The organism is Pseudomonas sp. ASL8 (assembly GCF_056680355.1).
Genome location: NZ_CM155278.1, coordinates 1,019,067 through 1,076,737, shown reverse-complemented (window position 1 = coordinate 1,076,737; position 57,671 = coordinate 1,019,067). Strand labels below are relative to the sequence as shown.

Genomic DNA, 57,671 nt, shown 5'->3' with positions numbered 1-57,671 from the left:
TGAGCAGGCGCAACTGCGCGGCACGCTCGAAAAGGACCTCAAAGACTCGGCCAATGATATGGCGCAGTTGCTGGCGGCGGTCGCCCCGCGTGCCATGTGGGATAACGATACGCCGACCCTGTCGGAGTTTGCCCGCCGCGCTCAGCGCAATCCGAATGTGCTGTTTGTCATCTATGACGATGCTCAAGGTGAGCACCTGACGCGTTATCTGAATCGCGATAGCCCGCAGATCAAGGCCTTGCTCGCCAAAGGGGAGGGTGATCGGGCGATGGATAAAGTCCTGAACGCCGCCAAGAATGATCCTTCGGTGTATTACGTCGAGGCCACGATCAGTCCCAATGGCGTCGAGATCGGCAAGGTGTTGATGGGGGTTTCCACGGCAGCGGTCGAGCAGGATCTTGCGGCTCTGGATAAACGCTTCTCCGCATTAATTGTCGGCGGCGAACAGTTGGTATCCGACAGTCTGGTAGGTGCGGCGGCCGATAGCTCCGCAGCGTTGCGTACGCGTTTACAGGCGGCTCAAACCGCAGCCACGGCAATGGCCGCCAACACCAGCATCACGGTCCAGGAGGCGGCAGCGACATTGCGCTGGAGGATTGGTCTGGGGCTGGCGCTGGTCGGTTTCGGCGTATTGCTACTGCTGGCCGTGGTGCTCGGGCGTCGGGTCGTGAGCAAATTGCATCTGCTGATTGCAGCGCTGGATGATCTGGCAGCCGGTGAAGGCGACTTGACCAAGCGCGTGCAGCTCAACAGTAACGACGAAATCGGTGACATGGCGTCAGCGGTCAATCGCTTTGTCGACAAGCTTCAACCTATCGTGCGTGAGGCGGGGGATGTGGCGCAGCGTACCGGGGTGGAAATTGGCGCCTTGAGCCTGCGTAACGCCGGGTCGGGCAAGGCGGCTGAGTTGCAGCGAGATGAAGTGGCCGCCAGTCTCAAAGCCCTTTCGCAGATGGCGGATGAGGCTCAGGCAGAAAGTAATGCGATGCAGGCGGCCTTGAAGCAGGTTGTCGATATTCGAGTGGCAACCGACGAAAACACGCGGACGTCAACGCAGGTGGGTAACTTGATCGAGGCGCTGGCGGGGCAGGTCGATACCGGCGCCAAGGTCATTGAGCGTCTGGCCCAGCAAAGCGAACAGATTGAAGTGGTGCTGACGGTTATTCACGGTATCGCCGAGCAAACCAACTTGCTGGCCCTTAACGCGGCAATCGAGGCGGCGCGGGCGGGTGAGACGGGTCGTGGTTTTGCGGTGGTGGCAGACGAAGTGCGAGCGCTGGCCAGCAAGACCCAAAGCTCCACGGGCGATATCCAGGCGCATATCGGGGCCTTGCAGCAGGGTGCCAAAGAAGCGGTGGCGGCCATCGGTCTGGCGGGCAGGCAGGCCAGCGAGGGTCTGGCAGTGCTGCGCAACAGCGCCAAGCTGCAATTGACGGTGCAGGCATCGGTAGAGCAGGTTCATGCCGCAATAGGTCTTGCAACCGAGGCTGCGGCGCATCAGGCGCAAGGTGCACAAGCGGTGAGGGGGCGAGTGGAAGTTATCCATGCTCAGGCTCAGCGCGCGGCTCAGGCGGTTGTAGAAACCACCGCCAGCGGCAAGGTGCTTGATGGTCTGGCTGCACAATTGAAGGCAAGCCTGGGTCAGTTCCGCGCTTAACAGCTCGGAACTATTGAATTAGAAGAGGGTGCGCCAAGCGCACCCTGAGGTGGCGGCTTCTGATGATTGATCTAGAATCTCAAACGCAGAAAACACAAAACCGAGCACGGGGCTCGGTTTTGTTTGAATTGGTGCCCAGAAGAAGACTCGAACTTCCACGACCTTGCGGTCACCAGCACCTGAAGCTGGCGTGTCTACCAATTTCACCATCTGGGCAGTTCGTTGGGTTCAACAGCAGCTGTTAAGCTATTGTTTACTTTCAACTACAACAACGTTTGCCGTCGTTGTGGGGCGCATCATACGGAGGAGCTTAGTACCTGTAAACCCCCGTTGTGAAAAATATTTTCGAAATAGCGAACGGAGATAGCAAATGGTGTCTTCGCGTTTCAATCCGGTATATGCCAAACTAAATATATATAGATAAGGTGAACTCATTCTAATGGCCGATTGGCAGTCCCTCGATCCCGAGGCCGCTCGTGAAGCGGAAAAATACGAAAACCCTATCCCCAGCCGTGAGCTGATTTTGCAGCACCTTGCCGATCGAGGGTCTCCGGCGAGTCGCGAACAATTGGTGGAAGAGTTTGGCCTGACAACTGAAGACCAGTTCGAAGCCCTGCGTCGCCGCTTGCGCGCAATGGAGCGCGATGCTCAGTTGATATACACCCGCCGGGGCACCTATGCCCCTGTGGACAAGCTCGACCTGATCCTGGGTCGGATTACCGGTCACCGTGACGGTTTCGGCTTCCTCATCCCTGATGACGGCACCGATGACCTGTTCATGAGCCCTGCGCAAATGCGTCTGGTGTTCGACGGCGATCGTGCCTTGGCGCGTGTTTCCGGTCTTGATCGTCGGGGTCGTCGCGAAGGCGTGATCGTCGAAGTGATCTCCCGTGCGCACGAAACCATCGTGGGTCGCTACTTCGAAGAGAGCGGCATCGGCTTCGTCGTGCCCGACAATCCGAAGATCCAGCAGGAAGTCCTGATCACCCCTGGCCGCAATTCCAGCGCCAAGATTGGTCAGTTCGTCGAGGTGAAGATTACTCACTGGCCGACGCCGCGCTTCCAGCCGCAAGGCGATGTGGTCGAAGTCGTGGGCAATTACATGGCGCCCGGCATGGAAATCGACATTGCCCTGCGCACCTACGATATTCCGCACGTCTGGCCTGAAGCGGTGCTCAAAGAAGCCGCCAAGCTCAAGCCGGAAGTGGAAGAGAAAGACAAGGAACACCGCGTCGATCTGCGTCATCTGCCATTCGTGACCATCGATGGCGAAGATGCTCGCGACTTCGATGATGCGGTTTTCTGTGAAGCCAAGCCCGGCAAGCTGCGTCTGTTTTCCGGTGGCTGGAAGCTGTACGTCGCCATCGCCGACGTATCGAGTTACGTCAAAATCGGTTCGGCGCTGGACGCTGAATCGCAAGTGCGTGGCAACTCGGTGTACTTCCCCGAGCGCGTGATTCCGATGTTGCCCGAGCAGCTGTCCAACGGCTTGTGCTCGCTGAATCCGCACGTCGACCGCTTGGCCATGGTCTGTGAAATGACCCTGTCCAAAACCGGCGAGATGACTGATTACCAGTTCTATGAAGCGGTCATTCACTCCCATGCCCGCCTGACCTACAACAAGGTCAGCTCGATCCTGGAACAGCCGAAAACGGCTGAAGCCAAGGAATTGCGTGGCGAATACGCTGGCGTCGTGCCGCACTTGAAGCAGCTTTATGCGCTGTACAAAGTGCTGCTGAGTGCTCGCCATACCCGTGGCGCGATCGATTTCGAAACCCAGGAAACCCGGATCATCTTCGGTACTGAGCGCAAGATCGCCGAAATCCGGCCGACCACGCGTAACGATGCCCACAAGCTGATCGAGGAATGCATGCTGGCGGCCAACGTGGCCACGGCTGAATTCCTGAAAAAGCACGAAATTCCAGCTTTGTACCGTGTGCACGATGGTCCGCCGCCAGAACGTCTGGAAAAACTCCGGGCCTTCCTCGGCGAGCTGGGTCTGTCGCTGCACAAGGGTAAAGACGGTCCGTCGCCGAAGGATTACCAGGCGCTGCTGGCAAGCATCAAGGATCGTCCGGATTTCCACCTGATCCAGACCGTGATGCTGCGTTCGTTGAGTCAGGCGGTGTACAGCGCGGATAACCAGGGTCACTTCGGCCTGAATTACGAGGCGTACACGCACTTCACTTCGCCGATTCGTCGCTATCCGGATTTGCTCACGCACCGGGCTATCCGCAGCGTGATCCATTCCAAGCAAGACACCCCGCACGTTCGTCGTGCAGGTGCCATGACCATCCCGAAAGCGCGCATCTATCCATACGATGAGGCGATTCTGGAGCAGTTGGGCGAGCAATGTTCCATGAGCGAGCGCCGTGCCGACGAGGCCACGCGCGACGTAGTGAACTGGCTCAAGTGCGAGTTCATGAAAGACCGCGTGGGCGAGTCGTTCCCGGGCGTGATCACAGCGGTTACCGGTTTTGGTCTGTTCGTGGAGCTGACCGACATCTACGTCGAAGGCTTGGTCCACGTCACTGCCTTGCCGGGCGATTACTACCACTTCGATCCAGTGCATCACCGCTTGGCGGGCGAGCGCACCGGTCGCAGCTTCCGTTTGGGCGACACTGTTGAAGTGCGAGTCATGCGCGTCGATCTCGACGAACGCAAAATCGACTTCGAGATGGCTGAAAAAACCATCAGCGCGCCGATTGGCCGCAAGCGTCGTGGCGCTGAACCGGCTGCGACGGAAAAAACAGCTGCGCCAGCCAAGGCGGGGCGCCGTGGCGCTTCGACCAAGGCTGCGCCAGTGACTGAAGCCTATCGTCCAAGCGATGCCGTCGCGAAAAACGCGGAAGTGCGCAAAAGCCGTGAGCTGAAGCAAGCCTTGCTGGCAGAAGCGAAAGGTGGTGGAAAGGCGGCGTCGGGAAAGTCCAGTAAATCGGACTCCGATTCGTCGGCCAAACCAGCCAAACCGAGCAAACACCGTAAAGGCCCGCCAAAAGCGGGCTCGGCCCCTGCTGCGAAAAGCGGTGGGGTGCGTAAACCTAAGGCCAAGTCATGAGTCAGTTGGAAAAGATCTACGGTTTGCATGCCGTAGAAGCGTTGTTGCGTCACCACCCGAAACGCGTCAAGCAAGTCTGGCTGGCTGAAAACCGCAACGATCCGCGGGTTCAGGTATTGATCCAACTGGCTAACGAAAATCGTGTGTCTGTGGGTCAGGCCGAGCGTCGCGAAATGGACGTCTGGGTCGAAGGCGTGCACCAGGGTGTGGTTGCCGAGGTCAGCCCGAGTCAGGTGTGGGGTGAAGCCATGCTTGATGAGTTGCTCGACCGTACCGAAGGCGCGCCACTGATTCTCGTGCTTGATGGCGTGACCGATCCGCATAACCTCGGCGCGTGCCTGCGCACTGCCGATGCGGCCGGTGCGCTCGCGGTTGTGGTGCCCAAGGACAAGTCGGCGACCTTGACGCCGACGGTCCGAAAGGTGGCCTGCGGCGCGGCGGAAGTGATTCCGTTGGTGGCGGTTACTAACCTGGCTCGTACCCTTGAGAAGCTTCAGCAGCGCGGCCTTTGGGTCGTGGGTACGGCGGGTGAAGCTGAGGTTGAGCTGTATCAGCAAGACCTGACTGGCCCGACGATTCTGATCATGGGCGCCGAAGGCAAGGGCATGCGTCGCTTGACTCGCGATCATTGCGATTACCTGGTGCGCCTGCCGATGGCTGGCAGCGTCAGCAGCCTGAACGTTTCTGTGGCGACAGGCGTGTGTCTGTTCGAAGCGTTGCGTCAGCGCAGCGTGAAGGCAGCCGCCAAGAAAACCTGAGGTAGGCGTACCCCTGTAGGAGCGGGCTTGCCCGCGATGGCGGTTAGTCAGGCACGCAGCATCAAGCTGATCGCAGGCAAACCAGCTCCTACAGGATTTGTGCCCTGTATTGCTCAAATAATCACCAATTGCCTTGCGCCCCACCAAGCCCTTCTCTACAATTGCGCCCCTTGCTGTCATGGCAGGCGCTCATGTGCCTGTCCCTGAGCAAGACAAACAGTGTCATTCACTCCTTGTCTGACCGCTTTTTAGTTAGCGGCAGGCTACAACCCGTAAGGAGCATTCATGCGTCATTACGAAATCATCTTTTTGGTCCACCCGGATCAAAGCGAGCAAGTCGGCGGCATGGTAGAGCGTTACACCAAGCTGATCGAAGAAGACGGCGGCAAAATCCACCGTCTGGAAGATTGGGGCCGTCGTCAACTGGCCTATGCAATCAACAATGTTCACAAGGCTCACTACGTGATGCTGAACGTTGAATGCACCGGTAAAGCTTTGGCTGAACTGGAAGACAACTTCCGTTACAACGATGCCGTGATCCGTAACCTGGTCATCCGTCGCGACGAAGCCGTTACTGGCCAGTCCGAGATGCTCAAGGCTGAAGAAAACCGCAGTGAGCGCCGTGAGCGTCGTGACCGTCCTGAGCACTCCGACAGCGCCGATGGCGATGACGGCGACAACAGCGACGCCAGCGATAACGCTGACGAGTAATCCACGGACCTTTTGAGGAGCCAATTACATGGCACGTTTCTTCCGTCGTCGTAAATTCTGCCGCTTCACCGCTGAAGACGTGAAAGAGATCGATTACAAAGATCTCAACACTCTGAAAGCCTACGTATCCGAGACCGGCAAAATCGTTCCAAGCCGTATCACTGGTACAAAAGCACGTTATCAGCGTCAGCTGGCCACCGCTATCAAGCGTGCCCGCTTCCTGGCCCTGCTGGCCTACACCGACAGCCACGGCCGCTGAGACCAGGCAGTCGACAAAGTAGTAAGGGATAGAACGCATGCGCGCCATGGCTAATTTCATCATGCGCGGCCGCGTGCAGGCCACTCTCGTAGTGGTCGGATGTGCGGCGTTGCCGCTGTTGTTCTGGTTGAGTGCTGCCGCGGGTTGCCTTGTGCTTCTGCGGCGCGGTTTGAGTGATGCCGTTGGCATCCTCGCCTGGGCTCTGCTACCAGCATTGGTCTGGTGGTATTTCGGTGAACCCCGCACGCTTATGGTGTTGTTGGGTTCGCTAGGGTTGGCAGCGTTGTTACGTGCCAGCGAGTCTTGGGTCCGCGTGCTGCTGGTCAGCGTGGCATTGGGTCTGTTGTATGCAGTAGTCCTGGGAGCGGTTTTCCGCGAACCCATCGACGCGATGGCGCTGGAGTTGCAAAAACTCCTGCCGCAAGTCCTCGATGGTCTCTACCAGCAGTTATCGGTAGAAGAGCGAGCGCGTCTGGGGGCACTGATTGCACCGGTCCTTAACGGCCTGATAGCGGCTTTGTTGCAGATCGTCAGTGTGTTGAGTCTGATTCTTGGGCGTTACTGGCAAGCGTTGTTGTACAACCCGGGTGGTTTTGGCCGCGAGTTTCGCAGCATAAGACTCCCGCGGGTACCAGCGTTGGTGCTGCTGGTGTGCATGCTTCTGGGGCCGAATTTCGGTCCACAGATGGCGATGTTGACACCGTTGTGCAGCGTACCGCTGGTGTTTGCAGGGCTGGCCTTGATACATGGCCTGGTGGCTGAAAAGCACCTTGGCAGGTTCTGGCTGGTGGGGTTGTACGTAACGCTGTTGCTGTTTATGCAGCTGATCTATCCGTTGCTGGTGGTGTTAGCCATCGTCGACAGCCTGATTGATTTTCGCGGTCGTTTCGCGTCGAAAGACGTCGATAACGGTTCTGCGAACGGTGAAGGTTAAAAGTTAAGAGGATTTTCACATGCAACTGATCCTTCTGGAAAAAGTCGCCAACCTGGGCAACCTGGGCGACAAAGTGAATGTTAAGGCCGGTTACGGTCGTAACTTCCTGCTGCCGTACGGTAAAGCTACCGCTGCGACCGCTGCCAACGTGGCTGCGTTCGAAGAGCGTCGTGCTGACCTGGAAAAACTGGCTGCAGACAAAAAAGCTTCTGCCGAAACTCGCGCTGCCCAACTGGCTGAGCTGGAAGTGACTATCACTGCCACCGCCGGTGACGAAGGCAAGCTGTTCGGTTCGATCGGCACCCACGACATCGCTGATGCACTGACCGCCTCTGGCGTTGAAGTTGCAAAAAGCGAAGTTCGTCTGCCGAACGGCACTATCCGTAACATTGGCGAATTCGACGTAGCCGTGCACCTGCACAGCGACGTAGAAGCCACTGTACGCGTTATTGTTGTAGCCGCTTAAGCAACACTCAATCGTCTGGCGACTTGCTCGTCAGACGGTTAACATCGGGCACGATCCTGTTCACAGGTCGTGCCTTTTGTCTTTTTGTTCCCCCTGATTCCGTGTGGCCATGAACGATATTTCCGCGCCCGAGCAATACGATCTGCAAACCGCTGCCCTCAAGGTGCCGCCGCACTCCATCGAGGCCGAACAGGCTGTGCTCGGTGGTCTGATGCTGGACAACAACGCCTGGGAGCGCGTGCTCGATCAAGTATCGGACGGCGATTTCTATCGACATGACCACCGCCTGATTTTCCGCGCCATTGCCAAACTGGCCGATCAAAACAGCCCGATTGACGTCGTCACCCTTGCAGAGCAACTGGACAAGGAAGGGCAGACCTCGCAGGTCGGTGGCCTGGGTTACCTCAGTGAGCTGGCGAAAAACATTCCGTCGGTCGCCAACATCAAGGCTTACGCGCAGATCGTTCGTGAGCGAGCGACCTTGCGGCAGTTGATCGGCATCAGTGCCGAAATCGCCGACAGTGCGTTCAACCCTGAAGGTCGCAGCGCCGCCGAGATTCTCGACGAAGCCGAGCGGCAGATTTTCCAGATTGCTGAAGCGCGTCCAAAAAGTGGTGGCCCGGTCAGCGTCAACGACTTGCTGACCAAGGCCATCGACCGCATCGACACCTTGTTCAACACCGATAACGCGATTACCGGCCTGTCTACCGGGTATACCGACCTCGACGAGAAAACCAGCGGCCTGCAACCGTCGGACCTGATCATTGTTGCGGGTCGTCCGTCGATGGGTAAAACCACGTTCGCCATGAACCTGGTAGAGAACGCGGTTCTGCGCAGCGATAAAGTAGTTCTGGTCTATTCGCTTGAGATGCCAGGTGAATCGCTGATCATGCGTATGCTGTCGTCGCTGGGTCGCATCGACCAGTCCAAAGTCCGCGCCGGACGGCTGGAAGACGACGATTGGCCACGCCTGACATCAGCGGTCAATCTGCTCAACGACCGCAAACTGTTCATCGATGACACCGCAGGCATCAGCCCTTCAGAGATGCGCGCGCGTACTCGCCGTGTGGTGCGTGAGCACGGCGAAGTCGGCCTGATCATGATCGACTACCTGCAATTGATGCAGATTCCAGGTTCCAGCGGTGACAACCGTACCAACGAGATTTCCGAGATTTCTCGCTCGTTGAAATCCCTGGCCAAGGAATTCGCCTGCCCGGTGGTCGCCTTGTCTCAGCTCAACCGTTCCCTGGAACAGCGCCCGAACAAGCGCCCGATCAACTCCGACTTGCGTGAATCCGGAGCGATCGAGCAGGATGCCGACGTCATCATGTTCGTTTACCGGGACGAGGTGTACCACCCGGAAACCGAGCATAAAGGCATCGCCGAGATCATCATCGGCAAGCAGCGTAACGGTCCTATCGGTACGACGCGGTTGGCGTTCATCGGCAAATACACCCGTTTCGAGAACCTCGCGCCGGGCAGTTACAACTTCGACGACGAGTGATGCGCGTAAGGTTTGCTAGCGGCAAGGCTGCTTGATTACGAGCCGGTTTCGGCATGGGTCAGTGTCTCCCAAAGGTAGTGGAAATAGCCCCGTGCCGGACGTCGCTCTAGCAGCCAGCGTTGTGTTTCAGGCAGGGCTTGCTGTTTGCGATTGGCGAAGTGGTTGTACGCCACCTCCAGTGTCCCGTTCAGGTCCCCCACCAGCTTGCCGTTGCACAACCATTCCGGCGTGACCTTTTCGTTCCTGTAGCGCGTGTGGAACTCCATGCCGTCGCGCAGTCGTTGCGACTGCTCCTCATACAGATCGAGACCTTGGATGTAGGCCGTTTCGGCAACGTTGATAAACGCTGCGAAGCCATAGGCGGTGTGTTCAAGATCGCGGCAGGTTTCTTGCGCATGCCCTGTGACGAACACGGTCTGGCCTTCCCAGTAGGTGATCAGTTCCGCTTCTGTCTTGGCGCAATCAGCGGGTGCGACAGGCAATGGGCCGTCGGCGCTTGAGTAAATGAAGGCCGGAAGCCGTTTGCGCCAGTCAGCGATGGCTTTTTCGTACAGTTGGCGATCATCAAGGAATACGCCGATATTGAGCTGCGCCTCGATACCGCTCGCTTGCCAGTTGCCGTAGTGACAGACGCCGATGCGCTGCGCTGCCCCGCGTTGTATGTCGGGTAAGTACTGGGTGAGCAGCATCTGTGAAAAGCGCTCGATATCGGCTTGCGCCCAGGCATCAGAACGATAACGGATGATTTCCGCTGCCCGTGTCCAGAGTTGTGCGGACCATGAAGCTTGAAGCGGTGCGTTGGAGTGGGTATGCCCGCCTGCAAGTGTGCGAGCCCAGGTATTCATGATGGCGACGGCGTTCTCGGCATGCTTGCGTTCACCGCTGTAGGACCATGCCAGAGCCTGCGTGTAAGCCGCTTGCGCGTCGCGCACCTCATCCGAACAACCCTTGTCTGGCTTGGAAAACGGACCGCATTCGACGGTTTTCCAGGGCGATGATCGATATTCCAGAGCGGCCAGAGGATCGTCCATCAACAATGCATACGATTCCCGCCAGGGTGATCGTCCTTGTTCTACGGCCTCCCGAACGAAATCCAGCCGCTGACTGTTCAGCAGTACGCCTGGGTGAGTGAATGAGACTGAGTCGGCGGCAATGCTGTTCAGTGCGGCGCTGAACGTGAGTCCTGCGAGCAGGGCTGTGGAGCTGTGTTGTAGGTTCACGGTATATTCCCTGAGTGATGAAACCCTGCCGGGCTGACGATCCATGTCCTGCCGACCTGTCTGTAGGAGCAAAAAGCTCGTGACTTCGGGTTAATCAGGTATTGCCGCTGGAGGCAAGAAAAAAGCCGGGCTGCCAGATCCGCTAGCGGAGATGCGTGGCGTGGATCTATCGCTTAAAGCCGACCGTCGTAGTCGGAATTGGTTAAATTTTGTGCTATATTCCGCGACCGCGATTTTGTCGACAAAAATCGCCTCCCTGAACACCAACGCCGGTCATCGTCATGCAAGCAGCCAAGCCGTTATTTGACTATCCCAAGTACTGGGCCGAATGTTTCGGACCAGCGCCTTTCCTGCCCATGTGCCGGGAAGAAATGGATCAGCTGGGTTGGGATTCCTGCGACATCATCATCGTCACCGGGGATGCGTACGTTGACCATCCGTCGTTTGGCATGGCAATCATCGGCCGGCTGCTGGAGTCTCAGGGCTTTCGCGTCGGGATCATTGCCCAGCCGAACTGGCAGTCTAAAGACGATTTCATGAAGCTCGGCGAGCCGAACCTGTTCTTCGGTGTCGCTGCCGGCAACATGGACTCGATGATCAACCGCTACACCGCCGACAAAAAAGTGCGCTCCGACGACGCGTACACGCCCGGCGGCATGGCCGGCAAACGTCCGGACCGCGCCAGTCTGGTGTACAGCCAGCGCTGCAAGGAAGCCTACAAGCATGTGCCGATCGTATTGGGCGGTATTGAAGCCTCGTTGCGCCGCATTGCCCACTACGATTACTGGCAGGACCGGGTTCGTAACTCGATCCTGATCGACGCTTGCGCCGACATCCTGCTGTACGGCAACGCCGAGCGGGCCATTGTTGAAGTCGCGCAGCGTCTGTCCTACGGTCACAAGATCGAAGACATCACTGACGTGCGTGGCACTGCATTCATTCGTCGCGACACGCCGCAAGGCTGGTACGAAGTCGACTCCACGCGTATTGACCGTCCGGGCAAGGTCGACAAGATCATCAACCCGTACGTCAACACCCAGGACACCCAGGCCTGCGCCATCGAGCAGGAAAAAGGTCCGGTGGACGATCCGCAGGAAGCCAAGGTCGTGCAGTTGTTGGCCAGCCCCCGGATGACTCGCGACAAGACGGTTATTCGTCTGCCGTCCATGGAAAAAGTCCGCGCTGACGCCGTGCTCTATGCCCACGCCAACCGCGTGTTGCACCTGGAAACCAACCCGGGCAACGCCCGCGCGCTGGTGCAGAAGCACGGCGAAGTGGACGTCTGGTTCAACCCGCCACCGATTCCGATGACCACCGAAGAAATGGACTACGTGTTCGGCATGCCTTATGCGCGTGTTCCGCACCCAGCGTATGGCAAGGAGAAAATTCCGGCCTACGACATGATCCGTTTCTCGGTAAACATTATGCGTGGCTGCTTCGGCGGCTGTACCTTCTGCTCGATCACCGAGCACGAAGGACGGATTATTCAGAACCGTTCAGAAGAGTCGATCATTCGCGAAATCGAAGAAATTCGCGACAAGGTTCCCGGTTTTACCGGCGTTATTTCCGACCTCGGCGGCCCGACTGCGAACATGTATCGCATCGCCTGCAAGAGCACCGAGATCGAATCCGCCTGCCGCAAGCCGTCCTGCGTGTTCCCGGGCATTTGCCCGAATCTGAACACCGACCACTCGGCGCTGATTCAGCTGTACCGCAGCGCTCGTGCCTTGCCCGGCGTGAAGAAAATCCTGATCGCCTCCGGCCTGCGTTACGACCTGGCTGTCGAGTCGCCGGAGTACGTCAAAGAGTTGGTGACCCACCACGTCGGTGGTTACCTGAAGATCGCCCCGGAACACACCGAGGAAGGTCCGCTCAACCAGATGATGAAACCGGGCATTGGCAGCTATGACAAGTTCAAGCGCATGTTCGAGAAGTATTCGAAAGAAGCCGGTAAAGAGCAGTACCTGATCCCGTACTTCATCGCGGCCCACCCAGGCACCACCGATGAAGACATGATGAACCTGGCGCTGTGGCTCAAGGGCAACGGTTTCCGCGCCGATCAGGTGCAGGCGTTCTACCCGTCGCCGATGGCCACCGCCACCGCCATGTATCACTCGGGCAAGAACCCGCTGCGCAAGGTGACCTACAAGAGCGACTCGGTCACCATCGTTAAAAGCGAAGAGCAACGCCGGCTGCACAAGGCATTCCTGCGCTACCACGACCCGAAAGGCTGGCCGATGCTGCGTGAAGCCCTCATACGCATGGGCCGCTCCGACCTGATCGGGCCGGGCAAGAATCAGCTTATCCCGCTGCATCAACCTGCGACGGATAGCTATGAAAGCGCCCGTCGCAAGAACTCGACGCCAGCGGGCAGCCACAAGGTTGCCAAGACCACGAAGACCACGCTGATTCAGACCCAACACACCGGCCTGCCACCACGCGCCAGCGATGGCGGTAACCCGTGGGACAAGCGCGAAGAGGCCAAAGCAGCGGCGTTTGCCCGCAACAAGCAGGCGGCCAAAGAGCGCATTGAGGCCGCCAAGGGTGGCAAGAGCCAGCGGCCAGTGCGCAAGCCAGTGGTTCCGCGCTAGGCAGCACGCCCATGCACCACAACGCCAGCCTCAGGCGAGCGTTGTGGTCAGGCCGTCAGGCGTGTTTAACGTTTTCGGTCAAGGTAACCGGCCTCCTTCGAACACCGTGAACGCCCCATCAGGCACTTTCGATTTAAGTGCCATGAGCCCCGCAGTGCAGGACTGGCAGGTCGGATAGGTTGAAAAAACCTCAATCGATTCCACCTGGGTGAAGTCAATTTTATCGGCGTTTAGTGCGTTCAATATCATGTGCTCGCTGTCCATCATCCTGTGATTTCCTGACGCGTTAGCGGTCAGGTCGGGAAGGAAAAGGGCCTCGTGAGGGTCCGCTTTACGCGTGCCGACCGGGTTTTTAGTTCGCTGGGCATTGATGTAGTGCGTTTTCTCCGGTGATACCGCGATGCCGTCCTTGGTGATATTCCAGTTTTTTAGCGTGGCGCCATCGCCTTTGTCGGTCTGTTTTGTCAGTGGGAAATCAAGACGAGACTTTTTTAAGCCAGACAGGCTGTAATAAACTTTCGTCGGTTGGCGGTCTGACTCTTTTGATTTGATTTTTACGTACGCGAAGTTTTTGTTTTCAGGGGTCAGGCGTTGTGTCGTTGCCCGCTGTGTAATGTTATCTGCGGTAAATATTGTCTCTGACACGTGCAGCCTGTTCAGTTCAGTGGCAATCCCCGCTCTCGCTGTCAGTGGAGTGTTCAGGTCGAGCGACGTCCAGGATGGCCTGTTAACACGAGCAGCTACAACCGCACGGTCTTGAGTATATTTGCAAAAAAGTGCCGCCTGCTCAGGCGTAGTACCCATGTTGAAAGGCCCCCCTACAAATGTGCTGATGTAGGTTTCCTTTCCCGCAACGATGTCCCGTTTGATCGCGTTCAGGTCCGCGTCGATGACGGCGGGGCTGAGTTCTTTTATGTACCTGTTCGCATCGTAAGAGCCATTATAAATATAGATAAGATAGTGTTCATCTTTGAGGCGGGTTGCCGCGCCCACGTTATTAATGTTCACCTGTATTCGGGTTAAGGCCAGCGGCCGGTCGTCAAAAAAATGCCCCGAGTAATAAATGCCCTCGTCCGCTTGGGTAACGATGACTTTCGCGCCGCCGACTGTTCGTTTTGCAACAACAGCCGAAATGATACGGGTATCTTTTATACCCTCCACCAGACCGTCCTTGATCTCGATCTGTTTGAAAATATCGTTTCCCCCCGTGACGGTTGCCGTAATTTTCTGTTTGTAGTTTTTAGGCAGAAGTAACGCGGTTCCTGATTTTTTAATGAGCAGGCCGTTTTTTATCTCATGGACACTGCGTTGATGTACCAGTGTGCCCGTATCGTCGGCGGTCACGCGCCTGTCTGTAAACCAAGGCGCGGCATCGACCCCCTGTGTTCTGGCAGCGTCAACGTTAGTATGTCCTGCATTACTGAACCGATTGGCGGCACACTTAACAAGGTCGTCGGGTGATCTTTTAAGCCGGCAAGGCACTTTCAAGAGCGGGTCCAATTCATCTGCTTTGTTTAAAATCCGTGTCCGCTTCAATACAGAGGCCCCGTTCTCACGGGTTATCTTTTTATACGTAATGCCGCCGGCCTCCAGAAAGAGATCATCCCCCCAGCGCGTCCACTGTTTAGTGAGGTTCGGTGTCGCGTCTAGAAGCGTCCAACCGCCATGCTGATCATTAAGTGCGATGTCTGTGGGCACATGGCGACTGAGGCTGCCTTGGTCGTTGATACGCATCAATGGCGCGCCATAGGGCTTACGTGTCATGGGGTCGACAAGATAAGGCGTCGAACCTTTTGCCGATGAACGAAGGTCATGATAAGTCAGCACGTTTTGATGCTGATTGACCTTTCGCACGCGATAGCGGCTATCTGACATTATCCATGCGGCCGGTTGTTCGTCGGTGACCAGGCGTAAACCCTTATTGCCATGACGGACTGTCGTCAGCCTATCCCTCAACTGTTTGACGCTAATCCGAAGTAAGCGTGCGCCTGCATGATTCAGTTTCAGGACGACGTGTGTGCCGGATTTGAACAGAGTGAAAACGCCGTCTAACGGGTTAATTGCCGTCGCTGCGGTGGCAAGGTAGTTACCGGCAAGAGGCGCCAGGCGAGGCAGACTGGCTCTGAGGCCAAATGTCGCGGCATTGCGCACGAAGCGAAACGTGAGGCTACCCATTTTTGCCAACGGCGCTATTAGAGAAAGCACATCAAAAGCAAGTCCGATCGAGGCCATGATAATAGTGCGAAGGTCGCCCGACTTGATGCCCGAAACAAGATTTTCCAGTGGTCCCCATATAGGGATGACGTAGTCTTTCAGAAACGCCACCGCATCGACCGAGCCGTCGAACAGGGTGACTCCCCTGGCCGCTTCGCGGAGTTTACTTTCGCTTTCGAAAAGATAACGTTGGGCCACGTCACGGCCTATCTGCGCCGCTCGCAACGGTCGCCAGGTCTCCGCCATCGTTGTTGTGTGGCGAGCAGGAAGATACCCTTGGAGAAAGTGAACAACCGCCGTAGAGGTGGTGTTTAACAGCGGCGCAGCCCCCGTGGCATATGCGTTCAGGTCGAATGGCAGCAGCGTCCCGCGCCGCATGAAGGCGCTGTTGCGGAGCTTGATTGCATTGGATATTGGCGCAAGAGTGAGGTCATCCCTGCGACGGATAAACCCTGCATAAGGCAACACTTCATGAACGTTTTCTCGGCCTTCATGGGTGGCGTGGATGATGAATCCATACCGCGCCATCAGTGCCTGGAAATTGCGCTCATCATCGTCCAGCGCAATGTTGGCCGTAGGTTTACGCAACCCGTATAACTGAACGTGGCCGTGTTCAATGGCGTCGCGTTCTTGCCTGGGAAGGTCGCTGATGAGCGCCACGATGATGTGTTCATAGGCAGCCTTTGTGCTTTTCAGCCATACCCCGAAGTCGGCCTCAAATGCGGTGGGTATGTCAGGGAGACCTTTGTATCTTGCGAACGGCGGAAGGAAAACGCCGGTTGCATTGTTATAGTTATAGGGCGGGATCCACGCAGGGTTATCACCCTTTAATCGGCCAGAGGCTAGCAGGTCCAGAGCCGAATAACTCGCGGGGCCATTAGGCAAGTTTCTGTAGTCGATTGAATAGCGGCGTCTGTTGGCCTGGAGGGTCATGTCCAGGTTCGTCTCCGGAAAACTGATGAATTCAGTCTCTGGAGGCAAGCTCCATTCGGCCAGTGTTTTTCGTGTCATGTCCAGGCGTTGGGGGGCAGGTTGTTTAAGCTGTTGTATGGCGTTCTCTAGCGTTTCTTCGTGGTCGGTAAACTGCGCCATTGCCGTGTTGCGCTGTTCCGTTGAATAGCCTCCGTCTTCCGTTGGTTGGATCACTGTGTGCGCACTGGCCCACTGTAAGACTGGCGGTGTAAGTGTTGCCGAAATCAGTAGTTCTTGTTCGGGTGTCGCCGTGCCGAGCAAGGTCGATGCATAGGTTGAGAGCTGCTGACAATTCATCGTCAGCGCCAAGCCGGGTTCAATGGCTTGGGCAAGGTTGATGCCGTGTTGAAAGTGCACCCACGCCGAACTCCATCGGTATCCGAGTTCGGGGGGCGAACCTTCAATCTGGAAGTCGACCGGGTAATGCGCTCTCAGCAAAAAACTGACCAGCACTGCCGTTTTGTCATAGGCCGCTATGCCACGCTGCTGGTAGTGCTTCTCAATGTCGTCACGCAGGGCGCTATAACTTTTCCCCGCGTTATCTGGATGTTCGAAGTCATAGCCCAGCAGGTTTGAGGCAGGGTCCAGCGCCTGCGCGAGCGCGTGATGTAGCAGTTTTGCAGCGATGGCCGGCGATGTCTTCTGGTGCGCGCGGGCTCCATACCAGCCCAGGGCAACTAGCAGGCTATTGGCAAGGCGTTGTCCTTCCTCAGACTCAACGATCTTTGCAAACGTGGTCATCGGATAGGCGCGAATGTCGGCGGTCAGCGACGACCTCAGAAAGGTCCCGCCGAGTTGATCCACCCAAGGCACAGCACTGCCTGACATGAAGTGCTTGAGCGTCTCGATGACGAGTGCGCCGTCGGTGCCGTCGATGTTCTCGCCGATATCTAACGTTTCACGGGTGATGATTCGAAGTACTGCTTCTTGGGCGGCTTGCAGCGCGTCAATGCAAACCCGACTCTCGACCTGATTTGTTGGCGGCGTCAACCCATAGCGTTTCAGCAGTTGAAAGGGCTGTACCGTACCGTCGCCGTACAGTGCTCCACCCAGCTGATCTGCGGTATCAAACAGTGCTTTCAGGGCGTCCCTGAGTTCGTCCGATGCCCTGATGATCAGGGTCAGATCGTGATCTGTCCGTTCAGCATCATATCCGCGCAGCCCCTGGGTCCTGGTAATACTGACCTCGGTAAGTGCCCCTATTTTTTGAGCTGCACAGACGTCGATAAATGTACGGGTGGCCGCCAAGGCATTCAACGTGTCGACTGCCGCGGCATAGTCCTTGTGAAAGGGCGTGCCGGGAGTGGGTTGAAGACGGGGTATTTCGAAGTTGAACTCGCTGGCGGTTTTTTTTCGGTGAGCACGTCCAGCAACAGTGCGAAGTCACCCAATTCAGGGCGGCCCCAATGAGTGAAAGGTGTGTGTTTGGTCAGTGCTGCTAATGAGGCTTCGATATTGGCGTTGAGCATGTCTATTGAGGTCGTCTCTAAAGATGTTATTTCCACGACTCGATCTATGCCCATGCTGGGGAAGTCTTGTTCGTGCCCGCCCATGATTAATGGGGGGGCCATCTAAGCCGGGAGCGCCAGGAAGCCTGCTTTACATAGTTATTGTGTGTGGGATTCACGAGGCGCAGGGCCGCATAGCGATTTTCTGAAGGAAACCGTTCAGTGCGCAGGTTTTTTTGGGCGCAAGCACTGTTTCTGTGCAACGCTTGCACCGCAGGTCAGACATGGCGCTTTAATGGTGCCCAGCGCTGCTGCTGTACCGAGGAACCGCCGTATTTGCCCGGATGGCATAAGTCTTGCGCGGTTCCATTACCGTCCAGGCTCGCAGGAGGCACGCCGTGTCGATTCATATCGCCTTGCACCATGTCACGCATTACCGCTACGACCGCGCGGTCGAGTTGGGTCCACAGATCGTTCGACTCCGTCCGGCGGCGCATAGCCGCACGCGGATTTTGTCCTATGCCTTGAAAGTCCTGCCGGAGCAGCACTTCGTCAACTGGCAGCAGGACCCACAAGGTAACTATCTGGCCCGCCTGGTCTTCCCCGAAAAGACCAACGAATTGCGCGTCGAGGTTGATCTGGTCGCCGAGATGGCCGTGTTCAACCCGTTCGACTTCTTTCTTGAGCCGTACGCGGAAAAAATCCCCTTTACCTACGCCAGCGACGAGCAGCGTGAGCTGGCGCCGTACCTTGAAAAACTGCCGCTGACCCCGAAGTTCTCGGCTTATCTGGCGAGCATCGATCGCACGCCATTGCCTGCCATCGATTTTCTGGTGGCGCTGAACCAACGCTTGAGTCAGGACATTGATTACCTGATTCGTATGGAACCTGGCGTGCAGACGCCGGAATTCACCCTGGAAAACGCGTCCGGCTCATGCCGCGATTCGGCCTGGTTACTGGTGCAGTTGCTGCGTCACTTGGGCATGGCTGCGCGTTTCGTGTCGGGGTACCTGATCCAGCTCAAGGCGGATGTCGAAGCACTCGACGGGCCGTCCGGCACCGATGTTGATTTCACCGATTTGCACGCGTGGTGCGAGGTGTATCTGCCCGGTGCTGGCTGGGTCGGACTTGATGCAACATCCGGTCTGTTCGCGGGCGAAGGCCATATTCCATTGGCGTGCAGCCCGGAGCCGTCTTCTGCGGCGCCGATCAGTGGCCTGGTCGAGCCCTGTGAGACCGAGTTCAGCCATGAAATGTCGGTCGAGCGCATCTGGGAAGCGCCTCGCGTCACCAAGCCCTACAGCGAAGAACAGTGGCTGGCGATCCAGGCCCTTGGGCACAAGATCGACAGTGACCTGACCCGTGATGACGTGCGCCTGACCATGGGCGGCGAGCCGACGTTTGTATCGATTGATGACCGCGATGGCGATGAGTGGAACACCGCCGCCCTCGGCCCGGAAAAGCGTCGGTTGTCCGCCGAGTTGTTCCAGCGCATGCGCAAGCATTACGCACCAAAGGGCCTCGTGCACTTTGGGCAGGGCAAGTGGTACCCCGGCGAGCAATTGCCGCGCTGGTCGCTGAACTGTTTCTGGCGTCGCGATGGGCAGCCGGTATGGCGTAACAACGCCTTGGTCGCAGATGAAACCGAAGACTACGGCGCCGATGGCACGTTGGCCGGACGTTTCCTTGCCAGCGTGGCTGAGCGCTTGAAACTGCCCGCGCGCTTTGTATTCCCGGCCTATGAAGATAATTTCTATTACCTGTGGCGCGAAGGTGCGCTGCCGCTGAACGTCGAGGCCGAGGATTCGCGTCTGGCTGACACGCTGGAGCGTGATCGCCTGCGCAAAGTGTTCGCCCAGGGGCTGGACAAGGTCATCGGCCAAGTCCTGCCTCTGGCGCGCAATGCGGCAGGGGATCTGTGGCAGAGCGGTCGCTGGTTTTTGCGCGACAATCATTGCCGGCTGGTGCCGGGGGATTCGGCACTCGGTTATCGACTGCCGCTGGCGTCGCAACCGTGGGTCAAGGCAGCGGAATACCCGTTCATTCATCCTACTGACCACAATCAGGCGTTTGCCGAACTGCCTGCCAGCGAGCAGTTGCAGACGCAGCTCAGTGGCTTGACCGAGCACGCAAACCCCGACGCCGAGCGCGAGCCCAAGATCGATGAGTCGGCCGACTGGCTGACCCGTACCGCATTGTGCGCCGAAGCGCGGGAAGGGCGGTTGTACCTGTTCATGCCGCCGCTGGAGAAACTCGAGGATTACCTCGAACTGGTCGCCGCGATCGAAGCCACTGCCGAGGAGCTGCACTGCCCGGTATTGCTCGAAGGGTATGAGCCGCCCAGCGATCCACGGCTGTCGAACTTCCGGATCACCCCTGATCCGGGTGTCATCGAAGTCAATGTGCAGCCCTCTGCCAGTTGGGATGAGTTGGTTGAACGCACCGAGTTTCTCTATGAGCAGGCGCGACTGACACGCCTGACCACCGAGAAATTCATGATCGATGGTCGCCACACCGGTACCGGCGGTGGCAACCATTTTGTCCTCGGTGGCGCGACCCCGGCGGACTCACCCTTTCTACGGCGTCCGGATTTGCTGCGCAGCCTGCTCAGCTATTGGCACAACCATCCGTCCTTGTCGTACCTGTTTTCCGGCTTGTTTATCGGGCCGACCTCGCAAGCGCCGCGTGTCGATGAGGCGCGCAACGATTCGCTGTACGAGCTGGAGATTGCCTTCGCGCAAATGCCGGAACCGGGCGAAGAATGTGCGCCGTGGCTGGTGGACCGGCTGCTGCGAAACCTGTTGATCGATGTCACCGGCAACACCCACCGCGCCGAGTTCTGTGTCGACAAGCTTTACTCGCCGGACGGTGCGACGGGGCGTTTGGGCCTGCTGGAGCTGCGCGCCTTTGAAATGCCGCCACATGCCCGCATGAGCCTGGCCCAACAGCTATTGCTGCGGGCGTTGGTCGCGCGCTTCTGGCGTGAGCCTTATGCACCCGCCAAGTTGGCGCGTTGGGGCACCGAACTGCACGACCGCTTCATGCTCCCGCACTTTATCGAGCAGGATTTTGCCGATGTCATCGTCGAGCTGAATGCCGCCGGTTATCCGCTGCGTGCCGAATGGTTTGCCGCGCATCTGGAGTTCCGTTTCCCGAAAGTCGGCGACTACGCGGTCAGCGGCATCGAACTGGAAGTGCGTCAGGCACTGGAACCCTGGCATGTGCTGGGTGAAGAAGGGGCTGCGGGGGGCGCAGTGCGTTATGTCGACTCGTCGCTGGAGCGCTTGCAGGTCAAGATCAATGGCTTGCCGCCGCAGCGTTACATGCTGACTTGCAACGGCATAGCGGTGCCGCTGCAGCCGACAGGACGGGTTGGCGAGTTCGTTGCGGGCGTGCGTTATCGCGCATGGCAGCCCTCCAATTGTTTGCAGCCGACCATCCCGGTGCACGCGCCGTTGGTGTTCGACCTGCTCGACACGTGGATGCAGCGCTCGTTGGGGGGTTGCGAGTATCATGTCGCGCATCCCGGGGGGCGCAATTACGAGACGTTGCCGGTGAATGCCAATGAGGCAGAAAGCCGTCGTCTGTCGCGTTTCTTCCGCATCGGCCATAGCCCCGGCAAGCTGCAAGTGCCGTTGTTGAGCATTAATGATGAACTGCCGATGACGCTGGATATGCGCCGCCATTAAAACAAGCCCGCTCAGGGAGATGTCACGCGCAGGGTTTACCCATACGCGTGACATTTTTCTGCACTAATCTGACGTCTTTTGTTGTCTGCCGAGCCCTTCATGCCCGACCTGCTTGACCGTTACCCGCTGACTGCGGGTACTTATCACGAGATGCTGGATGCCAGCGGCGCTGTTCGTCCGCATTGGCAGCGCCTGTATGAGCATCTGCAACGCAGCACGCCCGCACAATTGATGCAGCGGCAGGCGCTGCTGACTCGGCAGATTCAGGAAAACGGGGTGACCTACAACGTTTACGCCGATCCAAAAGGCGCAGACCGGCCCTGGGAGCTGGATCTGCTGCCGCACCTGATACCCGCTCAGGAATGGCAGCAGGTCGCCGCAGGCATCGCTCAGCGGGCGCGGTTGCTGAATGCGGTGCTGGCCGACCTGTACGGCCCTCAGCAGTTGATCGCCGACGGTTTGCTGCCGGCGGAGCTGGTGTTCGGGCATAACAATTTTCTGTGGCCGTGTCAGGGCGTGAGACCGCCCGAAGGCACGTTCCTGCACATGTACGCCGTGGATCTGGCCCGCACCCCTGATGGCCGCTGGTGGGTAACCGCCGACCGTACTCAGGCGCCCTCGGGTGCCGGTTACGCGTTGGAGAACCGGCAAATCGTCTCGCGTGCGTTCCCTGACATGTACCGCGACTTGCAGGTGCAGCACCTGTCGGGCTTTTTCCGCGCCTTGCAAGAGACGCTGGTGCGCCAGGCGCCCAGCGACAACGAAGCGCCTCTGGTGGTCCTGTTGACCCCCGGCCGCTTCAACGAAAGCTATTTCGAACACCTTTATCTCGCTCGCCAACTGGGTTATCCACTGGTCGAAGGCGGCGATCTGACGGTGCGCGACGCCACGGTTTACCTGAAAACGCTCAGCGGCCTGCGTCGGGTTCACGCGATCATGCGTCGGCTCGATGATGACTTCTGCGATCCACTGGAATTGCGCACCGACTCAGCGCTGGGTGTTCCAGGCTTGCTCGAAGCGGTGCGTCAGGGACGGGTACTGGTCGCCAATGCCTTGGGCAGCGGCGTTCTGGAATCGCCCGGTTTGCTGGGCTTTCTGCCGAAAATCAATCAGCACCTGTTTGGTGAAGAATTGATCCTCCCATCCGTGGCGACATGGTGGTGCGGCGAACCTCCGGTGCTGGCCCAGGCGCTGGAAAAACTTCCCGAACTGCTGATCAAGCCGGCGTTCCCGTCACAAAGTTTCACGCCGGTGTTTGGCCGCGATTTGAATGCCGAGCAGCGTCAGGCATTGGCGGAGCGGATGCAGGCCCGACCTTACGCGTATGTTGCGCAGGAGTTGGCGCAGCTGTCCCATGCACCTGTCTGGCAAACCGATGGCGATCAGTTGCAACCTCGGGCGATTGGCATGCGGGTGTATGCCGTCGCCAGCGCCGACGGTTATCGGGTGCTGCCGGGTGGATTGACCCGGGTGGCGGCCGAGGCCGATGCCGACGTGGTGTCGATGCAGCGCGGCGGAGCGAGCAAGGACACCTGGGTCTTGGGTGAGCGTGTCTATGGTGTCGAACCGTGGAAAGGTCAGCGTGCCCTGGGTGTGCGTGACTTGATTCGACGTGATCCTTATCTGCCATCGCGGGTGGTAGAGAATTTGTTCTGGTTCGGCCGCTACTGCGAGCGTTGCGATGACAGCGCACGGTTGTTGCGGATCATGCTGGCGCGTTATGTCGATGGCGACGACCCTTTGGCCCTGCAAGCAGCGGTGAAGCTGGGCGAGAGCCTGCACTTGCTGCCAGACGAGGAAGAGGGGGGCGAACTGCACGAGCGTTTGCTCGCCGGACTGTTGGGCGAAGACGGCGTATTCAGCCTGCGGGCCAACCTGCACCGCCTGCAGTGGGCGGCATCGCAAGTGCGCGGCAAGCTGTCGCGAGAAAACTGGCAAGCGCTGGTTGAACTGCAGCGCGAAACCATGAGCCTGGAAACAGACGATCCCGACTTTGGTGAGTTGTTGGACTTCCTCAACCGTCTGGTGATGTCGCTGGCAGCCTTGTCCGGTTTTGCCCTGGACGACATGACCCGCGATGAAGGCTGGCGCTTTTTGATGATCGGTCGGCGTATCGAGCGGCTACGGTTTCTCAGTACCAGCCTGGCGGCGTTCCTGCGCGATGCCGCGGTAAACGATGACGCGGGCCTGGAGTGGCTGTTGGAGCTGGGCAATAGCAGCATCACCTACCGCTCGCGCTACCTGGCAGTGCCGCAATTGATCCCGGTGCTCGACTTGCTGTTGCTCGATGAGCAAAACCCGCACGCGGTGTTGTTCCAGTTGAAGCTGGTGTCGAGTTCGCTGGTCCGTCTGAACGAAGACTTCGGCGCGCCTCGTGATACCAGCTTGCCGTTATTGATCAGGCGCCTGTCGGCCTTCGACCTCGGCAGCCTGGAGAATTCGCTGTTCGGCCAAGGCAGCGTGCGCGCTGTACTCGATGGTCTGGCCGATTTGCTGCAGAGCATCGGCGAGGCCAGTGGCCAAGTGTCGGACCGATTGGCCTTGCGCCATTTTGCCCACGTCGATGATGTCAGCCAGCGCACGGTGTCCGTCTGATGAGTGCTCATTACCAGATTTTTCACGACACTCATTACGAATACGACAGCCCGGTGTCCCTGGCGCAGCAATTGGCGCATTTGTGGCCACGGCCTTGTGCTTGGCAGCGTTGTACCGAGCAGCAATTGTTGATCAACCCGACGCCCACCAGCCGACGGGATGAGCTGGATGTATTTGGCAATCCGCTCACGCGCCTGGCGTTCGAAAGGCCGCATGATGAATTGAAGGTCAACGCACGACTGCGGGTCGAAGTGCTGGCTCGGCCGTCGCTGGACTTTAGCCTGTCCGCCGATTGGGATGCCACGCGCAGCGCCTTGACCTACAGCGGGCGGCCGATGTCACCAGCGATTCTCGAAGCGTGCCGGTTCCGCTTCGAGTCACCGTATGTGCATTTGAAACAAACCTTCGTCGACTTCTCCGAAAGCTGTTTTCCGCACGATCAGCCGTTATTGCTGTGCGTGCAGGCGTTGATGGAGAAGATTTTCAGTGAGTTCACCTTCGACGGTGAAGCCACTCAGGTGGCAACGCCGCTGGTCGAGGTGTTGGAAAATCGACGCGGGGTGTGTCAGGACTTTGCCCACTTGATGCTTGCCTGCCTGCGCTCACGCGGCCTTGCGGCACGCTATGTCAGCGGTTATCTGCTCACCCAGCCACCGCCCGGCCAGCCACGCATGATTGGCGCAGATGCGTCGCATGCCTGGATTTCGGTGTTTTGTCCGGTGTTGGGTTGGGTCGATTTTGATCCGACCAACAATGTGCAGCCAGCGTTGGAGCACATAAGCCTGGCCTGGGGCCGGGATTTCTCCGATGTATCGCCGTTGCGTGGGGTGATTCTGGGGGGAGGCAGTCATGACCCGGAGGTTCGGGTGACGGTGATGCCGGTCAGCGCCGAGGCCGATTGATCTTGGTGAATACATTCTGAAGGGGGAGGTGCCATGGTCTGCCGCATAAACGACAGACGTGGCGTACGGGCTTCGTCGATTGGCGAAGCCCCGCGGTTTCAGCTAGCAGGCGTTTGCTCTGGAGTCGCCTCAGCGTCGTCGGCAGGCTCTTGGCCTTCAACGGTTTCGCCTTCTGCGCCGGTTTCAGTCAAGGCAGCATTCTTTTTCTGCAGCTTTTCCTCTTTCTTCTGCTCTTTTGCCAGATCTCTCTGACGTTTGGCGAAGGAATAGTTAGGTTTAGCCATGGGCGGTCCTCTGTATAAGGCGGGAAATGCCTCTATTCTGCCTGAGAACCGGGTCGGGCACACGGCGTTGTGTGCTCAACGGTCTCTGCGAGGCTTTTGACAGGCGGGTCAGGTCGGCTTTTGGTCTGCCCACTTCGGGGCTGCCAAGGGTTTCCAGGCCTCCAGGGCCTCCAGCAGTTCGCTCGGCGACTCGCTGATCTGCAGCATGCCGCGGTGCTGCTCGCGGACAAAACCTTCGCTGACCACGTGGTCGAGAAAGTCGGTCAGTTTGCTGTAGAAACCGTTCACGTCCATCAGCCCCAGCGGTTTGGCGTGATAGCCCAACTGGCCCCAGGTCCAGACTTCGAACATTTCTTCCAGCGTCCCCAAACCACCCGGTAAGGCGATAAAGGCGTCGCTCAGTTCCGCCATGCGCGCTTTGCGGGCGTGCATGCCATCGACGACTTCCAGTCGGGTCAGACCTTTGTGGCCGATTTCCGCATTTTGCAGGCTTTCGGGAATGATCCCGATCACTTCGCCGCCCGCCGCCAATGCGGCATCGGCCACGATACCCATCAGGCCGACGGCACCGCCGCCATAGATCAGGGTCAACTTGCGTTCAGCCAAGGTACGGCCCAACGCAATCGCCGCTTCACGGTACACCGGGTTGGTGCCGGTGCTGGCACCGCAAAATATACATACGGATGTTAAAGACATTGCCTGCTCCATGGTCATCGACGCCCACAGAGTAAGGGTTCGGGCACCCCAGTCCAAGCGCCAGTCGCGCCCGGGTTAATCGTAATGGTGTTCATAGGTACCGCTGGCGCCGCACGCATAAGCGGCAAACAAGCTGCGAAACAGTCCGTTGAGGTGCATGATGTACGCTCCAGTGAGTGATGATGGCCCCATGTTAGGGCGTCGCAACTCGCTTGGCTGGTTGATTGTTTCGATGACGTCGATAGCTGTAGACAGTGACATGCGTTGCGTTGACGCAGGTCATTGGAACTTGACCGCAGATCAGGCAGTCTTCCAACAGACAGTTTTTTCAAAAAATTACCCTGCCTTGGAGATTCACCATGCTTCGTAAACTTGTCGCTGTATCCCTGCTGACGTTGGCCAGTGGCCATTTGTTGGCGGCAGAGTGCAAGGTCGACATTGATTCCACGGATCAGATGACCTACAGCACTAAAGAAATCACTGTCGATAAAAGCTGCAAGACCTTCACCGTGAACCTGACTCACTCCGGCAGCCTGCCAAAAAATGTCATGGGTCATAACTGGGTGTTGGCCAAAGAAGCTGACGCGCAGCCCGTCGCTACCGACGGTATCGGTGCCGGTGTCGACAAAAACTACCTGAAAGAAGGCGATGCCCGTGTCATTGCACACACCAAAGTCATTGGTGCTGGCGAAAAAGACTCGGTGACGTTCGATGTTTCGAAGCTTGATGCTGCTGAGAAATACGCGTTTTTCTGCACGTTCCCAGGCCACATCAGCATGATGAAAGGCGCTATCGTCCTGAAATAACGCGTGCGCACAGTGTCATGGCTCGGCCCCGCGCCGGGCTATGACGCTTCGACCATCCTGAACGTCATGCGGATGGTTTTTCCCGCCAGCTCATTACGGCTCACCGCACCTCCCGGGCGACGTGGCCTGCGCTGATCGCCGATCAGTGTCCACTGCCGGTTCGCGGCATGACAGGTCATGAGCGATTGCAGGTCTTGCCTATCCATCTGGGTATACGTCTGCCAACTGCATACGCCGCGATATTCCTTTTCCCCTGATTCGGGGAACCCCGGTACACCTTTTTGCAGCGCATCACGCACTGCAATTGCGCCGCTGGTCGTGCTGCTGCGTTGCGCGTACCCGGCCCCATAAAATCCCTCCGTGACGAAATCCACTTCGCTCAACAGCAGCGTGCAGTCTGGAAGGTGCCACGCCAACGGGACTTCAAAGCTGAATGTCTGCGGTAAATCGTTTGGGCGAGTGTCCAGGTGTAACTGTGGGTGGTGATAAGGGCAGTCGCGCTGGCCTGGCATCGGATCGTATTGGGCCGTTCCCCGCAGGGCGGTGTTCGCGGGCATTTCGCCAATTAGCATAAAGTGGGTGCTGCTGCGATAACCGCTGTCGTTGGCGGGGGACTCGCAGGTGGCGGTTGCAATCCAGCTGATAACGCCGAGGCCAGCGAACAGGGGAAAAAACCAGGCGCGCTGAATCATCGACAGGTGTTGAAGGTGATAAGCCTTGTAGGCTCTGAGCATTCATCTGAATCCTTGCGCGAAACGTCTGACAACAGGTTGCCTCGGGTGCCACACAGGTTCAATGGGTCAGCGGAAATCAGGAAGTTTCCTACTTCCGCTTGAAAATCCTTCGGGTCATTTCAGTTGGGTTGACTGAACGAACCATCCACCGTGTTGTAGTTTTTGGTTGTTCATGACCGGGACTCGCTGGGAAAACCAGCAGCGTGTCGGCAGGGTTAAATCCGCCGCACTTTGTCTAAGCGCGGGCCGATCTGCCGGCAAGTTGGACAAGTCGTTGCACAGGGATTCAATGTGATCCTTTGGCAAACCGCGGGTGATGAATACCAACCGGCTGCACCCATCGGCAAACGCGCCTTCCTTTGGCCAGGCCGGCAGACGTACGGGCGGATACGCAACGTCTTGCACACACTGCACGACCAGTGGGCGCGAGTCATCTGCAGCCAGCATCAAGCCTTTGACGCGCAGCAGGTGTTTGCCGTACTTGCGCAGTATGTGGCCCATCACCAGTGAGAATCCGAACCAGGGGACTTCCCGGGTAAAGCGCACGACAAAACTGTGAGTCTCGTCGGTGTGATGTTGAGTGGGTTGAGCTGGCCGAAGGCGCGGGCCGCTGCTGCTGTCTTGATCGCTATTGGCCTCTACATCGTTACTGACTCGTGTCAAATCAAGGTCTGCCACAAGCGGGATGTGGGTTGTTCCCATCCAGTTCGGCAGGCTGACTTTCTGAAGGTGCAAACGCCCATACAGGCCATTGCCCACTAATACGTCCAGAGGCGCCTGCCCCCTGCGCACCAGCGTTTGAGCCGCGTGTGCGTTGAGTCGTGAAAGGCTGGCTTGCAGCCCCTCCACTGCCTGGGTGCCTGCGAGGTCGCACTTGGTGATCAAGAGGCGATCTGCCGCCACAATTTGCCGTGTGGTTTCTGAGTAGTGTTGCAATTGTTCATGCCCATGCATCGCAGAAACAGTCGTGACGACGCCATCGCACACATAACGGGCTTTGACGAAAGCATCCTCCATCAAGGTGTAAATAATCGGCACCGGGTCGGCCAGACCAGTGGTTTCGATGATGACGCGGGTGATGGGCGCAATGTCCTGACGCGCGCTACGTTCGGACAAGGATTTTAGGGCGCCAACCAGGTCTCCTTGGGTACGGCAGCACAGGCAGCCTGAATCCAGAAGCACGATCTGCTCACTGACATGATCCACCAAGTGATGATCAATGCCGACGTCGCCGAACTCATTGACCAGCAGCGCAACGCCCGACATGCCGGGCTGGCTCGCCCAGTAGTTGAGCAGTGTGGTTTTGCCCGAGCCGAGGAAACCGGTCAGCACGGTGACAGGAATACGGTCTATTGCTTCTTTTTTAGGGGGGGCGGTGACAAGAGAAAGAGCAGGCGTAGAGGTCTTCATGATTGGAATAGTCTCCAAAAGCCGATGATACGATTGTTGTTATTAAGGGCGTGTCCCCACGGACCCGACACCGGCCGGGCTCGTGGGGACACGCTGTATCGATGCCACTCAGGCCCGCTTGCGCAACAACTCCAGGGTCTCCAGTACTGACTCGGGATGCAGCCCAGGATCGACCGATGCAAAGTAAAACTCACCGTCGGCCAGCGGGTGGGGAGGGCTGTGAGTAAACTCGGCGCTGATGTCCCGTCCTTTAGACGACACGCCAGTGTCACGCACGCCCTGTGCGATCACCGCGTCGAAGTCCTCCAGCCCGCTGCCGGGCATGGGCGTGCCCGGAGGCAAGCGCAGGGCGAGCGACCAGCGATAATGCCGTGCAACGTTGACGACAGAACTGTAGCGCTCCAGGTCGGCGGCGCTGAAGGCTGTATCGCCTGCGGCTTCCTCGAGTAGCACACCGCTCACCGGCTTGGTGGAGACGGCGCGCAACAGGTCGGCCAGGTAAATGCTGGCATCCTCTACGGTGTCGGCATCGGGCGCTTCGTCAGGTTGATTGGCCAGCCGGTTGGCATGGCTCAGCCAATGCCGTGGCGAAGGCATCGCCAGCACCAGCGGCACTCGCCCACGCAGGTGGGCGTCGACCGCATCAATGACCTCGGCGAGCAACGCTTTGGGTTCCTCTTCTGCCAACAGGGCGCGTAACGCGGTGGTGGGCCGACGGCGCTTGCCCAGGCGGCTTTCCAGCCCACCGTTGCGGGCGATCCAGGCGTCAAAAAGCTCGCCGACTTCAAGGATCGCTACCTCCGGTTTGAGCAGCCCGTGCGACTGGGAAAACCAGGCGAGAAAACTCGCCGCATGGGTCCAGACATCGGCCTCCGCAGAGCCTTGAAGCAGTCGCCGTGTATAGGCGGATGATTTAAGCCATAAGCGTATGGCCCCGTTGCCTGCCGGCTTGGGCAACTGTTCGGCAAATGGCGTGCTCATCTTTTTTCATCCATCGACGCCCCGACTGCTGAAAGCCGCGCTTCCAATTCTTCGATACGTACATCTTTGGGATGGCGCATGTAGTTGGGCATGGGCTCGTTGGCCCGGCGGGTTTTGTCCGGGGTGCCCATGTAGAGTATGTCTGCATCGTCCCCCCAGCAGCCAAAGTAGGGAAGGTGAGCCGGTGGTTTGGGTTTGTTCCAGGTCTTGATGAACTCCGCATAGGGAATACCTCGGGAGAGCCGGTCCTTGCGCTCGTTATCGCGCAGCACCTGGGTGGCCTTCTGGTCGACAATCAGCGTATCGGGTGCAATCTTGACCTTGTACAAACGTTCGGCCACGCCATGTGAGATCAGGTCTTCTTCCAGGTCTTTAACGATCAATGCGGGGTCCCGTTCCAGCAGGTCGCCGTAGCCTGCGCCAGCCCCTTGGGCAATCATGAACAGTTCGCCCCGGTTGGATATTTCAAAGCCCATGCCCATGTGGTGCGTGGTGTAATCGGCCCCCTCGAAGGATTGCTCGTTCATGATTTCCTCGATGGAGTGCTTGAACTTTTCCGGTTCATTGAGCAGAACATCGTAAACGTCCACGCCTTTGACTTTGGAGAGCGGATAGGTGCCGCAGGCATACCCGCCGAAGAGTCCCTGGAGCGGCGGAACCTTTGCGCCCTGGGCGGTGGTCATGAAGCCCCACTCTTCGCTGTCCTTGGTGGCCACGATCATGGTGTAGCCCTGCCCGCCACGGTATTTGCCCGGCGCGATGGCATCGCGGGTCATTTTCTTGGAGACCAGTTGCAGGAACGGCACGTCTTCTTCGTTGAGTTCTTGCTCGCCGACGTCGGCCATCGTGGCGAAGATAGGTTGCAAGCCTGGCTCGCCATCCATGTCCACGCGTGCGCCGCCGCCCATGCCATTGAGGTCGGCACACAGGTTGCCGAGCGTTTCGCCATGCTGGCTGACGCCACCCCAGATAAAAGTGTTGATCATGTTGAAGCTAGGGGCATGGACCTTGGTGTACTTCTCCGGGCAGCTATAGAGGAATTTGGCGACGGCATGCTGGCCCGCTGTGAACCCGGTGAAGATGGACATCAGGCTCTGCGAGTTGGGCGCGTTGTAAGACGAGTTGAGAATGGAATAGGGGTCGGTGACGACCTCAATAGGTGCAAAGGCCGCTTGTCCACGCGGCAGGTCGGGCCATATGTAGCACATGACCAATTGCGAGAGCATGCCCTTGAGCCCGGCCAGAACCGTGTTGGTGGGGCGGTTGGTAAACTCCGGCGCCGAACCCCGGAAGTCGAAGATCAGTCGGTCGCCCTTCTTGGTCAGTTGGCAGTTGATTTTGGCGATACAGTTTTCGCGCAACGTGGAGTCTTGAATGATGTAGGTCCGCACGGTCATGTCCGGCCATTCGCTGATGCGGCGTTTGACTTCGGTGCGCACGTTTTCCATGGTCAGGCGCAGGGTCGCGATCAGGGCATCCGGGCCGTCAGTCTTGAGCACGTCTTCGATACGCTGCTTGATGCGCAGGCAACCGTAGAGTTTGACCTTCATGTCCTCGTACTGGAGCTTGGGCTCGCGTACCGAGTTTTGCAGGAAGGTCAGCAAGTCGCGTTTTATCTGGTAGTTTTCAACCACCTTGAACGGGCTCATTTTCAGCCCTTCGTCACTCGGGCTTTCTGCCATGGACGGCATGCCGCCGGGTTCGATAGCACCGTTTTCCCCTTCATGAACCGTGGCGGCCACCCAGCACACCAGCTTGCCTTCATGGAAGATCGGCAGAATCATGCTCTGGTCGGTGTTGTGCACGTTGCCATAGCGCGAATCGTTGTGAATAAAACCATCGCCCTCGCGTACGCCCACCGTGGGTTCGTTGATCCAGTTCTTGATAATGAACTTGATGGGGTGGTGCACCAGCGCTGAAAACAGCAGCACACCGCCGGCGCTGGCGATGGCCAGATCCCCGGATGCCGAGTAGACGCCAGTGATGACGTCACCCCATTTAGCCCCAGGCGCGGCACCCATCTGTTCGACCATCTCGTAGCCTTCATCACAACCGGACTGGAGTCGGTCACGAATCTTGGCAATGGTGTGGGCATCGCAGTCTTTACGGATGCTGATGTCCTCTTGTTCCGAGCGAGGCATCAAATCATGGTTGTTCATGATTTCCGGGTCAGGGGCGAGGAATAGCGTCGTGTCTTCAAGGAATTTCTTGATGAGCGCCGCATCTGCTGCACTGGGTGTCAGGCTAGGGACGTTGATAGCAAGATCGTTCATGTCTAGATCCTTTCTTGAGTTCATAAAGTTTCAGTTGATCAATGCATCAATGCGTGAGTTGATCGCGAAGAAACCAAGAGGCGTTTTGCAGTGCGGCGACGAAGTTCCAGCCCGGGTTGACCAGGAAGGTGGTGACCTCAGAAGCCACAATGGCCGGGCCACGTATTTGCACCCCAGGATCAATGTCTGAACGATTCCATACCGGGGTGTCGAAGGCCTCTTTGTGGCCCGCGAAGTAGCATTTGCGAGTGGAGGAAGGTGCCGGGGGTTGTTTGCGTTGCTCTACAGGCACGGGCTTGATGTTGCCGAATTGCACGGTTTCATGGTGTACAAACGCGGCCACGCGAATAGTGTTGATGCGTATGCCGGCTTCCGGGGCCTGTGATCCTTCCCCGAAACGGCTGCCATAGTCGCTGGCAAACTGTTCTATCAACGCCAGGATATCGGCGGGGCCATGGACGGTGTGCTGAGGAATGACCGCCGTTGTCTGGACTAGCTGGTTGCCGTAGCGCATGTCCAGTTCCAGGTTATGACGGATGTCCTGGCGGGCAATGCCTTGGCGCAGCAGGTCCTGAGTGCCCCTCTCTTTGAGTTCGGACACGATATCGTTGAAGCGGTCGTAGTCGTTGAACAGGTGACGGGAATTGGAGTCGTACAGCACCATGTACAGTGATTTTTCGTGGATGTGCAGTTGGTGAATATTGCCTGCGCCCACGGCCGAGAACACCGAACTGAAAGGCGGCGCGAGAATTTTGTCGATGTTAAGGTTCTGCGCGATGCTGCAGCAGTGCAGCGGCCCGTTGCCCCCATAGGCCAACATGGTGAAATCTTTCGGGTCGTAACCTCGGGCGCGTAACTCGGTGAATAGACCGTTGGCCATGTTGTCATCCACTTTCTCGCGGATGAGCAACGCTGCCTCGATCACTTCGCACTCCAACTCTTCACAGATGGCGTCTTCGATCGCGGTGACGGCGCGGCGCGTATTCAGGGGGATGGAGCCTCCTGCATAGTTCTCTGCGTTGAGGTAGCCCAGCACCAAGTCGGCATCGGTCACCGTGGGCTTCAAGCCGCCACGGTCGTAACAGGCAGGGCCTGGGTCTGAGCCGGCTGACTCGGGCCCGCATTTGACCGTGTTGTACATGCGGTCATAGCTGGCCACTGAACCGCCGCCCGCCCCGAGCGTCACCAGGTGCACCATCGGCACGGACACCATCCAGCGGTCGATGACCGGGTTGAAGTCATAGTGTTTAACGCCGCCTTCTACCACGATGCCGATGTCATAGCTGGTGCCTCCCATGTCGGTGGCGACAACGTTTCCGAGATCGGCCTGCATGGCCAGATGCTCGGAGGCAGCGATGCCCGATACAGGGCCGGAGTGAATGGTTTGCAGTGCATCGGTGGAGTTGAGCTGGGCCATGCCGCCTGAGTTATGAATAACCAGCATTGGCTGTTCGTAATGGTGTGTGCGCAGATTCTGTTCCAGCGTCGACAGCGCGTGGTACATGGTGGAGTGCAGATACCCGTCGATGACCGCCGATGCCGAACGTACATATTCGCCCTTACGGCCGGATACCTGGTGAGACAGGATGATGGGAATAGCGCCCAGCAGGTGAGAGGGATATTCCTCCTGCAAGATCTCTTCGATGCGTTGCTCGTGTTCCGGGTTGACCACGGAATTGATCAGCGAGACGACAATGATCTGGGCGCCGCGATTCACCAGCTCGCGAATCTGCAAACGAACGTTGTCTTCATCAAGGGCCATGACGAGGTTGCCCTCGAAATCCAGACGCTCGCGCACGCCTCGAATCATGCTGGGAAGCACCAGCGGGTTCGGTCGGCTGGCGTTGGGTATGTCGGTCTGGCCCAGGATATCCAGGCCTTCGCCGTACCCGCGACCACGGCTCAGAGGGACGGTTGCCTCGTAGCCACAGGTGACCAGCATGCCGATCTTGGGCCCCTTGTGCTCGATCAATGCGTTGGTGCCCAGTGTGGTCGCATAGCGAACCGAGTCCACGCTGGAGAGGACGTCGGCCAACTCCAGGTCCAATATCTTGCAGCCTTTACCCAGCGCCTGATTGAAGCCCAGTGCCAGGTTGTGATGGGTTGTCAGCGCCTTGGTTTCGATGTATTTGCCATCCCAGACCACGAAGCAATCCGTGAATGTTCCACCGATATCGACAGAAACGCGTCTCATATCATTTCCCTTGTTCTTGTAGTGAGTGGAAGTGAATTGTTTAGTGTTTGTGGTCGTCTGAGCTGAGGGTTACAGCAGGTCCAGCTGCAACCTCGGTGACTTCGGTACGGCCCGCCCACTGCGCGCGCAAGGCCGGTAGATCAGGCTGCATGTCATGCAGGGGAGGGTGGCCAGGCGGGACGTATTCGGTTTCAACCTGGGTGCCACATTTTGGGCAGTAATATTCCAGGATGCGCACCCACTCCGGGTCCGGGCTGAAGGTGTAGCGGTATTTTTCCGGCGCGAGGATGGGCGGATGGATGTCCCGTGGATCGCGGTCATACACCAGCATGCCTTCCTTGTATCCGGTGTGAGCGGTGCCGATGATGTGGTCGCAAACACGGCATTCCCATAGCTCGGCGTCCAGGTCCAGACGCAGGTATTCAGTCATCTGTACTTTCATGGTCATGCCTTCCTGTTCAATAAGATGTCTTGGTGGTCGCTGATGGCAAACGTCCAACCGTCGAGCACCTTGCAGGTGAAGAAGTCCTCTTCGAGAATCGCCGGCCCCTGGGCATAATCGCCAGCCTTCAAATCCGCCAGTCGATAAACCGGGACATCGATACGGCCTTGGTCGCGCGTGAGTACATGGCGGGTAACGCTGCTTGTGGCGGCGTTGAGCGGCGTGAACTGAGCGGCTTGATGAGCGTCCTGACGCAGGCGCTTGATCGCCGTGACTTCCAGTTCGGCGCTGTGTGCGCCCTCGAATGCAAGGCGTACGTTCGACGTCTTGTCCAAGGGATGAACGAGTTCTTTGCCCTTGGCATCGGTGACGAACAGGCGTGATTCGATGTCGTAATCGCCCGGTTGAAAGCCTTCGGCAAACATGTCACGCCCGGCTTTGATACTGAGCTCTGCCAGTGCGGCATCGACACCCGCCTGGGTGCGTTGATCGGCGTCCAGCACAGCGCTGTAGCGGTGCGATATATCGCAAGTGCCAATGCCAAAAGCACTGAACACCGCCGCCATGCAGGGAACCGCGACACGACTGATTCCGGCTTTTTCAGCCACACCGCAGGCATTCAGTGGGCCTGCGCCGCCAAAAGCCAGCAGCACCGTCTCGTTACTGACCTGTGTAACGCGGAGGACTTCCTGAGCGATTTTGGTTTCATACGCGGTTTCCATCGCGCTCAGTGCGTCATCGGGTTCCAGCCCCAAGGGGGTCGCGATATGGATGGCGATGGCGGTTGCCGCGCGGTCCAGATCCAGCTGCATGCCGCCACCAAAATAGGATTTTGGATCGAACAAACCGGAGAGCAGGCTGGCATCGGTAATCGTCGCTTGCGTGCCGCCACGACCAAAGGCGGCCGGTCCGGGCACGGCGCCGACGCTGTCCGGGCCGATCACGATTTTCTTGTCGACCACCTTGAACACTGAACTGCCACCAGCCCCGGCGCTGGTGATTTCACTGAGGGGGAATGAAACGCTGATACCTTCGACACGACCGCGTCGCACTTCAGCCACGTTGCCGTTGATGCACTGGCCGATGTCCGTCGTCGTGCCACCGACATCAATCGCGACAACGTCGCTCATCCCATAGCGCTTGGCAAAAGACTTCATCCCCTCCATACCACCGCGCGGACCGGAGCTGTAGGTCTTCACTGCCACCGTCTTGGCGACGCGAGACGCATCGCCGTCGTTGCGAAAAATCAACAACGGGTTTTTGGTGTTGAAGGCACGCAAGCGGTTTTCTGCATTGAACAGAAACTGCTCCATTGCCGGATGAAGAAAGGAGTTGATCAGGGCGGTCCAGGTGCGGCGTACCGGGTCCGCATCCATACTCAGGTCGCTGCCATACAACGTAGGGACGGCCCCCAGTAGATGACGAGGGTATTTACGGAGTACTACTTTGCGGAAAATATTTTCCAGCGCTTCGAAGTTTTTATCCGCAAAACTGACGACGATGCGATTGGCACCCGCCGCGGTCAGCGCATTGATGGATTTTACAATCTCCATCTCGGCCTGTTCGACGCCCAGGGAGTCGGTGTCCAGCAAACTGACGCGTACCCCGACCAAGGCGTCATATAAGTCGGCGTCATGCTGCCTTAGTTGGTCTGAAAGTTCGCGGTTGTTAAGGCTGGTAATCAACCCGAGCTTGGGGCCTTTTCGTTCACATATTGCGTTAGTGCCTTGCGTTGTCGAGTAGCGGATCAGGTCAACTTCCTCAAGTAACCGCTGCACATCGGGTTCGCCATAGAGCACGCCGGACGCTTTTTTCAACCCTTCAAAAAAGCAATTGCTTAAATCATAGGGCGTGGTGAGTACCTTGGTTTTCTTGACGTCGTTATCGGTGAGTATGCAGATATCGGTGAGCGTTCCACCGTTATCAATATTGATTTGTAGTGTCACGGGTCTATGTCCTTTTGTTTGTTATCAGTTGACCAGTGTTTGAACAACACAGTCTTCCGTATTGCCGTAACCGGCTTAGGCTCTTGAGCGTGTGACGCATCACTGTGTACGGCAGATTGTTAGGGCTGCCGAATAAGAAATAGCAAGCGGCATGCCAGTAAATTTATTATTTATAACTGTCTGATTTTTAAGTGATTAAATTATAAGTCCGAGGTGTATCGGGTTGTTTTATGCGTCGGGCGTTTGATTCTCGGACGGATGAGTGGATGACTTTCGTTCGGTCCCAATCCGTATAAACAGGGATGTCCTTGAGCCATGTTCAATACGTTCAGCCCAACGCCATTCGTCCTCTTCGTCTTTGGAGGGTGGTCGGGCGCCCAGGTGAAGAGGTACAGTCAGGACAAACTGCAATGTAGGGACATGGCCTAAAAGTGGCGTTCGCCGTTATATAGAGCGCTGAGCCCTTCGCTGTGCTGCCAGGCGGGCACATACATAATAAGAAAAGAGGATGTGTTGATGAATGCTTCGCACCTGGATTTCGTCTATCCACGACCAGAACACGACGGTCAGATACTGGCTGCGTGGGAGGGCGTCCTCAGCGGCGTCGAAACACCTGCTTCGGTATTGCGCTATCCGGTGGGGGACTCGTGGAGGCGCTGCCTGGACAAACGCGTCAACCCAACGCTTCGACATGCGCCGGAACCGGTAACCCAGGCTCAGCTCGCGGCGATCCGTGGGGGGCAGGCACGCCTGCTGGACGTCAGCGCAATAGCGATGGCGATGGCCAACCAGTTTCTTGCGCAGACGGGCACCGTCATCGTTTTAGCCGACAGCAGCGGCATGATTATCGAGACGGGCGGTGACCCCTATACGCTCAGGAGCGCCGAGCACATTCATCTGCTCCCTGGCAGCCCTTGGGGCGAGGACGTTTGCGGGACCAATGCGATTGGCACTGCACTGTTGCTGGAAGGCCCCATACAGGTTCACGCGGCAGAGCATTTCTGCGAAGGCATCAAGCAGTGGACCTGTTCGGCCACCGTCATCCGTGACCCTTCTGATGGTCAGATTCTGGGTGTTCTGAACGTTTCGGGAGAGTCGAAGACTTACAACCGCCACACGCTTGCCCTGGCGGTGACCACGGCTGACCGGATCGAGTCCGCATTAGCCAAGCAATACGCCGCCAATCGCTACCGGCTATTGGACGCCTCTGTCGATCTGTGGAGAGAAGCGGGCGAGGGGATCATGCTGTTCGATGCCAATGGTTTACTGATCAAGGCCAATGCTCAGGCTTATGGTGCGCTGACGGCCCGAGGCATCGATTTCAACGTCGCCAATAACTGCCGTCTACCGTCATTGAGCCTGGACGACTACGGACGTTTGATGGGCGTTTTACCACAGTGGTTATCTGCCGATTGGCTGCAGTCAATCAGCGCGCAAGGTGTGCGTTTAGGCACGTTGATACGCGTGCCGAGTAGAGCACTGGTCCGACCGTCTATCACCCCATTGGCTCGCAACGAAGACTGTGAAAAGCGCAGAGGGTTCGACAGCATCATCGGAGAGAGCCCGGCGCTTGTCGAGTCTCTGCGAAAAGCCAGGCAACTGGCCAACTCTCACGTATCGGTCCTTTTGCACGGGGAAACCGGGGTTGGCAAGGAAGCTTTTGCGCAGGGTATTCACTATTCAGGTGTTGGCAAAAACGGGCCGTTTGTCTCCATTAACTGTGGGAGTCTTTCCAAGGACCTGCTCTCCAGCGAATTGTTCGGTTATGCGGACGGGGCGTTCACCGGGGCCCGCCGTGGAGGCATGAAAGGCAAGATTGAAGCCGCAGACGGGGGCACATTGTTTCTGGATGAAATCGGCGAAATGCCCCTGGAGTTGCAAAGTTACCTTCTTCGGGTGCTGGAAGAGGGGGAGATATACCGGCTGGGCGAGACAGAACCACGCAAAGTAAACTTTAGGCTGGTCGCGGCAACCCACCGTGATTTGCGCGAAGATGTGGCCAATCAACGGTTTCGGAGTGACTTGTTTTATCGGATCGCGGTGACCAGCGTAACGATTCCTCCACTGCGCGAGCGTAAGCAAGATATTCCTCGGTTGGTTGAACATTTGCTGATAAGCCGAGCCCATCGACACGGTGTTCAAGTTCCACACATGGACGACGACCTGCTGGGGCATCTAATGGCCTATGCGTGGCCGGGTAACGTCCGGGAACTGCGCAATGTGGTAGAGGGTATGTTACTGATGGGGGGCACAGTATTGAGATTTTCTGACCTGCCTTCCTATGTGCGGAAAACGGCTGTTCAGCAGAGCGAAAGTCTCATTGGCAGCCTGAAGGAAACAGAGTGCCAGGTCATTTCCAAAACGATAGAGCGGTGTCGAGGTAACCTGACGCAGGTGGCGAAGGAACTTGGCATCGCAAAAAGCACCCTTTACCTGCGTATAAAGCGTTATGGAATCAACCGTGAAGCGGGAGAGGCGGGGTCATCAACTTCAGGCTGAAGTCGGTGCGAATCGCGCCTCGTGGAGCTGCACTTCCAGGACGCGTTCAGGCTACTGGCTGGCTGACGGTGATCATGTCGGTCTCGACTCGGTCATCTTGAAGATGGCCTGCGCATTGCTGCTGTCGAAGTTGAGGTCGAGCTTGTCGTCGATGGGGTCGAGCTTGCGCTGGATAAATTCGACAAACGAGCCGGGCACCTGATGTTCGTGCAATTGCCCGTTGGCGTCCGCCAGTGCGCGGTTTACGGTGCACGCTTTGTAGGCGGTCTGCATCACCCTGCCCGAAGCAGACACCTCGATGCTGGCCTTCATTGGCCGTTCTCTGCGGTTCTGTTCCGCCACCAGGGTCTCAAGGTCGGTGACCCGGTCGGTCAGGTGATTGAAACTATTGCCTTCGGTGGCGATCCAGGCCATTTCCGCGCTCTCGCTCAGTACTTGCTGATAATCCGCGTGCTGCACCACGCCATGCTGGCGCCCGAATGCTTCATACAGCCCCGGCAGCAAGCGGTACGCTTCGGCCAAGGTGCAGTGGCGGGTCAGTTGCAGGCGGTTGAGGATGCTCGAGTGCTCGGCGTTCAGCGGATCGCGGCTGGAGCCGACTATGCGGCCTACAGCTGCCTGAAAGGCTTGGCTGAAACGACCAGGGTGTAGTTCGGAGACGAAGAACTGGGCGATATCTTCCGGCAGATCCTGCTGACGATAACCCCAGCCGGTCATGTTCAGTTTGGTCAGTGGATACGTGCGCACATCGGTAAAACCCAGCGGTTCGAGTAGCCGGGCAAACGCCAGGCGACCCCGCGGCAGTTCACCGTTTGCGACCCAGTCCACCGTCCTGATAGCGCCATGGTCGAACAGCACTTTGCGCCCTTGTCCGGCCTGTTCCTCGACATACAGGCGGCCCATCGGCACAGCCTCCACCAGCTTGTGAAGCAGGCACAGGTTCAGCGCTTCAGCCAGCCACGCGCGGTGCAGCGCGGTCTCGCTCCAACTGAAGGCGTGCAGGCTTTCCGGTACTTCGACGTGGGATTCAAGCCACTGCGCAGCGGGTTGGCCGACGACGGAGGCGACGAGAGAGAAAAGGCCTTGGAACGAGGACATGGGCAGCGGCTCTGGCTGAATGAGAGGTGCCTATGAAAGCGTTGATCAGCCAGCCGGACAAGCGAAAAAAAACGGCAGGTTCATTCCGTTTTCTATTGTTGAAACGCGATCCCTCTGCAGGAGCGGGCTTGCCTGCGAGTCAGCTTGATACGGTGCGTCAGTTACACCGCAATCGCGGGCAAGCCCGCTCCTGCGTGGGTTCTGTGTTGTTTTACGGCGCGAATGGCAGTTCGCGCTTGTGCTGCGTTTTTGCGTAGGTGTCGCGGATGATGTTGAACGCTTCTTCGCGGACCGGCTCGCCATGCAGGAACGCATCGATCTCGGCATAGGTCACGCCGTGGGACGCTTCATCCGGTTTGCCGGGTACCAGGTCTTCAAGGTCGGCGGTGGGGACTTTTTCCACCAGCGATTGTGGGGCGCCAAAACTGCGGGCGATGGCCCGGACCTGATTTTTCACTAGCCCGCTGAGCGGTGCCAGGTCGCAGGCGCCGTCGCCGAACTTGGTGAAAAAGCCCATCACGGCTTCCGCCGCATGGTCGGTGCCGATCACCAGCCCCTGACGCGCGCCGGCGATGGTGTATTGCGCGACCATGCGCATCCGCGCCTTGGTGTTGCCCATCACAAAATCCACCGCACTGGCGTGTTGGCCTTCGAACGCCTTGATCTGCGCTGCCAGCGCTTGCACAGACGGACCGATATTGACCGTGTGCGACTCGTCCGGCGCAATGAACTCCAGACATGCCTGGGCTTCGTGCTCGTCGAACTGGACCTGATACGGCAGGCGGACGGCGATGAACCGATAGCTTTCATCCCCGGTGCTTTTACGCAACTGCTCGACGGCGCGCTGCGCGAGCAAGCCGGCGGTCAGCGAATCGACGCCGCCACTGATGCCCAGTACCAGGGTCTTGAGCCTGGCGTTCTGCAGGCATTGCTGGATAAAGGCGACCCGTCGGGCGACCTCGGCTTCAAGTGCATTCTGGTCGGCGAAAGGTGGCTGGACCTTGAGCTGTTCAGCGATCTGGAGCTGTACGGCTTGCATGATTCACTCCTTAACAGGTTGTGCAGAAACGGAAGGGTTGGAAACCGGGCTCGCAGGCACTTCGAACACATGCCGCAGGTAGGCGACAAAGTTGGGGTCCTTGCATTGCGTCTTACCGGGTTCGTCGGAAATTTTCGCCACGGCCTGACCCGCGCAAGCCGTCATTTTAAGCACAATGCTCAATGGCTCTACACCGGGGATGTCGGCGGTGAGATTGGTGCCGATGCCGAAGCTGACGTTGATACGACCCCGTAGCGCACGGAATATATCCAGCGCCTTCGGCAGGTTCAGACCGTCGGAGAACACCAGCGTCTTGCTCATCGGGTCGATGCCGAGCTTCTGGTAATGATCAATGCATTTTTCGGCCCACATGATCGGGTCGCCGGAATCATGGCGTAACCCGTCGAACAGTTTGGCGAAGTACAGATCGAAATCGTTGAGGAAGGCGTCGGTGGTGATGCAATCGGTCAGGGCAATACCTAGCAGGCCACGGTATTCACGGACCCAGCAATCGAGCGCGGCACTTTGACTGTCGATCAGCCGCGGGCCGAGTTGCTGGTGGGCCATGATCCATTCGTGGGCCATGGTGCCGAGCGGTTTGAGGTCCAGCATGCGGGCCAGTTGCACGTTGCTGGTGCCGACGAACTGGCCGGGGAAGTCGTGCTTGAGCACAGTGACGACTTCCTCCTGCACGCGGTAGGAAAAGCGCCGGCGGGTGCCGAAATCCGCCACTTTCAGTTCGGCCAACTCATCGGCGGTGGCGTTGGCGTATAGCCAGTCGAATTTGCGATACAGCTGATCACGCGCCTGTACGAGTAATGTGCCGGAGTGGCGATGACGGTTGCGCACTTCGCTGACAATCGCCAGCAGCGGCACTTCGAACATGATCACGTGCAGCCACGGCCCGTGCAGACGGATGCACAGCTCACCGTTCTCGATGCTGGTCTGCACATAGCGCATGTTGAAGCGGAACAAGCCTAGGAAGCGCAGAAAATCGGGCTTCATAAAGCTGATGCGCTCAAGAAAACCCAGCTGAGCGTCGCTCATGGACAGCTCGCAGAGCAGCTCGATCTGATGACGGATCTCGGCCAGATAAGGCCGCAGGTCTTCGCCATTGCGGCAGCGAAACTCCCACTCCACGTCGACGTTTGGGTAGTTGTGCAGCACCGCTTGCATCATGGTCAGCTTGTAGAAGTCGGTGTCGAGCAGGTTCTGCACGATGCGATCGGAGAAGGCGCTCTCACTCATGTTGTCAGCTCTCCAGAGCAGCCGATGGGGTTGGGCTCGCAACGCTCGGGCAACGCTGTAAAGGCGCTGCTGACGTCCGTGCGGGCTGCTGGGCCGGCATTGTCGCCCCTAACTTGTCGGGTTATCCAACTGTTCCAGCATCCAGCGCACGAAATCGCGGATTTTCGGCACTTCTGCCGTGTGCTCAGGGTAGGCCAGGTAATAGGCGTCATGGCTGGGCAGCGCGTGGGGCCAGGGGATCACCAGCTTACCGTCCGCCAGCTCCTCTTCGACCAGAAACCGCGGGAGCAGCGCGACCCCGCACCCGACCTGTGCGGCGCGTATGCACATGTAAAACGTCTCGAAGCGCGGGCCGTGGTAGCTGTGTTCGGTGTGGTAACCCTGGCTGTCGAACCAGTCATGCCAGGCTTGCGGGCGTGAGGCGCTTTGCAGCAGCACCAGCTCGCTCAGTTGGGTCGGGTCGGTAAACGGTTTGTCCGGCAGGCTGCCGGGCGCACAGACTGGAATAAGTTCTTCGCTGAACAGTTTTACCGACTCGGCACCCGGCCGTGCGCCCTGGCCGAAATAGAACGCCAGGTCACAGCGGCCCTGAATCAGGTCGTCGGGTTCCTGTTCATCCATCAGGTCCAGGTGGATGTGCGGATGGCGCAATCGCCAGCCTTTGAGCCGGGGCACCAGCCAGCGGGCACCGAAGGTCGATGGCGTGGACACGCGCAGGACTTCGGTTTCGCCACCGTAGGACCGCAGGTAGTGGGTCGACATCTCCACCTGCGTGAGGATTTTGCGTACTTCGCCCAGGTACAGCGCGCCAGCCGGAGTCAATTGCAGGCGTCGGCGCACGCGGCGAAACAGCAAGTGTTGCACCAGCTCTTCAAGCTGGGCGACTTGTTTGCTGACGGCGCTTTGCGTCAGGTTCAGCTCTTCGGCCGCGCGGGTAAAACTCAAGTGCCGGGTCACTGCCTCAAAGCATTGCAACGCGGTGATTGATGGCAGATAACGTTTGTTGAGCATGCTCAGGCCTTATGTTTTTCGAGGCTGCCACGTGCAGATGGGAGGGCAGCATGAATAAACGGAATGATATCTCGCCTAATGGTCGTTTGTTCGCACGTCTCAGGCCAGCTATTAGTAGAGCCTGACGCTTCACCCATCTTTCGATTTCCGTTTTTCATTTCAAGAATCAAGGAGACAACATGCTTACCGACTTGCTCAACCGCCTCGGTGTCGATCCCGCCCTGTACCAGAAAGGCGATCAGGCCGTGCACACGCCTGTCGATGGCAGCCGTATCGCTTCCGTGCATTGGGAAGGGCGAGCGGAAGTCGAGCAGCACGTCACCCGTGCCGAACATGCGTTCGACGCCTGGCGTAAAGTCCCGGCGCCTCGCCGTGGTGAGCTGATTCGTCTGTTCGGTGAGGCCCTGCGCAAGCACAAGGCCGAGCTGGGTGCATTGGTGTCGTGGGAAGCCGGCAAGATCACTCAGGAAGGTCTGGGTGAAGTGCAGGAAATGATCGATATCTGTGATTTCGCCGTCGGCCTGTCGCGCCAGTTGTACGGTTTGACCATCGCTTCCGAGCGCCCTGGTCACCATATGCGCGAAACCTGGCACCCGCTGGGCGTCGTCGGCGTGATCAGTGCGTTCAACTTCCCTGTCGCGGTCTGGGCCTGGAACACGACACTGGCGCTGGTCTGCGGCAATGCCGTGATCTGGAAACCGTCGGAGAAAACCCCGCTGACCGCACTGGCCTGCCAGTCGTTGTTCGAAGGCGTGCTCAAACATTTCCCTGATGCGCCTGCTTACCTGAGCCAGGTGGTCATCGGTGGGCGTGAAGCCGGCGAAGCGCTGGTCGACGACCCGCGTGTTGCGCTGATCAGTGCCACTGGCAGCACGCGCATGGGTCGCGAAGTCGCGCCGAAAATCGCGGCACGCTTTGCCCGCAGCATTCTTGAACTGGGCGGCAACAACGCGATGATCCTCGGCCCAAGCGCCGACCTCAATCTGGCTGTGCGCGCGATTCTGTTCAGCGCCGTCGGTACGGCCGGTCAGCGCTGCACCAGTTTGCGTCGCTTGATTGCCCACGAATCGGTCAAGGACGAAATCGTCAGCCGCCTGAAAACCGCCTACGCCAACGTGCGCATCGGTCATCCACTGGAAGGCAATCTGGTCGGTCCGTTGATCGACAAAAACAGCTACGAAAATATGCGGGACGCCCTTGAACAGGCCCTGAGCGAAGGCGGTCGAGTATTCGGCGGCGAGCGCCAGTTGGCTGAGCAGTTCCCTGATGCCTACTACGTGTCCCCGGCCATCGTCGAAATGCCAGAGCAAAGCGACGTGGTTTGCACCGAAACCTTCGCCCCGATTTTGTACGTGGTGGGTTACGACGATTTCGCTGAAGCCGTGCGCCTGAACAACGCCGTGCCGCAAGGCCTGTCGTCGTGCATTTTCACCACGGACGTGCGCGAAGCCGAGCAGTTTATTTCTGCACTGGGCAGCGACTGCGGGATCGCCAACGTCAACATCGGCCCAAGCGGTGCGGAAATCGGCGGCGCTTTCGGCGGTGAAAAAGAAACCGGTGGCGGTCGTGAGTCGGGCTCGGATTCATGGCGCGGTTACATGCGTCGTCAGACGGCGACGGTGAACTACTCCCTTGAATTGCCGCTGGCGCAGGGCATTACGTTCGACTGACAGTCCCTCATCGCGGGCAAGCCCGCTCCTACAGGTTCTGCGTAAATCCTGTAGGAGCGAACTTGTTCGCGAAGCGATGGATCAGCAACACAAGATTTTGCGCAGTATTTCAGGGGTTTTTGCGATGGCGCTACGCGAAGAATGTCTGTGGGAAAAGCTGACACCGCAACGGCCTGAGGCCAAGGCGCTCAAGGGCGAATTGATGGTCGATGTGTGCGTGATTGGCGCGGGCATCACCGGGTTGTCGGCAGCGATTCATTTGTTGGAGCAAGGCAAGCGGGTCGCCGTGCTTGAGGCCCATCGCACGGGGCACGGGGGCTCTGGGCGCAATGTCGGGCTGGTCAATGCCGGGTTGTGGATTCCACCGGACGAGATCGAAGCCGGGTTCGGCAAGAAAGTCGGCAGTCAGCTGAATCAGATGCTCGGTGCCGCGCCGTCGCTGGTGTTCAGCCTGGTCGACAAATACAACATCGATTGCCAGTTGCGCCGCGAAGGTACGCTGCACATGGCGCACAACGCCCGTGGCGAAGCCGATCTGCGCAGTCGCGAAGAACAATGGAAACGTCGGGGCGCGCCGGTCGAGTTGCTCACCGGCAAGGCGTGCGAGGACGCTACCGGCACTCAGAAAATATCCGCAGCACTGCTGGATCGGCGTGCCGGCACATTCAACCCGATGGCTTTCACTAGCGGGCTCGCAAAAGCCGTGGGCAGCCTCGGCGGTCAATTATTCGATCATTCCCCGGTCACCCGTCTGGAACGCCAGGGCGAGCGTTGGTGCGTTATCACCGAGCACGGTGCCGTGCTGGCCGAGAAAGTGGTGATTGCTTCCAATGCGTACACCGAAGGCGAGTGGACGGAGCTGCGCCGCAACTTTTTCCCCGGTTATTACTATCAGGTCGCCTCGGCGCCACTGACTGAAGAGGCTGCACAGCGGATTTTGCCGGGTGGGCAGGGTTCCTGGGACACGCGCCAGGTGCTCAGCAGCATTCGTCGCGACGCTGATGGTCGCCTTTTATTAGGCAGCCTGGGCAACGGCAATCAGAAGCCGGCCTGGTTCCTCAAAGCGTGGGCAGACCGCGTCCAGCAGCATTACTTCCCCTACCTCAAACCGGTGGACTGGGAATTCACCTGGACGGGCTGTATCGCATTCACCCCTGACCACCTGTTGCGGCTCTTTGAACCTGCGCCGGGGTTGGTGGCCGTCACCGGTTATAACGGTCGAGGCAACACCACGGGCAGTGTCGTGGGTAAGGCGTTTGCCGATTATCTGTGCCATGGCGATACCAAGGCGTTGCCGATTCCGTTTGCGCCGATGCTGCCGTTGTCGGGAGTGGGGCTGCGCAGCTGTCTTTATGAGGCTGGTTTTTCCCTGTATCACGCGGGCCAGTGCCTGCGAATCGTGATTTGAGGAGAATTTTCTGGCAATGAGCGGCGCTTTTTCGCGCACCAACTAACCTCTAATGGTGCGTCCCGTAGCGGTCGCGCACTGCGGATGTGCACTTCGGTTACGTGCACGGTTACAGCCGGGTTGCACGGGGTCGCCTGCGTGGGTTGCAAGTTTTAAGGGGGAGGGTTGCTCTTTTATATAAGGAGGGTTGTACCTGTTCCGGTTTAGACGGTTGCACGCCCAATGAAAAAGGGCACAAAACGGTCGAATAACAACAAAACAACGACTTTTTTCAGAATAAAAAACCTATGGCACGCCACTTGCTCTGCGCTTGTAGCTGAATCAAAGCTTCCGCTGAAGTTGCTGTGCTAACTAAAACACCTCAGGAGCACCATCACATGTCGCAGACGTTTTACAGGAAAGGTTTTCTGGCACTCGCAGTTGCTACTGCATTGGGTGTTTCTTCGTTTGTTCAGGCAGATGTCAAAATTGGCGTGGCAGGTCCGATGACCGGTGCGAACGCGTCCTTCGGCGAGCAGTACATGAGAGGCGCCCAGGCTGCAGCGGACGCGATCAATGCCAGCGGTGGTGTAAACGGCGAGAAAATCGTATTGGTCAAAGGCGATGACGCCTGCGAACCGAAACAGGCGGTCGCTGTAGCCAACCGTCTGACCGATCAGGACAAAGTGGTGGGCGTGGTCGGGCACTTCTGCTCATCGTCGACGATTCCTGCTTCAGAAGTGTATGCCGACGCAGGCATCATCGTGATGACCCCGGGTTCCACCAACCCTGTCGTCACCGAGCGTGGCTTGAAAGCCATGTTCCGTATGTGTGGGCGTGATGATCAGCAGGGCATCGTTGCCGGCGATTACATCGTCGATGTGCTCAAAGGCAAACGCGTTGCTGTGATCAACGACAAAGACACTTACGGCAAGGGCCTGGCTGACGCCACGTCGAAGCAGTTGACCGCGCGTGGTGTTAAACCGGTTATTGAAGAAGGTCTGACCCGCGGCGAGAAAGACTTCAGCGCCCTGGTCACCAAGATCCGTTCAGAAAAAGCCGATGTCGTTTACTTCGGAGGCCTGCACCCGGAAGCCGGCCCACTGGTCCGTCAACTGCGTGAACAAGGCCTCAAAGACGTCAAGTTCATGTCCGATGACGGCATCGTGACTGACGAACTGGTGACCACTGCCGGTGGTGCTCAGTACGTCGATGGCGTGTACATGACCTTCGGTGCCGACCCTCGCATGCTGCCAGACAGCAAGGCTGTGGTTGAGAAGTTCCGCTCCTCCGGTTACGAGCCTGAAGGCTACACCCTGTATGCCTACGCTTCTGTGCAGGCCTTGGCTGCTGCGTTCAATGGTGCCAAGTCCAACAAAGGCGAGGCTGCCAGCGAATGGCTCAAAGCCAATACGGTGCCAACCGTAATGGGCAAGAAAAACTGGGACGGTAAAGGCGACTTGAAAGTCTCCGACTACGTGGTTTACCAGTGGGATGCACAAGGCAAATACCATCAGCTGGAAAAACAGAAGTGAGATAAACGCATCGCCGAGCCTGCGCCTCCCGACATAAGTCGTCAGACGCTGGCTCGGCTTTGGTAATGGGTTCTAATTTCTTCTGGAGCCACTTGAACCCGGCCAGATGCGCCTCACAAGGGCTCATCGAAACCGGGATCAACGTGGCCTCTCAAGCGTGTGAGAGTGCATGATGGACGGTATTTTCCTGCAGCAAATTATCAATGGCCTGACCCTCGGGTCGGTCTACGGCCTGATTGCCATCGGCTACACAATGGTCTACGGCATCATCGGCATGATCAACTTCGCCCACGGCGAGGTGTATATGATCTCTGCGTACCTCGCGGCGATCAGCCTGGCTCTGCTGTCCTCCTTCGGTATTCAATCCTTTCCGCTGTTGATCTTCGGGACGTTGCTGTTCACCGTCTTTGTGACGGGTGTGTATGGCTGGGTCATCGAGCGTATCGCTTACAAACCGCTGCGTAACTCCACCCGACTGGCGCCGCTGATCAGTGCCATCGGCGTTTCACTGATCCTGCAGAACTATGCGCAGATCAGCCAGGGTTCACGGCAGCAAGGTGTGCCGACGTTGCTGGCCGGGGCGTTGAAACTGGATATCGGGACAGGTTTCGTCCAGATCACCTACACCAAAATCTTCATTCTGGTTGCAGCGTTTGCCGGGATGGCCCTGCTGACCTACATCATCAAGTACACCAAGCTGGGCCGCATGTGTCGCGCGACCCAACAAGACCGCAAAATGGCTTCGATCCTCGGGATCAACACGGACCGGGTCATTTCCTACGTGTTCATCATCGGCGCAGCCATGGCGGCACTGGCCGGTGTCCTGATCACCTTGAACTACGGCACCTTCGACTTCTACGCAGGCTTCGTGATCGGTATCAAAGCGTTCACCGCTGCGGTGTTGGGCGGGATTGGTTCGCTGCCTGGGGCCATGCTCGGCGGGATTATCCTGGGCATCTCCGAGTCGCTGTTTTCCGGACTGATCAACTCTGACTATAAGGACGTCTTCAGCTTCTCGCTGCTGGTACTGATCCTGATTTTCCGTCCTCAAGGCCTGTTGGGTCGCCCACTCGTGGCGAAGGTGTAAGTATGTCTGCAGCCAATAATAAACCTATCGATATCAAGAAAAGCCTGGTTGACGCCATTCTGGCCGGGCTGATCTCCTTGATTGTGTTCGGCCCGGTTGTCGGCGTAGTGCTCGATGGCTATAGCTACAACCTGCAACCCACCCGCGTGGCGTGGATGGTCGGGATTGTCATGGTCGGGCGTTTTCTCTTGAGCCTGTTTCTGCAAACCGCGCAGGGCCTGAAAGTGCTGCAAGGGTTTGAAGTCACCGGCTCCGGCGTGCATGTCCGGGCACCTGACCACAAGTCAAAGCTGTACTGGGTCATTCCGCTGCTGATCGTGATTGCCATCATCTTCCCGATCTTCGCCAACAAGTACCTGCTGACAGTGGTGATTCTCGGCCTGATCTACGTATTGCTGGGCCTTGGCCTCAATATCGTGGTCGGTCTGGCCGGTCTGCTCGATCTGGGGTATGTGGCGTTCTATGCCATTGGTGCCTATGGCCTGGCGCTGGGTTATCACTACCTTGGGCTGGGGTTCTGGACGGTCCTGCCGCTGGCGGCCATCACGGCGGCGCTGGCTGGATGCATACTCGGCTTCCCGGTGTTACGAATGCACGGTGACTACCTTGCCATCGTGACCTTGGGCTTCGGGGAAATCATTCGTCTGGTGTTGACCAACTGGCTGTCCTTTACCGGCGGACCGAACGGCATGCCGGTGCCATCGCCGACCTTTCTCGGCCTGGAGTTCGGGCGTGTGGCCAAGGATGGGGGGATACCTTTCCACCAGTTCTTCGGGACTGAATACAACCCGAACCTGAAATTCCTGTTCATTTACACCGTGCTGTTCCTGGTGGTCCTGCTGGTGCTCTACGTCAAGCATCGCCTGACTCGCATGCCGGTCGGTCGTGCCTGGGAAGCCTTGCGTGAAGATGAAATCGCCTGCCGCTCCATGGGCCTGAACCATGTTCTGGTGAAGCTCTCTGCGTTCACTATCGGTGCGTCCACTGCCGGTTTGGCGGGTGTGTTTTTCGCCAGCTATCAGGGGTTCGTCAACCCGACGTCGTTCTCCTTCTTCGAGTCGGCGCTGATCCTCGCCATCGTGGTGCTGGGGGGCATGGGCTCGACCATCGGTGTGGTGATTGCGGCGTTCGTTCTGACCGTCGCCCCGGAACTGCTGCGCAGCTTCTCGGAATACCGTGTGTTGCTGTTCGGCATCCTGATGGTGTTGATGATGATCTGGAGACCGCGTGGCTTGATCCGTATCAGCCGGACCGGTATTACCCCGCGTAAAGGAGTGGCGCCATGAGCGATGAAGTCATTCTTTCGGTAGAGAACCTGATGATGCACTTCGGTGGGATCAAGGCGCTCAGCGACGTCAGCCTGAAGGTCAAGCGCAACTCGATTTTCGCCTTGATCGGGCCTAACGGTGCCGGCAAGACCACGGTGTTCAACTGCCTGACCGGTTTCTACAAAGCCTCGGGCGGGCGGATCGAACTGAATGCCCGCGGCACCCGTACCAATATCATTCAGCTGCTGGGTGAGTCCTTTCGCGCCACTGATTTCGTCGCGCCAAAAGCCTTCGCCAGCCGTCTGTTCTACAAAATGTTCGGCGGCACGCACCTGGTGAATCGTGCCGGTCTGGCACGCACCTTCCAGAACATCCGCTTGTTCAAGGAAATGTCGGTACTGGAAAACCTGCTGGTGGCTCAGCACATGTGGGTCAACCGCAGCATGGTGGCCGGGATTCTCAACACCAAGGGCTATCGCAAAGCTGAAAGCGATGCCCTTGACCACGCCTTCTACTGGCTGGAAGTGGTCGACCTGGTGGACTGCGCCAACCGCTTGGCCGGCGAACTGTCCTACGGCCAGCAACGGCGTCTGGAAATCGCCCGGGCCATGTGCACACGGCCGCAGATCATTTGCCTCGACGAACCGGCTGCGGGCCTCAACCCACAGGAAACCGAAGCCCTGAGTAAAATGATTCGGTTGCTGCGCGACGAACACGACCTGACTGTGGTGTTGATCGAACACGACATGGGCATGGTCATGAGTATTTCCGATTACATCGTGGTCCTCGACCACGGCAACGTGATCGCAGAAGGTGGCCCCGATCAGATCCGCCACGACCCGAAAGTGATTGCCGCGTACCTGGGCGCTGATGAAGAGGAGTTGGTATGAGCGAACCGATCCTCGAACTGAAAGAGATCGATGTGTTTTACGGGCCGATCCAGGCCCTGAAAAAAGTGTCGTTGCACATCAACGAAGGTGAAACCGTCAGCCTGATCGGCTCCAACGGCGCCGGCAAGTCGACCCTGTTGATGTCGATCTTCGGCCAGCCACGCGCCGCCAATGGGCAGATCATTTATCGCGGCGTCGACATCACGCAGAAGTCTTCGCACTACATTGCCTCCAATGGCATAGCGCAGTCGCCAGAAGGGCGGCGGGTGTTCCCCGACATGTCAGTCGAGGAAAACCTGCTGATGGGCACCATTCCGATTGGCGACAAGTTCGCCACGGAAGACATGCAACACATGTTCGACCTGTTCCCACGGCTCAAGGAGCGCCGCAATCAGCGCGCCATGACCATGTCCGGTGGTGAGCAGCAAATGCTCGCCATCGCTCGTGCACTGATGAGCCGACCCAAACTGCTGCTGCTCGATGAGCCGTCGCTGGGGCTGGCGCCGATCGTGGTCAAGCAGATCTTCCAGACCTTGCGTGAGCTGGCCTCCAGCGGGATGACGATCTTCCTGGTGGAACAGAACGCCAACCACGCGCTGAAGCTCTCTGATCGCGCCTACGTGATGGTTAACGGCGAGATCCGCCTGACAGGTACCGGGCAGGAGTTGTTGGTCAACGATGAGGTCAGGAACGCGTATCTCGGCGGTCACTGATCCGCACTCAAACAGGCTGTAAATACCAAGCGCGCCCCGGGTGAAATTCACTCGGGGCGCGCTTTTTTCAAATTGTGGAAAACAATTTTCACAAGCTCTGGAAGCGCGACATAAAGACGCTGCAAATAGTTGTTTTGTCACGCTTTTGACTTGTCCAAGATTGCTGTGGAAGCGGCTGTGGGTAACATGGGAGTAGCTGGCTGCAGCCCTTGTTATACGTGGCCTGTAGAAGTATGGTTGTTTTTTGATCAGTGGTTTTTGCGCGAGCTTCGATGCGTTCTGTCAACGGGTTTATAGCTGGTTATTCGTACAGTTAATTTATCGACGCAACCTGTGGATAAGTCTGTGGGCAAGCACTGGAAAGGTCCGGCTAAGGGCCGTAGTTACTGGCATGGGGCCTTCACCGGCAGTTTTGGCCTGGCAGGCTGATTTGTGCCTGCTACATGCGCGGCCCCCTGGGTCAAGTGAAAAACGTCCGAAATCCGCACGCAGGCCCTGAACTGGCGGGTCTGGGCTAATGTGCACTTGCCCCCAAAGACTGTGGGTCTGACTGTGGATAAGGTGGGTAAAACCCAGTGCAGCCCATATGGAACGTGGCTTTGCCTCGATAGAGTGTTTTTTGTACAGTCGCAGCCAGCGCAGGAGGCTGATTTATCCCCAAAGGGTTGCTGGAAACCCGCTTGGGCGGGCATTCTGCTGACCTGTTTCCCTTACCCGTCATCATGGCTGCGCTACGTTCAAGCCAAATCAGGAGAAAGACATGACTTCCACTGTGTTCATTACCGGTGCCACTTCCGGCTTTGGCGAAGCGTGCGCCCGTCGATTTGCCGACGCTGGCTGGTCGCTGGTGCTGACGGGCCGTCGTGAGGAGCGCCTCAACGCGCTGTGCGCCGAGTTGTCCAAGCAGACCAAGGTCCATGGCTTGGTGCTGGACGTACGCGACCGCAAGGCCATGGAGAGCGCCATCGAGGGCCTGCCGGCCGAGTTCGCGACCCTGCGTGCGCTGATCAATAACGCCGGTCTGGCACTGGGTGTGGACCCTGCGCCGAAATGTGATCTGGATGACTGGGACACCATGGTCGACACCAACATCAAGGGCCTGCTGTACAGCACCCGTTTGTTGCTGCCACGGTTGATCGCTCACGGGCGTGGGGCCGGGATCATCAACCTGGGTTCCATCGCGGGCAATTATCCGTACCCGGGCAGCCACGTGTATGGCGCGTCCAAAGCGTTCGTCAAACAGTTTTCGTTGAACCTGCGCTGCGACCTGGTAGGCACTGGCGTACGTGTGACCAACATTGAGCCGGGCCTGTGCGAAAGCGAGTTCTCACTGGTGCGTTTTGCCGGTGACAAGGAGCGTTATGACGCCACGTACGCGGGCGCCGAGCCGATCCAGCCACAGGACATCGCCGAGACCATCTTCTGGGTGCTGAACACCCCTGCGCACATCAACATCAACAGCCTTGAGTTGATGCCGGTGAGCCAGACCTGGGCTGGTTTTTCGATTGATCGCAGCCGAGGCTGAGTCAGTAAGACCGTGTCGGCTTTTTCGCGAATAAATTCGCTCCTACAGGATTTTGATCTGCCTCTGGGATGTTGTGTGAATTGGCTGTCGAATTACGGTCAGGCCCCTTTTCCAGAAGGCCGAGCGCAGGCGTTGTGCAGGGGGTAACGAGGCAAGGACGCCGAGTTAGCCGCACGGGGCCATGGATGGCCCCTTGCGGCGACCCCCGGAGCAACGCCGGCGCGAGGGAAATCCGAGCTTAAGCGAGGATCCGTATGGAGGGGCAAGCGTTTTGGGGTACCTTTTTGGCGTCTGAAAAAGGTTCCTCGCTGTAAGAGCGAAACCGTAATTCCAGCACACCCAAATGCCGGATATATACATCAAGACCAGCGCCAACATATTGTTTTTAAAAGATTAAAAATCAGTTTGATAAGAGGAGCGAATTCATTCGCGAAGGCGATTTATCAGGCGCTGAAATACTCAACCAGACCGCTATAGCAGGTCGCCAAATGATAAGGCGTGGTCGACGGCATATCGTTGCGGCTGACCTTGCCATCGGCGTCCAGGCATTCATGCCAGCCTGCCGGGTGCAGAAAGCGTTGTTGCAGGGCCACCAGTTGGCGCGCCAGCAACGCATCGCTGTCAGGCCGCAAGGTCAACGCCCGCAGGTATTCGGCCTGCGCCCAGATTCGCTGGGTGCCATCGCGCACCGCGCCGTTCACTTCCAGCATCGCCTTGACCGCGCCTGTTTGCGGATCGACGCCGTGTCGCTCGGCAAACGCGAACGCTCGGCTCAGCGATGCGTGCAGGGGACTGCCGCGCAGCAGTGGCGAGGACTCCAGCAAGAAGAACCATTCGAACTGATGCCCCGGCTCGAACCAGTTATCCACAGCCCCCAGCGGTTTTTCCAGCAACACGCCGTGCGCCGGGTCGATGAATTGCGCCTGCATCGCGGCGACCAGCGCGGCCAATGCTGCTTGAGTGGGCAGGTCCTCGCGTACGGACACGGTGGCGAGGAAGGCCTCGGCCAGATGCATCAATGGATTCTGTAGCGGACCACTGTCGAGGAACGACCAATCCTGATCGAGACAGGCTTCGTAAAGCCCGTCGCCATTGGTGAAGCGCTCGGCGACCACGTTCAGGGCCGCATTGAGTACCGACTCGACCAATGGATCGCGCACCTTGGCCCAGTAATGAGCGCAGGCGAAAATGATGAACGCATGGGTGTACAGGTCTTTGCGCCGATCCAGAGGCCCGCCTTGCGGATCGATGCTGTAAAACCAGCCACCGTACTCGGCATCATGGAAATGCTGCTGCAAAGAGCGGAACAGGGCTGCAGCATGGACGCGTGCATCCGGCGTCGAGGGCTGATCGATCAGGCTGGAGAACAGATACAACTGCCGCGCACACGCCATGGCGCGGTAGCGCTTGGGAGGCAACGGCTGATGATCGGCGTCCACGGCCTCATACGGCAGCGCCAGCGCTGCATTCCAGCCAGAACCTAGCCAGAGCGGCACGATTACCTGCTGAAAATGTAGCTGCATAGCAGCGAATACAGGGGTCAATTCAGGCTTGGAGGCAGAGCTGGAAGCATCGGGCATCGGCTGGCGTCACGGCTAGGGCGTTTGCGCGACATGGTAACGCAACGGTGTATCAGGTACACCGTGTTGACCCATTGGCGAATAAATTCGATCCCACAAAAATGCGATCTGTGGGGGCGAGTTTATTCGCGGCAAATCACGCCGTCTGAGTCAGCAGGCCCTGGCGCTCGATGAAGGCAATGATCTGTTCGAGACCCAGACCGGTTTTCTGATTGCTGAAGACGAAGGGTTTTTCACCGCGCATCTTCTTCGTGTCTCGGTCCATTATTTCCAGCGATGCGCCCACCAGCGGGGCCAGGTCGACCTTGTTGATCACCAGCAAATCCGACTTGCAGATACCGGGACCGCCCTTGCGTGGCAGTTTGTCGCCGGCCGAGACGTCGATCACGTAGAGGGTCAGGTCCGACAGCTCGGGGCTGAAGGTCGCGGACAGGTTATCGCCACCGGATTCGACGATGATCAGGTCCAGTCCCGGAAAACGCCGGTTCAGTTGGTCCACCGCTTCCAGATTGATCGAGGCATCTTCGCGAATGGCGGTGTGTGGGCAGCCGCCCGTTTCGACGCCGATGATCCGCTCGGGCGCGAGGGCTTCATTGCGCACCAGAAAATCGGCGTCCTCACGGGTGTAGATATCGTTGGTGACCACGGCCAGGTTGTAACGGTCGCGCAGGGCCAGGCACAGGGCCAGGGTCAGGGCCGTTTTGCCGGAACCGACCGGGCCACCGATGCCGACGCGCAGGGGTTGGCTGTTCATAATGTTCTCCATTGAGCGCTACAAGGCTCTACACAAAAAAAGATCAGGACCGAAACAGTCGGCTGTATTGACGTTCATGGGCCATGCTCGCCAGCGAGAGGCCGAAGGCGGCGCTGCCGTAATGCCGGGGTTCGGTTGTCGTGGCCTGCTGTTGAGCCTGTTGCAGCAGGGGCAACAACTCGCTGGTCAGGCGTTGTGCAGCTTGCTGGCCCATCGGCAGGGTTTTCATCAGCACGGCCAGTTGGTTTTCCAGCCAGCTCCATAACCACGCGGCCAAGGCGTCTTGCGGGCTGATTTGCCAGGCACGGGCGGCCAAGGCCCAACCCAATGCGAAATGCGGCTCTGGCAGTTGTACAAGGAACGCCCGTGCCGGTTGATCCAGTTCAGGCAGTCCGTTGAGCAGTTGTTGCAGGGAATAGCCCATCTGCCGGCTTTCCTGATAGAACTCGCGGGTTTCTCGACTGGCGCGGTGTTCCTGGCTCAGTTGGAACAATTGGCCCCAATCGTCCTGTGCTGCTGCGGTGCAGTGGGCCAGCAATAATGGCGCTTCGAAACGCGCCAGATTGAGCAACAGTTGATCACCTATCCAGCGTCGAGCGCTGCCTGAGTCGGCGACCAACGCTTGCTCGACCGCCATTTCCAGCCCTTGGGAATAGCTGTAACCGCCAATCGGCAACTGCGGACTGGCCAGACGCAGCAGCGCCCAGGCGTTGTTCACGTACGCACGCCAAATTGGTGCATGCGTGGCGGGTAATTAAACTCTTCCTCGCCCGCTCGCGAATGGTGATGGCCGCCGCCATAAGCGCCATGCTCGGGTTGGAACGGGGCCTCAATGGATTCGGTGGTTGCGCCGAGTTGGTCGAGCATGGCCTTGAGCACATAGTCATCAAGCAGGCGCAACCAGCCATCGCCCACTTGCAGGGCGACATGTCGATTGCCCAGGTGATACGCGGCGCGGGTCAGCTCATAAGCGTTGGAACAGGTGACGTGCAGCAGTTGTTCAGGCCGGGCGCACACGCGAACGATGCGCCCGTCTTCGGCTTGCAGGCACTCACCGTCGCGCAGGGGTGGCTGACCGCGCTCGAGAAATAGCCCGACGTCCTCACCCTCGGCACTGAAACACCGCAGGCGGCTTTTACTGCGCGCCTCGAAATTCAAATGCAGCTCGGCAGCCCATGTGGCTTGAGGATCGATTCTTCGATGAATCACCAGCATCAGAGTGCTTCCAGCTAAGTGCGATGCAGTAGGCAGAGCAAGGGGCTTGCCAACAGTGATCGTGTGGGAGTTTGCTGACAGAGAGTGCTGCATCTGCGTGCAGATAGCACGCAGAGTGGCACCCTATTAGTGCGTATCGCTGATTGGAGCGCTATTGCGGGTCACTCGGTACTGCCAAGCCCTTGCCAATGGTTGGCGCCGATAAAGATGAAGCGCAATTGCTGGGTGATTTTAGCCCGGGGCGTCAGGTGTTCGGCAAGGTTCTCGGCGGGTGGGTCGATCAGCTCTGGCAGCATGGCGAAGACGCTTTTCACCACCAGATCGGCCATGACAGACAGGTCATCAGGGTTGAGATGCTGCAATTTAGGCATCCCCGCCAAGTCAGTGGCGAGGTCAGCGCTGATGCCT

The 57,671-nt window shown here is 58.1% G+C and carries 42 protein-coding genes and 1 tRNA gene (2 of these 43 cut by a window edge); 22 read left to right on the top strand and 21 right to left on the bottom strand.

Features of this window, described 5'->3' with window-relative positions; genetic code table 11:
- Positions 1-1,657 carry the 3' portion of a methyl-accepting chemotaxis protein gene (locus tag AC1MEA_RS04890; RefSeq protein ID WP_449634015.1) on the top strand. It extends 278 nt beyond the left edge of the window, so 1,657 of the gene's 1,935 nt are visible here — the last part of the coding sequence; its start codon lies off the left edge, out of view; the stop codon is at positions 1,655-1,657.
- Positions 1,658-1,786: 129 nt separating this feature from the next.
- Here AC1MEA_RS04890 and AC1MEA_RS04885 read toward each other — a convergent pair.
- Positions 1,787-1,873 (bottom strand) — tRNA-Leu (locus AC1MEA_RS04885).
- A 223-nt stretch (positions 1,874-2,096) separates the two neighbouring features.
- Between AC1MEA_RS04885 and rnr the strand changes: the two genes are divergently transcribed.
- The 7 genes from rnr to dnaB all read left to right on the top strand — a co-directional run bounded on the left by rnr (position 2,097) and on the right by dnaB (position 9,347).
- Complete coding sequence (rnr, locus tag AC1MEA_RS04880) at positions 2,097-4,715, top strand: ribonuclease R (RefSeq protein WP_480916987.1); 2,619 nt, start codon at positions 2,097-2,099, stop codon at positions 4,713-4,715.
- A complete protein-coding gene (gene rlmB, locus AC1MEA_RS04875; RefSeq protein WP_480916986.1) occupies positions 4,712-5,473 on the top strand; it encodes a 23S rRNA (guanosine(2251)-2'-O)-methyltransferase RlmB in 762 nt (253 codons plus the stop codon). Before rnr ends, rlmB begins: the two co-directional genes overlap by 4 nt.
- Before the next feature lie 285 nt (positions 5,474-5,758).
- Entirely contained in the window at positions 5,759-6,184 is a 426-nt protein-coding gene (gene rpsF, locus AC1MEA_RS04870; RefSeq protein ID WP_020293663.1) for a 30S ribosomal protein S6, read from the top strand.
- Between the two features lie 28 nt (positions 6,185-6,212).
- Complete coding sequence (gene rpsR, locus AC1MEA_RS04865) at positions 6,213-6,443, top strand: 30S ribosomal protein S18 (RefSeq protein WP_002551829.1); 231 nt, start codon at positions 6,213-6,215, stop codon at positions 6,441-6,443.
- Between the two features lie 37 nt (positions 6,444-6,480).
- Complete coding sequence (locus tag AC1MEA_RS04860; RefSeq protein ID WP_480916985.1) at positions 6,481-7,377, top strand: hypothetical protein; 897 nt, start codon at positions 6,481-6,483, stop codon at positions 7,375-7,377.
- Positions 7,378-7,396: 19 nt separating this feature from the next.
- Positions 7,397-7,843, top strand: coding sequence for a 50S ribosomal protein L9 (rplI, locus tag AC1MEA_RS04855; RefSeq protein WP_219062438.1), 447 nt, complete (start codon positions 7,397-7,399; stop codon positions 7,841-7,843).
- 109 nt (positions 7,844-7,952) lie between these two features.
- Entirely contained in the window at positions 7,953-9,347 is a 1,395-nt protein-coding gene (gene dnaB, locus AC1MEA_RS04850) for a replicative DNA helicase (RefSeq protein ID WP_219062439.1), read from the top strand.
- 35 nt (positions 9,348-9,382) lie between these two features.
- On the opposite strand, the gene AC1MEA_RS04845 is transcribed toward dnaB, so the two are convergent.
- On the bottom strand, positions 9,383-10,567 hold the full coding sequence (locus AC1MEA_RS04845; protein ID WP_480916984.1) for an alginate lyase family protein: 1,185 nt from the start codon (positions 10,565-10,567) through the stop codon (positions 9,383-9,385).
- Between the two features lie 281 nt (positions 10,568-10,848).
- On the opposite strand from AC1MEA_RS04845, the gene AC1MEA_RS04840 reads away from it, so the two are divergent.
- Entirely contained in the window at positions 10,849-13,158 is a 2,310-nt protein-coding gene (locus tag AC1MEA_RS04840; RefSeq protein ID WP_480916983.1) for a YgiQ family radical SAM protein, read from the top strand.
- Positions 13,159-13,236: 78 nt separating this feature from the next.
- Here the strand turns inward: AC1MEA_RS04840 and AC1MEA_RS04835 are convergent, their stop codons facing one another.
- Positions 13,237-17,601, bottom strand: coding sequence for a hypothetical protein (locus AC1MEA_RS04835; protein ID WP_480916982.1), 4,365 nt, complete (start codon positions 17,599-17,601; stop codon positions 13,237-13,239).
- 589 nt (positions 17,602-18,190) lie between these two features.
- Between AC1MEA_RS04835 and AC1MEA_RS04830 the strand changes: the two genes are divergently transcribed.
- The 3 genes from AC1MEA_RS04830 (at position 18,191) to AC1MEA_RS04820 (ending at position 24,978) form a co-directional block, all read left to right on the top strand.
- Entirely contained in the window at positions 18,191-21,481 is a 3,291-nt protein-coding gene (locus AC1MEA_RS04830; RefSeq protein ID WP_480916981.1) for a transglutaminase family protein, read from the top strand.
- Between the two features lie 99 nt (positions 21,482-21,580).
- Complete coding sequence (locus AC1MEA_RS04825) at positions 21,581-24,076, top strand: circularly permuted type 2 ATP-grasp protein (RefSeq protein WP_480916980.1); 2,496 nt, start codon at positions 21,581-21,583, stop codon at positions 24,074-24,076.
- Positions 24,076-24,978, top strand: a complete 903-nt coding sequence (locus AC1MEA_RS04820) for a transglutaminase family protein (protein ID WP_322277968.1) — start codon at positions 24,076-24,078, stop codon at positions 24,976-24,978. The genes AC1MEA_RS04825 and AC1MEA_RS04820 overlap by 1 nt, the downstream gene beginning before the upstream one ends.
- A gap of 98 nt (positions 24,979-25,076) precedes the next feature.
- Here AC1MEA_RS04820 and AC1MEA_RS04815 read toward each other — a convergent pair whose 3' ends face one another.
- Positions 25,077-25,262, bottom strand: a complete 186-nt coding sequence (locus tag AC1MEA_RS04815; protein ID WP_219062446.1) for a hypothetical protein — start codon at positions 25,260-25,262, stop codon at positions 25,077-25,079.
- 108 nt (positions 25,263-25,370) lie between these two features.
- Positions 25,371-25,958, bottom strand: a complete 588-nt coding sequence (locus AC1MEA_RS04810) for an LOG family protein (protein ID WP_480916979.1) — start codon at positions 25,956-25,958, stop codon at positions 25,371-25,373.
- Between the two features lie 359 nt (positions 25,959-26,317).
- On the opposite strand from AC1MEA_RS04810, the gene azu reads away from it, so the two are divergent.
- Positions 26,318-26,764: an azurin gene (gene azu, locus AC1MEA_RS04805; protein WP_219062448.1), complete on the top strand. Its 447-nt coding sequence runs from the start codon at positions 26,318-26,320 to the stop codon at positions 26,762-26,764.
- A gap of 38 nt (positions 26,765-26,802) precedes the next feature.
- Here azu and AC1MEA_RS04800 read toward each other — a convergent pair whose 3' ends face one another.
- The 7 genes from AC1MEA_RS04800 to AC1MEA_RS04770 all read right to left on the bottom strand — a co-directional run bounded on the left by AC1MEA_RS04800 (position 26,803) and on the right by AC1MEA_RS04770 (position 36,744).
- Positions 26,803-27,498, bottom strand: coding sequence for a hypothetical protein (locus tag AC1MEA_RS04800; RefSeq protein WP_480916978.1), 696 nt, complete (start codon positions 27,496-27,498; stop codon positions 26,803-26,805).
- A 114-nt stretch (positions 27,499-27,612) separates the two neighbouring features.
- Positions 27,613-28,908 (bottom strand): CobW family GTP-binding protein, encoded by a 1,296-nt coding sequence (locus AC1MEA_RS04795; protein ID WP_480916977.1) that lies wholly within the window; start codon positions 28,906-28,908, stop codon positions 27,613-27,615.
- A 108-nt stretch (positions 28,909-29,016) separates the two neighbouring features.
- The gene (locus AC1MEA_RS04790; RefSeq protein ID WP_480916976.1) at positions 29,017-29,889 is read right to left on the bottom strand and encodes a hypothetical protein; all 873 of its coding nucleotides are present in this window, start codon (positions 29,887-29,889) and stop codon (positions 29,017-29,019) included.
- Positions 29,886-32,162 (bottom strand): hydantoinase B/oxoprolinase family protein, encoded by a 2,277-nt coding sequence (locus AC1MEA_RS04785; protein ID WP_480916975.1) that lies wholly within the window; start codon positions 32,160-32,162, stop codon positions 29,886-29,888. Before AC1MEA_RS04785 ends, AC1MEA_RS04790 begins: the two co-directional genes overlap by 4 nt.
- 46 nt (positions 32,163-32,208) lie before the next feature.
- Positions 32,209-34,356, bottom strand: a complete 2,148-nt coding sequence (locus AC1MEA_RS04780; protein WP_480916974.1) for a hydantoinase/oxoprolinase family protein — start codon at positions 34,354-34,356, stop codon at positions 32,209-32,211.
- 40 nt (positions 34,357-34,396) lie between these two features.
- Positions 34,397-34,798: an acetone carboxylase subunit gamma gene (locus AC1MEA_RS04775; protein ID WP_257604373.1), complete on the bottom strand. Its 402-nt coding sequence runs from the start codon at positions 34,796-34,798 to the stop codon at positions 34,397-34,399.
- A gap of 2 nt (positions 34,799-34,800) precedes the next feature.
- Positions 34,801-36,744, bottom strand: a complete 1,944-nt coding sequence (locus tag AC1MEA_RS04770; protein WP_480916973.1) for a hydantoinase/oxoprolinase family protein — start codon at positions 36,742-36,744, stop codon at positions 34,801-34,803.
- 516 nt (positions 36,745-37,260) lie between these two features.
- Here AC1MEA_RS04770 and AC1MEA_RS04765 point away from each other — a divergent pair.
- Positions 37,261-39,243 (top strand): sigma-54-dependent Fis family transcriptional regulator, encoded by a 1,983-nt coding sequence (locus AC1MEA_RS04765; RefSeq protein ID WP_480916972.1) that lies wholly within the window; start codon positions 37,261-37,263, stop codon positions 39,241-39,243.
- 72 nt (positions 39,244-39,315) lie between these two features.
- On the opposite strand, the gene AC1MEA_RS04760 is transcribed toward AC1MEA_RS04765, so the two are convergent.
- From AC1MEA_RS04760 to AC1MEA_RS04745, 4 genes are all read right to left on the bottom strand, one after another.
- A complete protein-coding gene (locus tag AC1MEA_RS04760; protein ID WP_480916971.1) occupies positions 39,316-40,341 on the bottom strand; it encodes a 2-oxoadipate dioxygenase/decarboxylase family protein in 1,026 nt (341 codons plus the stop codon).
- 211 nt (positions 40,342-40,552) lie between these two features.
- A complete protein-coding gene (nadE, locus tag AC1MEA_RS04755) occupies positions 40,553-41,380 on the bottom strand; it encodes an ammonia-dependent NAD(+) synthetase (RefSeq protein WP_219062457.1) in 828 nt (275 codons plus the stop codon).
- A 3-nt stretch (positions 41,381-41,383) separates the two neighbouring features.
- Entirely contained in the window at positions 41,384-42,628 is a 1,245-nt protein-coding gene (gene pncB / locus AC1MEA_RS04750) for a nicotinate phosphoribosyltransferase (protein WP_480916970.1), read from the bottom strand.
- A gap of 108 nt (positions 42,629-42,736) precedes the next feature.
- Complete coding sequence (locus AC1MEA_RS04745; protein ID WP_219062459.1) at positions 42,737-43,639, bottom strand: LysR family transcriptional regulator; 903 nt, start codon at positions 43,637-43,639, stop codon at positions 42,737-42,739.
- Positions 43,640-43,818: 179 nt separating this feature from the next.
- Here AC1MEA_RS04745 and amaB point away from each other — a divergent pair, with 179 nt between their 5' ends.
- From amaB to AC1MEA_RS04705, 8 genes are all read left to right on the top strand, one after another.
- Complete coding sequence (gene amaB, locus AC1MEA_RS04740) at positions 43,819-45,309, top strand: L-piperidine-6-carboxylate dehydrogenase (RefSeq protein WP_480916969.1); 1,491 nt, start codon at positions 43,819-43,821, stop codon at positions 45,307-45,309.
- Positions 45,310-45,433: 124 nt separating this feature from the next.
- Positions 45,434-46,717 carry an L-pipecolate oxidase gene (amaA, locus tag AC1MEA_RS04735; RefSeq protein ID WP_449634003.1) on the top strand — a complete coding sequence of 428 codons (1,284 nt, stop codon included), beginning with the start codon at positions 45,434-45,436 and terminating at the stop codon, positions 46,715-46,717.
- A gap of 377 nt (positions 46,718-47,094) precedes the next feature.
- Positions 47,095-48,231, top strand: coding sequence for a branched-chain amino acid ABC transporter substrate-binding protein (locus tag AC1MEA_RS04730; protein ID WP_449634002.1), 1,137 nt, complete (start codon positions 47,095-47,097; stop codon positions 48,229-48,231).
- 172 nt (positions 48,232-48,403) lie between these two features.
- Positions 48,404-49,318, top strand: a complete 915-nt coding sequence (locus AC1MEA_RS04725) for an ABC transporter permease subunit (RefSeq protein ID WP_219062578.1) — start codon at positions 48,404-48,406, stop codon at positions 49,316-49,318.
- A gap of 2 nt (positions 49,319-49,320) precedes the next feature.
- Entirely contained in the window at positions 49,321-50,604 is a 1,284-nt protein-coding gene (gene livM, locus AC1MEA_RS04720; protein WP_449634001.1) for a high-affinity branched-chain amino acid ABC transporter permease LivM, read from the top strand.
- Entirely contained in the window at positions 50,601-51,476 is an 876-nt protein-coding gene (locus AC1MEA_RS04715) for an ABC transporter ATP-binding protein (protein ID WP_322277981.1), read from the top strand. Before livM ends, AC1MEA_RS04715 begins: the two co-directional genes overlap by 4 nt.
- The gene (locus tag AC1MEA_RS04710) at positions 51,473-52,189 is read left to right on the top strand and encodes an ABC transporter ATP-binding protein (protein ID WP_219062465.1); all 717 of its coding nucleotides are present in this window, start codon (positions 51,473-51,475) and stop codon (positions 52,187-52,189) included. Before AC1MEA_RS04715 ends, AC1MEA_RS04710 begins: the two co-directional genes overlap by 4 nt.
- A 760-nt stretch (positions 52,190-52,949) precedes the next feature.
- Positions 52,950-53,714, top strand: coding sequence for an SDR family oxidoreductase (locus AC1MEA_RS04705; RefSeq protein ID WP_219062466.1), 765 nt, complete (start codon positions 52,950-52,952; stop codon positions 53,712-53,714).
- Positions 53,715-54,157: 443 nt separating this feature from the next.
- On the opposite strand, the gene AC1MEA_RS04700 is transcribed toward AC1MEA_RS04705, so the two are convergent.
- The 5 genes from AC1MEA_RS04700 to AC1MEA_RS04680 all read right to left on the bottom strand — a co-directional run.
- The gene (locus AC1MEA_RS04700; RefSeq protein WP_480916968.1) at positions 54,158-55,294 is read right to left on the bottom strand and encodes an AGE family epimerase/isomerase; all 1,137 of its coding nucleotides are present in this window, start codon (positions 55,292-55,294) and stop codon (positions 54,158-54,160) included.
- Positions 55,295-55,430: 136 nt separating this feature from the next.
- Complete coding sequence (ureG, locus tag AC1MEA_RS04695) at positions 55,431-56,048, bottom strand: urease accessory protein UreG (RefSeq protein WP_480916967.1); 618 nt, start codon at positions 56,046-56,048, stop codon at positions 55,431-55,433.
- A 43-nt stretch (positions 56,049-56,091) separates the two neighbouring features.
- Positions 56,092-56,766 (bottom strand): urease accessory protein UreF, encoded by a 675-nt coding sequence (locus AC1MEA_RS04690; protein ID WP_480916966.1) that lies wholly within the window; start codon positions 56,764-56,766, stop codon positions 56,092-56,094.
- The gene (gene ureE, locus AC1MEA_RS04685) at positions 56,763-57,263 is read right to left on the bottom strand and encodes an urease accessory protein UreE (RefSeq protein ID WP_480916965.1); all 501 of its coding nucleotides are present in this window, start codon (positions 57,261-57,263) and stop codon (positions 56,763-56,765) included. Before ureE ends, AC1MEA_RS04690 begins: the two co-directional genes overlap by 4 nt.
- 161 nt (positions 57,264-57,424) lie before the next feature.
- Positions 57,425-57,671 carry the final stretch of a TetR family transcriptional regulator gene (locus AC1MEA_RS04680; protein ID WP_219062471.1) on the bottom strand. 386 nt of this gene lie beyond the right edge of the window, so the window shows 247 of its 633 coding nt (coding positions 387-633); the start codon falls outside the window, past its right edge; it ends in the stop codon at positions 57,425-57,427.

What these genes read in the sequence shown, in the direction of transcription:
- rnr (WP_480916987.1), top strand. Translation starts at nt 2,097, where the DNA reads ATGGCCGATTGGCAGTCCCTCGATCCCGAGGCCGCTCGTGAAGCGGAA.
- rlmB (WP_480916986.1), top strand. Translation starts at nt 4,712, where the DNA reads ATGAGTCAGTTGGAAAAGATCTACGGTTTGCATGCCGTAGAAGCGTTG.
- rpsF (WP_020293663.1), top strand. Translation starts at nt 5,759, where the DNA reads ATGCGTCATTACGAAATCATCTTTTTGGTCCACCCGGATCAAAGCGAG.
- rpsR (WP_002551829.1), top strand. Translation starts at nt 6,213, where the DNA reads ATGGCACGTTTCTTCCGTCGTCGTAAATTCTGCCGCTTCACCGCTGAA.
- AC1MEA_RS04860 (WP_480916985.1), top strand. Translation starts at nt 6,481, where the DNA reads ATGCGCGCCATGGCTAATTTCATCATGCGCGGCCGCGTGCAGGCCACT.
- rplI (WP_219062438.1), top strand. Translation starts at nt 7,397, where the DNA reads ATGCAACTGATCCTTCTGGAAAAAGTCGCCAACCTGGGCAACCTGGGC.
- dnaB (WP_219062439.1), top strand. Translation starts at nt 7,953, where the DNA reads ATGAACGATATTTCCGCGCCCGAGCAATACGATCTGCAAACCGCTGCC.
- AC1MEA_RS04840 (WP_480916983.1), top strand. Translation starts at nt 10,849, where the DNA reads ATGCAAGCAGCCAAGCCGTTATTTGACTATCCCAAGTACTGGGCCGAA.
- AC1MEA_RS04825 (WP_480916980.1), top strand. Translation starts at nt 21,581, where the DNA reads ATGCCCGACCTGCTTGACCGTTACCCGCTGACTGCGGGTACTTATCAC.
- AC1MEA_RS04820 (WP_322277968.1), top strand. Translation starts at nt 24,076, where the DNA reads ATGAGTGCTCATTACCAGATTTTTCACGACACTCATTACGAATACGAC.
- AC1MEA_RS04815 (WP_219062446.1), bottom strand. Translation starts at nt 25,262, where the DNA reads ATGGCTAAACCTAACTATTCCTTCGCCAAACGTCAGAGAGATCTGGCA.
- AC1MEA_RS04810 (WP_480916979.1), bottom strand. Translation starts at nt 25,958, where the DNA reads ATGTCTTTAACATCCGTATGTATATTTTGCGGTGCCAGCACCGGCACC.
- azu (WP_219062448.1), top strand. Translation starts at nt 26,318, where the DNA reads ATGCTTCGTAAACTTGTCGCTGTATCCCTGCTGACGTTGGCCAGTGGC.
- AC1MEA_RS04800 (WP_480916978.1), bottom strand. Translation starts at nt 27,498, where the DNA reads ATGCTCAGAGCCTACAAGGCTTATCACCTTCAACACCTGTCGATGATT.
- AC1MEA_RS04795 (WP_480916977.1), bottom strand. Translation starts at nt 28,908, where the DNA reads ATGAAGACCTCTACGCCTGCTCTTTCTCTTGTCACCGCCCCCCCTAAA.
- AC1MEA_RS04790 (WP_480916976.1), bottom strand. Translation starts at nt 29,889, where the DNA reads ATGAGCACGCCATTTGCCGAACAGTTGCCCAAGCCGGCAGGCAACGGG.
- AC1MEA_RS04785 (WP_480916975.1), bottom strand. Translation starts at nt 32,162, where the DNA reads ATGAACGATCTTGCTATCAACGTCCCTAGCCTGACACCCAGTGCAGCA.
- AC1MEA_RS04780 (WP_480916974.1), bottom strand. Translation starts at nt 34,356, where the DNA reads ATGAGACGCGTTTCTGTCGATATCGGTGGAACATTCACGGATTGCTTC.
- AC1MEA_RS04775 (WP_257604373.1), bottom strand. Translation starts at nt 34,798, where the DNA reads ATGAAAGTACAGATGACTGAATACCTGCGTCTGGACCTGGACGCCGAG.
- AC1MEA_RS04765 (WP_480916972.1), top strand. Translation starts at nt 37,261, where the DNA reads ATGAATGCTTCGCACCTGGATTTCGTCTATCCACGACCAGAACACGAC.
- AC1MEA_RS04760 (WP_480916971.1), bottom strand. Translation starts at nt 40,341, where the DNA reads ATGTCCTCGTTCCAAGGCCTTTTCTCTCTCGTCGCCTCCGTCGTCGGC.
- nadE (WP_219062457.1), bottom strand. Translation starts at nt 41,380, where the DNA reads ATGCAAGCCGTACAGCTCCAGATCGCTGAACAGCTCAAGGTCCAGCCA.
- pncB (WP_480916970.1), bottom strand. Translation starts at nt 42,628, where the DNA reads ATGAGTGAGAGCGCCTTCTCCGATCGCATCGTGCAGAACCTGCTCGAC.
- AC1MEA_RS04745 (WP_219062459.1), bottom strand. Translation starts at nt 43,639, where the DNA reads ATGCTCAACAAACGTTATCTGCCATCAATCACCGCGTTGCAATGCTTT.
- amaB (WP_480916969.1), top strand. Translation starts at nt 43,819, where the DNA reads ATGCTTACCGACTTGCTCAACCGCCTCGGTGTCGATCCCGCCCTGTAC.
- amaA (WP_449634003.1), top strand. Translation starts at nt 45,434, where the DNA reads ATGGCGCTACGCGAAGAATGTCTGTGGGAAAAGCTGACACCGCAACGG.
- AC1MEA_RS04730 (WP_449634002.1), top strand. Translation starts at nt 47,095, where the DNA reads ATGTCGCAGACGTTTTACAGGAAAGGTTTTCTGGCACTCGCAGTTGCT.
- AC1MEA_RS04725 (WP_219062578.1), top strand. Translation starts at nt 48,404, where the DNA reads ATGGACGGTATTTTCCTGCAGCAAATTATCAATGGCCTGACCCTCGGG.
- livM (WP_449634001.1), top strand. Translation starts at nt 49,321, where the DNA reads ATGTCTGCAGCCAATAATAAACCTATCGATATCAAGAAAAGCCTGGTT.
- AC1MEA_RS04715 (WP_322277981.1), top strand. Translation starts at nt 50,601, where the DNA reads ATGAGCGATGAAGTCATTCTTTCGGTAGAGAACCTGATGATGCACTTC.
- AC1MEA_RS04710 (WP_219062465.1), top strand. Translation starts at nt 51,473, where the DNA reads ATGAGCGAACCGATCCTCGAACTGAAAGAGATCGATGTGTTTTACGGG.
- AC1MEA_RS04705 (WP_219062466.1), top strand. Translation starts at nt 52,950, where the DNA reads ATGACTTCCACTGTGTTCATTACCGGTGCCACTTCCGGCTTTGGCGAA.
- AC1MEA_RS04700 (WP_480916968.1), bottom strand. Translation starts at nt 55,294, where the DNA reads ATGCCCGATGCTTCCAGCTCTGCCTCCAAGCCTGAATTGACCCCTGTA.
- ureG (WP_480916967.1), bottom strand. Translation starts at nt 56,048, where the DNA reads ATGAACAGCCAACCCCTGCGCGTCGGCATCGGTGGCCCGGTCGGTTCC.
- ureE (WP_480916965.1), bottom strand. Translation starts at nt 57,263, where the DNA reads ATGCTGGTGATTCATCGAAGAATCGATCCTCAAGCCACATGGGCTGCC.